Below are 57,512 nucleotides of genomic sequence, written 5' to 3'. Positions count from 1 at the left end.
ACGAGGACGGCGGCGAGGCGTACGCCAACCGCCTGCTCACGCTGGTCATGGTGGCGCTGGGCCTGCTCACGGTCGCTGCGGTCGCCGCCGCGCCGGTCCTGATCCGTCTCCTGTCCGCCCCGGTCGCCGGCGACCCGGCGGCCAACGAGGTCGGCATCACCTTCGTCCGCTACTTCCTGCCCTCGATCTTCTTCATGGGCGTCCACGTGGTGATGGGGCAGATCCTCAACGCCCGCGGCAAGTTCGGCGCGATGATGTGGACGCCGGTCCTCAACAACATCGTCATCATCGTGACGCTGGGCATGTTCATCTGGGTCTACGGCACCGCCGCCGACTCCGGCATGAAGGTCACCACGATCCCGCCGGAAGGTGAGCGGCTCCTCGGCATCGGGATCCTGCTCGGCCTCGTCGTGCAGGCCCTCGCCATGATCCCGTACCTGCGCGAGACCGGGTTCCGGCTGCGGTTGCGCTTCGACTGGCGGGGCCACGGCCTCGGCAAGGCCGCGACCCTCGCCAAGTGGACCGTCCTGTTCGTCCTGGCCAACCAGGCCGGCGCGCTCGTCGTCACCCAGCTCTCCACGTCGGCGGGCAAGGACTCGCCGCTCGACGGCACCGGGTTCTCCGCCTACGCCAACGCCCAGCTGATCTGGGGACTGCCGCAGGCCATCATCACCGTCTCCCTGATGGCCGCCCTGCTGCCCCGGATCTCCCGCTCGGCCGCCGAGGGCGACGCCGGCGCGGTCCGCGACGACATCTCCCAGGGCCTGCGCACCACGGCCGTCGCGATCGTCCCGATCGCCTTCGGCTTCCTCGCGCTCGGCATCCCGATGTGCACGCTGATCTTCGGCTCCTCCGGTATCAGCGAGGCCACGAACATGGGCTTCATGCTGATGGCCTTCGGCCTCGGCCTGATCCCCTACTCCGTCCAGTACGTCGTCCTGCGCGCGTTCTACGCCTACGAGGACACCCGGACGCCCTTCTACAACACCGTCATCGTGGCCGCGGTCAACGCGAGTGCCTCGGCGATCTGTTACTTCGTCCTTCCCGCGCGCTGGGCCGTGGTCGGCATGGCGGCCTCCTACGGCCTGGCGTACGCGATCGGCGTCGGCGTCGCGTGGAACAGGCTGCGCAAGCGGCTCGGGGGCGACCTCGACGGCTCCCATGTCCTGCGGACCTACGCCCGGCTGTGCATCGCCTCCGTTCCGGCGGCCCTGATCAGCGGCGCGGCCTGCTACGGCATCGGCCACAGCGTGGGCCAGGGCGTTCTGGGTTCCTTCGCCGCGCTGCTGGCCGGCGGGGTCCTGTTGCTCGGCATCTTCTTCGTCGCCGCCCGCCGCATGCGCATCGAGGAGCTCAATTCGCTCGTCGGCATGGTCCGCGGACGCCTGGGTCGCTGAGACAGGGGGTAGGCGCACAACCATCGTCCGCCGCCGTGTGTCGTGCATAGCGCCGGACTGTGGGCACAATTGGGTTCGGCGTCGCACGGCGCGCACGGGGTCGGACGGCGCGCACTGAATGGGGAGGCAGGAACGACGGTGGCGGAACGGAGCACAGCTGCCGTCGACGTGGCAGACAACAGCGGTGACAAGCCGCTGACCGCACAAGCGGACCAGTCCACGGCCGACGGGGTGGTCACGAATCTGGAGCAGGACACGGACAGCGACGAGGCACAGGGGAGCGGCGGGGCGGAGCGTCCCGGGAAGGCCTCACCGCCGGAACTGCACAGCGGTCACAAGCTCGCCAGGCGCTATCGCCTCGAAGAGTGCGTCACCCGTCTGGACGGTTTCAGCAGTTGGCGTGCGGTCGACGAGAAACTCCGTCGTGCCGTGGGCGTCCACATCCTGCCCGCGGACCACACCCGGGCCCGTTCGGTGCTGGCGGCGGCCCGCTCGTCCGCCCTGCTCGGCGACCCCCGCTTCGTCCAAGTACTGGACGCTGTCGAGGAGAACGACCTCGTCTACGTGGTCCACGAATGGCTGCCCGACGCCACCGAGCTGACCGCGTTGCTCGCGGCCGGCCCCTTGGAGCCGCACGACGCCTACCAGATGGTGAGTCAGATCGCCTCCGCCATGGCCGCCGCCCACCGCGAAGGCCTGGCACATCTGCGTCTGAACCCCAACGCCGTTCTGCGTACCTCCTCGGGCCAGTGGCGCGTCCGCGGTCTCGCGGTGAACGCCGCCCTGCGCGGTGTCACCACCGACACCCCTCAGCGCACCGACACCGAGGCGATCGGCGCTCTGCTGTACGCGGCGCTGACCCAGCGCTGGCCGTACGAGAACGACGCCTACGGCCTCTCGGGGCTGCCCAAGGACGTCGGTCTGATCGCCCCCGACCAGGTGCGCGCCGGTGTCCACCGGGGTCTGTCGGAACTGGCGATGCGGGCCCTCGTCAACGACGGCGCGACCGCGTCCCGGCACGAGGCTGCCTGCACGACGCCGGAGGAGCTGGTGAAGGCGATCGGGGAGATGCCCCGCATCCGCCCGCCGGAGCCCGCGTTCACCGCCCCGCCCGAGTACCAGCGCACGACGTACCAGCAGGGCACCTACGGCCGTCCCGCGCCGCACCCAGGCGTCACCCAGCAGGTGGCGACCCCGCCGCCCCCGCTGCAGAGCCGCACCGGGAAGGCGCTGAAGTGGGCGGTCTCCGCGCTCCTCATCGCCGCCCTCGGCCTGGGCAGCTGGCAGCTGGCGGACGCGCTGATGGACCAGAGCCAGTCCGAGGACACGAACCAGACCCAGACGACGGACGAGGGCGACAAGAACAGCACCGCGCCCAAGCCGGTCACCACACTCAAGATCCACGATGCCGCCGAGTACTACCCGGACGGCAAGCCCCAGCACCCCGATGACGCGAAGCTGACCTACGACAACGACAGCTCCACGTACTGGCGGTCGTACTCCTTCGACGGCGGGCCCGTGCTCGCGCCGTACAAGCAGGGTGTGGGCATCGTCTACGATCTCGGCTCCGAGCAGAGCGTTTCGGCTGCCTCGATAGGGCTTCGCTACGACGGCGACCACACCGCCGTGAGCCTCTACGCGGCCGATTCGCTCTCGTCCTCGGCGTCCCTCAAGTCCATGACGAAGATCGCCGAGGCCAAGACGTCCGGTCTGGAACTGAAGATCCCCGCCAAGACACCGGTGAAGACGCGATACGTTCTCGTATGGATCACCGCCGCGCCCTATGCGTCGGGTGATCAGTACAGCGACTCCGGCTTCAAGCAGGCCATCACCGACGTGAAGTTCACGGGCTGACGTCTCACCGAAGGGGGAGGGGGTCCGATGGCGGAAAGCGCCGGATACGACGGAGTTGGCGACCAGGACCTCCTCACCCGCCACGTAGAGGGCGACCCCGACGCCTTCGGTGAGCTCGTACGGCGCCACCGCGACCGCCTCTGGGCAGTGGCCCTGCGCACGCTGGGAGACCGCGAGGAGGCCGCTGACGCCGTCCAGGACGCCCTCGTGTCCGCCTACCGGGCCGCCCACACCTTCCGCGGCCAGTCCGCCGTGACGACCTGGCTGCACCGCATCACCGTGAACGCCTGTCTGGACCGCGCCCGCAAAGCGGCGTCCCGCAAGACCTCGCCGGTGGACGACACCGAGCGACTGGAGCAGCTGCTCGAGCCGCACGAGTCGGCGTCCGCTCCCGCCGAACGCAAGGATTTGCACCGCCAGCTCCTCGAAGCGCTCGGCACCCTCCCTCCCGACCAGCGCGCCGCCCTCGTTCTCGTGGACATGCAGGGCTACCCGGTCGCCGAGGCCGCCCGCGTGCTCGACGTGCCGACCGGGACGGTGAAGAGCCGCTGCGCCCGGGGCAGAGCCAGACTCCTGCCGCTTCTCACCCATCTGCGACCGGAGGGCACCGGCGGCGACAGAGAAAACGGCACAGGACGGAACCGGGCGCAGGGGACATCCGTCCCACCGACAGCGGAACCTCGGGACGAGGGGCCGGGCAACGCCGGGACAGGCGATTCAGCTGCTGTGAAGGGCGGAGGTGGGCGAGCGTGACCTCGACGACGGACACGACCGGGCACCCGGACGTCGCGGAGATCTCCGACCTCACCGAGGGCATGCTCACTCCCTCCCGAAGCGCCGACGTGCGCCGGCATCTGGACACCTGCGAACTCTGCGCGGACGTCCACGCGTCGCTCGAGGAGATCCGTGGCCTCCTGGGCGCCCTCCCCGAGCCACCGCACATGCCGGACGATGTCGCCCACCGCATCGAGGCCGCACTCGCCGCCGAGGCACTGTCGAACGCGACGGCGCCGGAGGGCGCAGACGTCTCACCGGCGATCGGCGTCGCGGCGATGGCGACGACCGACACCGACGCGCTCCATGTTTCACGTGAAACAACGACGGCGACCGACCGGCCCGCCGGGCACGCCCAAGCCACCACCGGTCCGGGCCGCAAGGACCGCAAGCGGCGTGGCCGCCGCAAGATCGCTGTGCTGGGAGCGGTACTCACGGCCGCGGCGCTGGGACTCGGTTCCGTCCTGGTGTCCTCGCTCATGGACGGCGGAGGGTCGGGTGGTTCGGCCCATCAGTCGACGGGGCCGGACACCTTCTCCGCAAGCCGGCTGGAGGGACAGGTCATCGACCTCCTCGCCAAATCCACGGACACCCGTAGTTCGCACAGCCTGGGCATCCAAGGGCAATCCGACGCCGCGTCGCCCGGCGACGCCTCACCCAAGATCCTCCGGATGCCTGTGGTGCCTTCGTGTGTACAGCAGGGCATCGGCCGCAGCGATGCGGCACTCGCCGTCGAGGACGGCACCTACCAGGGGACGGACTCCCTGCTGGTCGTCCTTCCGAACGCATCCGACAGCACGCGGATCGACGCCTACATCATGGACAAGACCTGTGTGGATCACCCGGCATCAGGTCCGGCGAAGGTTCTGCTGAAGAACTCCTACACGCGACGCTGACGACCGACGTCCCGTCTCGCCGCAGCTTCGCGTCTCCCCCGCATCCCCTACGGTGTCGTCCCTTCGTGTGCCCGGACACACCGGGAATGCACGCCCCTTAGGATCCGTTGGGTGGGGTGAGAGTCCAAGTAGCTCCCACCGCTCAACCGATGTAGTCCAGAGACGAGGAAACAAGCCGTGAGCGACGTCCGTAACGTGATCATCATCGGCTCCGGGCCCGCCGGCTACACCGCGGCGCTGTACACCGCGCGCGCGTCGCTGAAGCCGCTCGTGTTCGAAGGCGCCGTCACCGCGGGCGGCGCTCTGATGAACACCACCGAGGTGGAGAACTTCCCCGGCTTCCAGGACGGCATCATGGGCCCCGAGCTCATGGACAACATGCGCGCCCAGGCCGAGCGCTTCGGTGCCGAGCTGATCCCCGACGACATCGTTTCCGTCGACCTCACGGGTGAGATCAAGACCGTCACGGACACCGCGGGCACGATCCACCGGGCCAAGGCCGTCATCGTGACCACCGGCTCCCAGCACCGCAAGCTCGGTCTGCCGAACGAGGACGCCCTCTCCGGCCGTGGTGTCTCCTGGTGTGCCACCTGTGACGGGTTCTTCTTCAAGGACCAGGACATCGCCGTCATCGGCGGCGGGGACACCGCGATGGAGGAGGCCACCTTCCTCTCCCGCTTCGCCAAGTCCGTGACGATCGTCCACCGCCGGGACACCCTGCGCGCCTCCAAGGCGATGCAGGAGCGCGCCTTCGCCGACCCGAAGATCAAGTTCGTCTGGGACAGCGAGGTCGCCGAGATCGAGGGCGACCCGAAGCTGGCCGGGCTGAAGCTGCGCAACCTCAAGACGGGTGAGCTCTCGGACCTCCCGGTCACCGGCCTGTTCATCGCGATCGGCCACGACCCGCGCACCGAGCTCTTCAAGGGTCAGCTCGACCTGGACGAGGAGGGCTACCTGAAGGTCGCCGCGCCCTCCACCCGGACCAACCTGACCGGTGTCTTCGCCGCCGGCGACGTGGTCGACCACACCTACCGCCAGGCGATCACCGCGGCCGGCACCGGCTGCTCCTCCGCTCTCGACGCCGAGCGCTACCTCGCCGCCCTCGCGGACGAGGAGCAGGCCGAGCCCGAGAAGACCTCCGTCTGACCCTCTCCCGCCCCCACCGCGCAGAATTAAGGAGCCCCCTGTGGCCGGCACCCTGAAGAATGTGACCGACGCCGACTTCGAAGAGGTCGTCCTCAAGAGCGACAAGCCCGTCCTGGTGGACTTCTGGGCCGCATGGTGCGGCCCGTGCCGTCAGATCGCCCCCTCCCTCGAGGCCATCGCCGCCGAGCACGGCGACAAGATCGAGGTCGTCAAGCTCAACATCGACGAGAACCCGGGCACGGCTGCCAAGTACGGCGTCATGTCCATCCCGACGCTGAACGTGTACCAGGGTGGCGAGGTCGCCAAGACCATCGTCGGTGCCAAGCCGAAGGCCGCGCTCGTCCGCGACCTGGAGACCTTCATCTCCGAGTGACACGCTGAGCCGTCCCGCCGACGGCCGATGTTTCACGTGAAACACCAATGGGCCAGCCCTCAGGGGCTGGCCCATTGCTCTACCGGAATCTTCAGAGCGGGCGCAGCGCCGGCTCCTTCTGGACGGCTCCCAGCAACCGGTCGAGCGCCATCTCCACGTCTTCCTTCCAGGAGAGCGTCGTCCGCAGCTCCAGCCTCATCCGAGGATGAGCGGGATGAGGACGCACCGTCTTGAAGCCCACCGCCAGCAGATGATCGGCGGGGAGCACACAGGCCGGCTCCTTCCAGCGGGCGTCGCCGAATGCCTCGATCGCTTTGAAGCCCCGCCGCAGCAGATCCTTGGCGACCGTCTGGACCATCACGCGACCGAGCCCCTGGCCCTGGTAACCCGGCATGATGAACGCGGTCATCAGCTGCACAGCGTCCGGCGACACAGGGCTCGTGGGAAACGCCGTCGAGCGAGGAACGTAGGCGGGCGGCGCGTAGAGCACGAACCCCACGGGCACGTCGTCCACGTAGACGACCCGGCCGCACGATCCCCAGTCCAGCAGGACAGCGGAGATCCAGGACTCCTTCTCCAGAGCGGGCGTGCCCGCTCTTACCGCGGCCGCACTGCTGACGGGGTCCAGCTCCCAGAAGACACACGCCCGACAGCGCTTGGGAAGGTCTTGAAGGTTGTCCAGCGTGAGCGGTACGAGCCGACGCCCCATGAAGGCTGTTCCTCGCTTCCTTCGCTCGCAGCGTCGCGGGCGGCTGTCAGCGCGCCCCGTTCCCTGAGTAGGCTGCCGACGAAGCCGCCGACCGCGCCCAGTCCGAGCCCGGCGCTCACCAGTCCGGTTCGGCTCATCGTTCGCATGGCCCCCGCCTCCTGCTCCGAGGTACTGCCAGGTGGATGCGCCACAACCCCACTCGCATCGTATCCACGATGCGATTCCATCGATACCGCCTGAAAGCAAAGAGCGAGCCGTGTTCCGGGGCACACCGGACACGGCTCGCTCACAGGTCCCACGGCCGACACATCCTCGACCACGCCGCAGCTCAGTCTTCCGACTCCTCGGCGTCGCCGTCCACGAGACCCTTCTGCAGGACGGGGCCTTCGCCAGGCGCGAGCGAGTCGAGGATGCGCTCCAGGTCCTCCATGGAGGCGAACTCGACGGTGATCTTGCCCTTCTTCTGGCCCAGGTCGACCTTCACCCGGGTTTCGAAGCGGTCCGAGAGCCGGCTCGCGAGATCGGTCAGCGCCGGGGAGACCCGACCGCCGGCCCTCGGCCCCTTGGCACGCTGAGCCGCCTGCGGACGCGAGCCCATGAGGGTCACGATCTCCTCGACGGCCCGGACCGAAAGCCCCTCAGCCACGATGCGGTGGGCCAGCCGGTCCTGCTCCTCCGAGTCATCGACCGAGAGGAGGGCCCGAGCATGACCGGCGGAGAGCACTCCGGCCGCGACCCGGCGCTGAACCGCCGGCGAGAGCTTCAGCAGACGCAGCGTGTTGGAAACCTGCGGACGGGATCGGCCAATGCGATCCGCCAGCTGGTCATGCGTGCAGTTGAAGTCCTTGAGCAATTGGTCGTAGGCGGCTGCCTCTTCCAGCGGGTTCAGCTGGGCCCGGTGGAGGTTCTCCAGAAGGGCGTCCAGGAGAAGCTTCTCGTCGTCCGTGGCCCGCACGATCGCCGGGATCGCCTCCAGGCCGGCCTCACGACAGGCCCGGAAGCGCCGCTCACCCATGATGAGTTCGTAGCGCGCGGGGCCCAGCTGGCGTACGACGACCGGCTGGAGCAGACCGACCTCCTTGATGGAGGTGATGAGCTCGTGCAGCGCGTCCTCGTCGAAGACCTCGCGGGGCTGACGCGGGTTGGGCGCGATGTGGTCCAGGGGAATCTCGGCGAAGTGCGCGCCGATGGGCGGCGCGGGCATCTCCACGGAGCCGTTCGCCGACACTTCCTCTGTTTCACGTGAAACAGGCAGCAGCGCGGCCACCTTCGCCGCGGCGACCCCGCGGTCGGTCGTCAGAACCGGTACGGCCGCGGGGGACATGGATCCTCCACCGCCCATCGCGGCCTGCGCCGGCGTCTTCTCCGTCGGGGCAGCAGGGATCAGTGCGCCAAGACCGCGGCCCAGCCCCCTCCGTCGTTCACTCACTGAATGCCCTCCACCATGTTCGCGTTGTTCTGGGCCCCGATATGGGCGTGTGTCGCGTCGTAGCTGATCCCGACACCCCTCAGGGCCAGCTCTCGTGCTGCCTCAAGGTAGGAGAGAGCACCACTCGATCCCGGATCGTAGGTCAGCACCGTCTGTCCATAGCTCGGCGCCTCGGAGATGCGGACCGAGCGGGGAATGCTCGTCCGCAGCACCTCCTCCACGAAGTGGGTGCGCACCTCCTCCGCGACCTGCGACGCAAGGCGCGTCCGGCCGTCGTACATGGTGAGGAGAATCGTCGACACATGCAGGGTGGGGTTGAGGTGTCCCCGCACCAGGTCGACGTTGCGCAGCAACTGCCCCAGACCTTCCAGAGCGTAGTACTCGCACTGGATCGGGATGAGGACTTCGGCACCGGCCACCATCGCGTTGACCGTCAGCAGGCCGAGAGACGGCGGGCAGTCGATGAGAATGTAGTCCAGCGGCTGCTCGTAGGCCTGGATCGCTCGCTGGAGGCGGCTCTCACGTGCCACCAGGGATACCAACTCGATCTCCGCGCCGGCGAGATCGATCGTGGCGGGAGCGCAGAAGAGGCCTTCTACATCGGGGACGGGCTGAACGACTTCCGCGAGGGGGCGACTGTCCACCAACACGTCATAGATGGACGGGACCTCGGCATGGTGGTCGATTCCCAGGGCGGTGGACGCGTTGCCCTGGGGGTCGAGGTCGACCACCAGGACCCGGCCTCCGTGCAGGGCCAGGGACGCGGCAAGGTTGACGGTCGTCGTCGTCTTGCCCACCCCACCCTTCTGGTTGGCGACGACGATCACACGGGTCTGCTCAGGACGTGGCAGACCCTCGCCGGCGCGGCCCAGAGCCTCCACAGCGAGTTGGGCAGCACGACCGATCGGGGTGTCGTCCATGGGGGGCGGTGTTTCACGTGAAACATCCTCCCCAAACGACTCGGTACGGGGACCGGGGACCGGATCGGTCATCGGTCCCGCGATGTTGGCGTCGGACCGCAAGGATTCACTCTCCTCGACTTCAGGCTCGCAATGAACAGAGCCTCCCATGTCTTCGGGGTCGCGAACCAGTGAGGCCTGGTCCTCTGTGGAGAAATCCACCACTGTGGACAACTCCCGTCCCTCATCGAGTGAACCGAGAGGCTTACGGTCGCGGGGTTCGGCTGCGGCGCGGCCGCGGCTGATGATGCCGTGGAGCAAGGAGCGACGTTTCACGTGAAACACGATGCACAGCGTCGGCGGCCGGACCCCTCGCGACACTCCGTGATGCGTTGGTTTGGCAGCTTGTGTGGAGTACGACTCAGCGGCGTCGGCGCGTTCGACTGGTACGGGCCGCCTTGGCGCGCTTGGCGGCGAACCTCACACCGCCCGGGCTCTCCCCGACCTCGACCCGCACCACCGTGGACAGCGGATCCACCACGCCCTCACCCACATGCAGGATCGAGGTGCCCACCGCTCCGAGCTTGCTCAGAGCCGTGGACGCGCTCTTCAGCTCCTCCTCGGCGGTGTCGCCCTTGAGGGCGAGCATCTCGCCGTAAGGACGCAGCAGCGGGATGCCCCAGGTGGCCAGACGGTCCAGAGGCGCCACCGCACGGGCGGTGACCACGTGCACCGGGTGCATCGTGCCCATGACCTCCTCGGCACGGCCACGCGCGACCGTCACATGGTCCAGGCCCAGGAGCTCGACGACCTCGGCGAGGAAGTTGGTGCGTCGCAGAAGCGGCTCCAGCAGGGTGATCTTCAGGTCCTCCCGCACGAGCGCCAGGGGAATGCCGGGCAGACCGGCACCCGAACCGACGTCGCACACGGTCACGCCCTCGGGCACGACCTCGGAGAGCACCGCGCAGTTCAGCATGTGCCTCTCCCAGAGGCGGGGTACCTCTCGTGGGCCGATGAGCCCACGCTGCACGCCTGCCTCGGCCAGGAGCTCGGCGTATCGGACCGCATCGCCGAAGCGATCGCCGAACACCTCTCGTGCCACCTCAGGCGCAGGGGGGAGCTCCGCTGCCTCCGTCACGGGGACCGTCCTTCCGTACCGCATCAGCGCTGCGAGCGCCGACCACCAGAAACTACCGGGCTGACAAAGATCGGCCCCGTCTGCGCGACAGACGGGGCCGGGAACACGTACGTACCGAATCAGTTGGGCAGGACGACGACGAAGCGCTGCGGCTCCTCGCCCTCGGACTCGCTGCGCAGTCCGGCGGCCTTGACCGCGTCGTGAACGACCTTGCGCTCGAAGGGCGTCATCGGGTCCAGCTTGACCGGCTCGCCGCTGTTCTTCGCGTCGGTGGCGGCCTTGGCGCCCAGCTCGGAGAGCTCCGTACGCTTCTGGGCTCGGTACCCCGCGATGTCCAGCATCAGGCGGCTGCGGTCACCGGTCTCGCGGTGTACGGCCAGGCGCGTGAGTTCCTGGAGCGCCTCCAACACCTCGCCGTCCCGGCCGACCAGCTTCAGCAGGTCACGGGGGCCCGCGTCGCTGATGATCGACACAGAGGCGCGATCGGCCTCGACGTCCATGTCGATGTCGCCGTCGAGATCGGCGATGTCCAACAGACCCTCGAGGTAGTCCGCCGCGATCTCACCCTCCTGCTCCAGGTGGGACAGGGTGTCTGCACCCTCGGCAGCAGCGGAGGTGGTGCCTTCCGTCACGGGATGGGCTCCTTCTTACTTCTTGGACGGGGACTTGGGGCGCTGCGGGCCGCCCTTGCGCTGCCCGGACTGGGCCTTGCTGCGGCTTCCGCCACTGGGCTTGGGACCGGCCTGCTTGGCCGTGCCGGCGGCTCCGGAGGGCTTGGCGTCCTCCGGTTCGTCGGACTTGGTCAGCGAGATGCTCTCGCCGCCGTCCTTCGTCGGGGCCGTGGACTGACGCTGGGACTTCGACTGCCGCTTGGGCTGCTGGCGCTTGGCGGCGGCCGCGCTCGTCGGCGTGCCGTCCTCGGCCTGAGCCGCGGCCTGGGCCTCGCTCTTGATCACGGTGCCGTCGGCGTGGGCGGCGAAGCCCGCCTTGGTGAGACCGTTGATGAACTTGCGTTCGGCGTCGTTGCGCTCGCGGCCCTTGGCCACGATGGCCTTGACGATGGCCTTCTCGCCGCGGCTGCGGGTCTTGCCGTGGTGCGTGACGTGCTTGTACAGACGCTCCAGGTACGCGGCCTGCGCCTTGGAACCCGGGGTCGGGTTGTTGCGGATCACGTACATCTGCTGGCCCATGGTCCACACGTTGGTGGTCAGCCAGTAGACGAGGACACCGACGGGGAAGTTGATGCCGAAGACGGCGAACATGACGGGGAAGACGTACATCAGCATCTTCTGCTGCTGCATGAACGGGGTCTTCACCGAGGTGTCGACGTTCTTCGTCATCAGCTGGCGCTGCGTGAAGAACTGCGACGCCGACATCATGACGATCATGATCGCGGTCACGATGCGGACGTTGGTCAGCGAGGCGTCGAAGGGCACCAGGTCCGCGGCGCTGTCCGTGAACTTCGCGGCCAGCGGGGCCCCGAAGATGTGCGCCTTCTGCGCGCTCGCCAGCAGGCTCTCGTTGATCACGCCAATGGTGTCACCGTTGGCGATGCCGTTGAGCACGTGGTAGAGGGCGAAGAAGAACGGGGACTGCGCCAGGATGGGAAGGCACGAGGAGAGCGGGTTGGTACCCGTCTCCTTGTACAGCTTCATCATCTCTTCGGACTGACGCTGCTTGTCGTTCTTGTAGCGCTCCTGGATCTTCTTCATCTCGGGCTGCAGCGTCTGCATGGCCCGCGTCGCCTTGATCTGCTTCACGAAGAGCGGGATCAGGCAGATACGAATCAGAATCACCAGGGACACGATGGACAGGCCCCAGGCCCACCCGGTGTCAGGTCCGAAGATGGACCCGTACACCTTGTGGAACTGGACGATGACCCAGGAGACAGGTGTCGTGATGAAGCTGAAGAGGCTGGCAATCGTGTCCACTAATCATGCTCCTTGGGCATGGGACGGTGTCTCTGCGGCCGGGCTCGAAGGAGAAGGCGACTTCTCTTCGGTGGCCGTTTCGGCGGCGGAGGTCCCGCCCCTGCGTGCACGCCAGGCGTCACGCAACATTTCGTGCCACCGCGGGCGCTTGCGCGGCGGAACATGGTCCACGCCGCCGAGCGACCACGGATTGCACCGCAGGATCCGCCAGGCGGTAAGTGCCGTTCCCTTGATCGCACCGTGCCGGTCGATGGCCGTGTAGCCGTAATGGGAGCACGACGGGTAGTACTTGCACACCGGCCCGAGCAGCGGACTGATCGTCCACTGGTAGAGCTTGATCAGAGCCAGCAGCGGGTACTTCATCGCGCGCCCCCTCCCAGTAGCCGTTGAAGGGCGGCATCCAGGTCTTGGGCCAGCTGTGCGTGGTCGGCGTCGCCCGCCCCGGGCAGCGCCCGTACGACTACCAGGCTACCGGGGGGGAACAGGGTGACTCGATCGCGCATCAGATGACGCAGTCTGCGCTTCACCTTGTTGCGCACCACCGCGCCACCCACGGCCTTGCTCACGACGAAACCCGCACGCGTCGGGGGAGCGCTCTCCCCAGGCGCGTGCGGGTCCGTGGCACCGCTTCGAAAATGGACCACGAGGGTCGGGCGGCCGGCCCGACGACCTCGTCGTACCGCGGTCGCGAAGTCCTCGCGCCGCCTCAGCCGATGCTCGGTAGGCAGCACGACGTCATGACCTGATCAGGCTCAGGCGGACAGGTTGGTGCGACCCTTGCTGCGGCGGTTCGCGAGAATCGCGCGACCGGCGCGGGTGCGCATCCGCAGGCGGAAGCCGTGGGTCTTGGCGCGACGACGGTTGTTCGGCTGGAAGGTGCGCTTGCTCACTCGGGGGCTCCAGAAATCAATCGGTGGTGGCGGGGTGCCGTCCTGGCTGTCACCGTGCGCCCACGAGGTAGCTCGCGGTAAACGCCCGAGTGCACCGCTTCCCGATCACCTGACGTGATCTGTGCCCATCGGAGGCAGGCGGCAGCAGCCATCGACAACTCGACCTGGTTACGGTACGCGCGGCTGCGCCATTCGGTCAAACCGGCGGTCGCGGGAGACACTATCCACAGCCTGGGGACAACAACTTGAACCGCAGCCGTCGCCCTGACTACCGTGGCTGAACTCCGATTCGTTCCTTTGTCCCTGCCCCCACCCGATATGAATCCCGACCGTCCCGCAACCACACGTTCGTGGGACCCACGAGAGAGCGTGCCCTGTGGCTGACGTGCCTGCCGATCTTGCCGCAGTGTGGCCACGAGTACTGGAGCAGCTCCTCGGGGAGGGCCGCGGCCAGGGCGTAGAGGTGAAGGACGAGCACTGGATCCGGCGCTGCCAGCCGCTGGCGCTGGTCGCCGACACCGCCCTGCTCGCCGTACCGAACGAGTTCGCGAAGGGCGTCCTCGAAGGCCGCCTCGCCCCGATCGTGAGCGAGACGCTGAGCCGTGAGTGCGGGCGGCCCATCCGCATCGCGATCACCGTCGACGACTCCGTGGGCGAGCCGTCGGCCCCGTCGGCACCCTCCGCGCAGCAGCAGTCGCGCTACGAGGAGGCGGAGCTGCCCACCGGCCCCTACGAGGGCCAGGACAACCGGTACGAGGGTCAGGGGGACGGCCGGTACGACACCGGTTACGACACGTCGCGCGAAGGCCAGTACGAGGGCTACGGCCGGCACCGCGCCGAGCCGCTGCCCCCGACGCCGGGCGACCAGCTCCCCGGCTCGCGCCCGGACCAGATGCCCACCGCGCGGCCCGCGTACCCGTCGGAGTACCAGCGTCCGGAGCCCGGCGCCTGGCCGCGGCCGCAGCAGGACGAGCACAGCTGGCAGCAGCAGCGGCTCGGCTTCCCGGAACGGGACCCCTACGCGTCGCCGTCGTCGCAGGACTCGTACGGCGGGCCCGCGTCCCAGGCCCCGTACGGCGCCCCGTCGCAGCAGGACTCCTACGGCCCGCCGTCGCAGGACTACCGTCCCCAGTCGATGGAGCGGCCGCCGTACGATCCGTCGCCGTACCGGCAGAAGCGCCCGGAGTACGAGCAGTCCCGCTCCGACTACGAGCAGCGCGACTCCGGCCGGCGCGACCTGTCCGACCCGTCGGGCGGTTCCGGTCATCCGCACCGCGGCGGTCCGGGCGGTCCCGGCCAGCCCGGCGCGGGCGGACCCGGGCAGTCGGCCAAGTCCTCGCCGACACCCGGTCCCGGTGAGCCGACCGCGCGCCTGAACCCGAAGTACCTCTTCGACACCTTCGTCATCGGCGCCTCCAACCGGTTCGCGCACGCGGCCGCCGTCGCCGTCGCCGAGGCGCCCGCGAAGGCCTACAACCCCCTCTTCATCTACGGGGAGTCGGGTCTCGGCAAGACGCACCTGCTGCACGCCATCGGGCATTACGCGCGGAGCCTCTACCCGGGCACACGCGTGCGGTACGTGAGCTCCGAGGAGTTCACCAACGAGTTCATCAACTCGATCCGCGACGGCAAGGGCGACAGCTTCCGCAAGCGGTACCGCGAGATGGACATCCTGCTCGTCGACGACATCCAGTTCCTGGCGGACAAGGAGTCGACGCAGGAGGAGTTCTTCCACACCTTCAACACGCTCCACAACGCCAACAAGCAGATCGTGCTGTCCAGCGACCGGCCGCCGAAGCAGCTGGTCACGCTGGAGGACCGGCTGCGGAACCGTTTCGAGTGGGGCCTGATCACCGATGTGCAGCCGCCCGAGCTGGAGACGCGGATCGCGATCCTCCGCAAGAAGGCGGTCCAGGAGCAGCTCAACGCCCCGCCGGAGGTGCTGGAGTTCATCGCGTCCCGGATCTCACGCAACATCCGCGAGCTGGAGGGCGCGCTGATCCGGGTGACGGCGTTCGCGTCGCTCAACCGGCAGCCGGTGGACCTGGGGCTGACGGAGATCGTCCTGAAGGACCTGATCCCCGGTGGCGAGGACTCCGCCCCCGAGATCACCTCGACGGCCATCATGGGCGCCACCGCCGACTACTTCGGGCTGACGGTCGAGGACCTGTGCGGCACCTCGCGCGGACGCGCGCTGGTGACGGCCCGCCAGATCGCCATGTACCTGTGCCGCGAGCTGACGGACCTTTCGCTCCCGAAGATCGGCGCGCTGTTCGGCGGCCGCGACCACACGACGGTCATGCACGCGGACCGCAAGATCCGCAATCTGATGGCCGAGCGGCGCTCCATCTACAACCAGGTGACCGAGCTGACCAACCGCATCAAGAACGGCTGACGGCACCGCGGAACGCCGTACGACCACTGCTGAGGGCGCCCCCCGGAGAGAGTTCCGGGGGCGCCCTACGTCGTTCGGGGAGCGGCCGGGGCGCCAAGCCGGGTAGGGCGTGGCCGGACCGGGCCGGACCGGGCCGGACCGGGCAGCTCCGGGCGCCGAGAGAACGCGAGGGGTGACGCGGGCGCCGGGGCGCGGCACTCGCCGGGGCGGCGTGGGGAACATGCCGACCTACGACGGCGGCCGCAGCCGGGCTTGATTCCGGGCCGGTCCCGAGCCCGTCCCGAGCCGGTCGGAGCTGGTTTCGAGCCGTTCACCAGCCGGTTTCGGGCCGTTCCCGCGCCGTTCCCGAGGCGTTCCCGAGGCGTTCCCGAGGCGCTCCCGCCCCGATCCCGGGGTGATCCAGGCCGATCCGAGCCCCGAACCGCGTCGATCCGGCGCCGGATCCGGGCCGAACCCCGGCCGGCAGCCGTCGTCCACCGCTCACCCGGTGTTCGATTAACGGCCGGGTTACGGCCACTCTCCACAGATTCGGTGACTTTTTCCCGTCCACACCCTGGGGACTGGGAAGTTGTCCAGACTGTGTCCACAGGCGCTCCGGGTGCGGGACCATCGGACCAGGTCACCTGGCTGTGGATTCGTGGACGAAGGATCTCCACAGCCTGTGGATAACAAATTGATCCACAGGCTGTGCACGAAGTTGTCCACCGGCAACCCACAGGCTGGGACCTCTTGTCCCCAGCGATCTCGGGCTTCTCCACACGTCTGTCCACTGTTCGGCAACGTGACGCGCCTCCTCACCGGGTCGAGTGAAAGGCGTCACACGAAGGTGCCGGGTTGCCCTGTGGGAAAGGTGGGAAAACCTGGGGACGCCGCTGGGGAGAACTCGCCCCCTCCTGTGCACGGAGTGTGCAGAACTTTCTGTTCTCCACAGAAGGCCCCGGTTGTCCACCGGCTCCGCCCACAGGCACGGTGGATAAAATTCCGCCTCTGAGCTGCGAAAACAGGGTTATCCACTGTATCCACAGCCCCTACTACTACTCCCAACTAGAGAGAGCGAGAAAACCGTTTAGAAGGGGGTCCTGTGCACAACTCGCTCCTCGGTGCCCGACTGCCCCTCGTCACGACTTGACCCCGAGGGGCACCGACTGTCAGTGCGGTGCGTCAGACTGGACCCCGTTGGTCCTGCCCCTCGCCGGGGCCGACCACACCGAGACAGACGACGAAGGCCAGGCAGGGCGAGAAGCGCCGGCAACAGCAGGAGGCGGCAAGAGTGAAGATCCGGGTGGAACGCGACGTACTCGCGGAGGCCGTGGCCTGGGCGGCACGCAGCCTCCCGGCCCGTCCGCCGGCGCCTGTCCTCGCCGGCCTGCTGCTGAAGGCGGAAAACGGCCAGCTGAGCCTGTCCAGCTTCGACTACGAGGTCTCCGCACGGGTCTCCGTGGACACCGAGGTCGAGGAGGAGGGCACGGTCCTCGTCTCCGGCCGGCTGCTCGCGGACATCTGCCGCGCCCTGCCCAACCGTCCGGTGGAGATCTCCACAGACGGTGTACGGGCGACGGTGGTCTGCGGTTCCTCGCGCTTCACCCTCCACACACTGCCTGTGGAGGAGTACCCGTCCCTGCCGCAGATGCCGAACGCGACGGGCACGGTCCCCGGCGAGGTCTTCGCCTCCGCAGCCGCCCAGGTCGCCATCGCCGCCGGCCGTGACGACACGCTGCCGGTCCTGACCGGTGTGCGCATCGAGATCGAGGGCGACACGGTCACGCTGGCCTCCACCGACCGCTACCGCTTCGCGGTCCGCGAGTTCCTGTGGAAGCCGGAGAACCCGGAGGCCTCCGCGGTCGCCCTGGTGCCCGCCAAGACGCTCCTGGACACCGCCAAGGCGCTCACGAGCGGCGACAGCGTCATCCTGGCGCTGTCCGGATCCGGTTCGGGTGAGGGCCTGATCGGTTTCGAGGGCGCGGGCCGGCGGACCACGACCCGCCTCCTGGAGGGCGACCTCCCGAAGTACCGCACGCTGTTCCCGACGGAGTTCAACTCCGTCGCCGTGATCGAGACCGCCCCCTTCGTGGAGGCCGTCAAGCGCGTCGCCCTGGTCGCCGAGCGCAACACCCCGGTGCGGCTCAGCTTCGAGCAGGGCGTGCTCATCCTGGAGGCCGGCTCCAGCGACGACGCACAGGCTGTGGAGCGGGTCGACGCCCAGCTCGAGGGCGACGACATCTCGATCGCCTTCAACCCGACCTTCCTGCTGGACGGCCTGAGCGCCATCGACTCCCCGGTCGCCCAGCTGTCCTTCACGACGTCCACCAAGCCCGCGCTGCTCAGCGGCAAGCCCGCGCTGGACGCGGAGGCGGACGAGGCCTACAAGTACCTGATCATGCCGGTGCGGCTCAGCGGCTGACGCCGGGCGCCGTGATCCGACCGGTCGTCCACAGGCGGTGGACGACCGGGGCGGTCCCTGGGGAGAAGCCATCGGCGAACCCCCAGGTGGAGTCGTACGTCTGAGCGCGTATGCCCACAGGTGTGCGTGAGGGTCCGGGTTTAGGCTCGGACATGGGTACGAAGGTGCCCCACACGCCACACAGCGACCTAAGGAACAACTGATGGAGCTCGGTCTCGTCGGCCTCGGCAAGATGGGCGGCAACATGCGCGAGCGGATCCGCCGCGCCGGCCACACCGTCGTCGGATTCGACCGCAACCCGGACCTCGCCGATGTCCACAGCCTCGAAGAGCTTGTGGGCAAGCTCAAGGGCCCGCGCGTGGTCTGGGTGATGGTCCCGGCCGGTGCCGCCACCCAGTCGACCGTCGACGAGCTCGCCGAGCTGCTGGAGCCGGGCGACGTCGTCGTGGACGGCGGCAACTCACGCTGGACGGACGACGAGAAGCACGCCGGGGAACTGGCCGCCAAGGGCATCGGCTTCGTCGACTGCGGTGTCTCCGGCGGCGTCTGGGGCCTGGAGAACGGCTACGCGCTGATGTACGGCGGCGACGCGGAGCACGTGGCCAAGGTGCAGCCGGTCTTCGACGCGCTCAAGCCCGAGGGCGACTTCGGCGCGGTGCACGCCGGCAAGGTCGGCGCCGGCCACTTCGCGAAGATGGTCCACAACGGCATCGAGTACGCCATGATGCAGGCCTACGCCGAGGGCTGGGAGCTGCTGGAGAAGGTCGACTCCGTCACGGACGTGCGCGAGGTCTTCCGGTCCTGGCAGGAGGGCACGGTCATCCGGTCCTGGCTGCTCGACCTGGCCGTCAACGCCCTCGACGAGGACGAGCACCTCGACAAGCTGCGCGGCTTCGCGCAGGACTCCGGCGAGGGCCGCTGGACGGTCGAGGCCGCCATCGACAACGCCGTGCCGCTGCCCGCCATCACGGCCTCGCTGTTCGCGCGGTTCGCCTCCCGTCAGGAGGACTCGCCGCAGATGAAGATGATCGCGGCGCTGCGCAACCAGTTCGGCGGCCACGCGGTCGAGAAGAAGTAGTCCACAGGGTCGCCCCGCGATCCACAACCCTGGGGGAGGTCGGCGAACGACCATGCACGTCACGCATCTGTCGCTGGCCGACTTCCGCTCGTACGCCCGGGTCGAGGTTCCGCTCGACCCGGGCGTCACCTCTTTCGTGGGCCCCAACGGGCAGGGCAAGACGAACCTCGTCGAGGCCGTCGGCTATCTCGCCACCCTCGGCAGCCACCGGGTCGCCTCGGACGCGCCCCTGGTCCGCATGGGTGCCGACCGGGCGATCATCCGGGCCCAGATCAGGCAGGGCGAGCGGCAGCAGCTGGTCGAGCTGGAGCTGAATCCCGGCAAGGCCAACCGCGCCCGCATCAACAGGTCCTCGCAGGTCAGGCCGCGTGACGTGCTGGGCATCGTACGGACCGTGCTGTTCGCGCCCGAGGATCTCGCGCTGATCAAGGGCGACCCCGGTGAACGGCGCCGCTTCCTCGACGAGCTGATCACCGCGCGCTCCCCGCGGATGGCGGGCGTGCGCTCGGACTACGAGCGGGTGCTCAAGCAGCGCAACACGCTCCTGAAGTCGGCCGCGCTCGCCCGGCGGCACGGCGGCCGTTCCATGGACCTGTCGACCCTCGACGTGTGGGACCAGCACCTCGCGCGCGTGGGCGCCGAGCTGCTCGCCCAGCGCCTCGACCTGATCGCCGCGATCCAGCCGCTCGCCGACAAGGCGTACGAGCAGCTGGCGCCCGGCGGCGGTCCGGTGGCGCTGGAGTACAAGTCGTCGGCGCCCGGTGAGGCACACACGCGTGAGGACCTCTACGGGCAGCTGATGGCCGCGCTCGCGGACGTCCGCAAGCAGGAGATCGAACGCGGCGTGACCCTGGTGGGCCCGCACCGGGACGACGTGGTGCTCAAGCTCGGTCAGCTGCCCGCCAAGGGGTATGCCTCGCACGGTGAGTCCTGGTCGTACGCGCTGGCCCTGCGGCTGGCCTCGTACGACCTGCTGCGGGCGGAGGGCAACGAGCCGGTGCTGGTGCTGGACGACGTCTTCGCCGAGCTGGACGTCCGCCGGCGGGAACGGCTGGCCGAGCTGGTGGCGCCCGGCGAGCAGGTGCTGGTGACGGCGGCGGTCGACGACGACGTACCGCACGCGCTCGCGGGCGCCAGGTACGCCGTCAGCGAGGGGACGGTGGAGCGCGTATGACCGCCGACGAGCCCGCGAAGCGGGTTCCCGAGCCGTCCGGTGTCGACCTCGCGCGGGTGGCGCTCAGGGCGGCCCGCGAACAGGCACGCGCGCGTGGGGACGCGGCTCAGCAGAAGAAGCAGGCGCGGCGTGGCGGCGGTCTGCGCTCCGGCGCGCGCGCGGACGGACGCGACCCCATGGCGCTGGGCGCGGCGATCAACCGCTTGCTCAACGAGCGGGGGTGGGAGGCACCGGCGGCGGTGGGCGGTGTGATGGGCCGGTGGCCGCAGATCGTCGGTGAGGACGTGGCCAAGCACTGCGTGCCCGAGAAGTACGACGAGGACGAGCGGACGCTGATCGTGCGCTGCGACTCGACGGCCTGGGCGACGAACCTGCGACTGCTCGCGCCGACGTTGGTCGCGCGCCTCAACGAGGATCTGGGGCACGGGACGGTGCGGCAGATCAAGGTGCTCGGTCCCAACGGCCCCGCACGCCGCTACGGCCCCCTCAGAGCCCCTGGGAGCACGGGTCCCGGGGATACCTACGGGTGACGTGCGTCACGCTTTGCCAGGCCGGGAGGGTCCCGTGGGGACCGCCCGGCCTTCGTTTCGTGTGACCGCGTGCGGGTGCGAATCCGGACCTGACTCCCAAGTAGCCAAGGGTTGACGCCCGAAAGCGCTGAGTGCCTCCGTGAGCCTCTTGGAGCCCCCTTCCGTATATCGGGACCCGGAAGAGACCGGTTGAGGGCGGCACATGCGGACTCAGGTACCGGCAAACCCCCATCAGTGTCAGTGCTACCGGTAGACTGGAAGCCAATCCCGCCCCGAACGTGGGGACCGCCCGGGAGAAGCTGAGCAACGCTGATCAAGGCTTACCAACGCAACATGCCGCAGCCGCTCCGGCAACCTGCCGACGAGCCTGGCTGGTGCTGTGCCAGAAAGGGCGCTTCGTGGCCGATTCCGGCAACCCCAACGAGAACATCCCGTCCACCGACGCCGGCGCGAGCGGCGGGGCAGCCGCCTCGACCAGCGAGGTCACCACCTCGTACGACGCCAGCGCCATTACCGTCCTCGAGGGTCTGGACGCGGTCCGCAAGCGACCCGGTATGTACATCGGCTCGACCGGCGAGCGCGGCCTGCACCACCTCGTGTACGAGGTCGTCGACAACTCGGTCGACGAGGCGCTGGCCGGCCACGCGGACACCATCGACGTGACGATCCTCGCCGACGGCGGTGTCCGCGTCATCGACAACGGCCGCGGCATCCCGGTGGGCATCGTGGCGTCCGAGGGCAAGCCCGCCCTCGAGGTCGTGCTGACCGTGCTGCACGCGGGCGGCAAGTTCGGCGGCGGCGGCTACGCGGTCTCCGGTGGTCTGCACGGCGTCGGCGTCTCGGTCGTGAACGCCCTGTCGAGCAAGGTCGCGGTCGAGGTGAAGACCGACGGCCACCGCCACACGCAGGACTACAAGATGGGCGTTCCGACGGCCCCCCTCGTCAAGCACGAGGCCACGGACGAGACGGGCACGTCGGTCACCTTCTGGGCCGACGCGGACATCTTCGAGACCACGGAGTACTCCTTCGAGACGCTCTCGCGGCGCTTCCAGGAGATGGCGTTCCTCAACAAGGGTCTGACGCTCAAACTCACCGACGAGCGCGAGTCGGCGAAGGCCACCGCCGGTGCGGACGAGGCGGGTGCGGACGAGAAGGACGAGGTCAAGACCGTCACGTACCACTACGAGGGCGGCATCGTCGACTTCGTGAAGTACCTCAACTCCCGCAAGGGCGACGTGGTGCACCCGACGGTGATCGACCTCGAGGCGGAGGACAAGGAGAAGAGCCTCTCCCTCGAAGTCGCCATGCAGTGGAACAGCGGTTACAGCGAGGGCGTGTACTCCTTCGCCAACATCATCCACACGCATGAGGGCGGCACGCACGAGGAGGGCTTCCGCTCGGCGTTGACGAACCTGGTCAACAAGTACGCGCGGGACAAGAAGCTGCTGCGCGAGAAGGACGACAACCTCACGGGTGACGACATCCGCGAGGGTCTGACCGCGATCATCTCCGTCAAGCTGAGCGAGCCCCAGTTCGAGGGCCAGACGAAGACCAAGCTGGGCAACACGGAGGCGAAGACCTTCGTCCAGAAGGCGGTCTACGAGCACCTCAACGACTGGCTGGACCGCAACCCGGTGGAGGCGGCGGACATCGTCCGCAAGGGCATCCAGGCGGCCACCGCGCGCGTGGCGGCCCGCAAGGCCCGCGACCTCACCCGTCGCAAGGGCCTGCTGGAGTCGGCGTCCCTGCCGGGCAAGCTCTCCGACTGTCAGTCGAACGATCCCATTAAGTGCGAGATCTTCATCGTCGAGGGTGACTCCGCCGGCGGCTCGGCCAAGTCCGGCCGCAACCCGCAGTACCAGGCGATCCTCCCGATCCGAGGCAAGATCCTCAACGTCGAGAAGGCGCGGATCGACAAGATCCTGCAGAACCAGGAGATCCAGGCGCTGATCTCCGCCTTCGGCACCGGTGTGCACGAGGACTTCGACATCTCCAAGCTCCGCTATCACAAGATCATTCTGATGGCGGACGCCGACGTCGACGGCCAGCACATCAACACCCTGCTGCTGACCTTCCTGTTCCGCTTCATGCGGCCGCTGGTCGAGGCCGGGCACGTGTTCCTGTCCCGCCCCCCGCTCTACAAGATCAAGTGGGGTCGGGAGGACATCGAGTACGCGTACTCCGACCGTGAGCGCGACGCGCTGCTCGAGATGGGCCGCCAGCGCGGCAAGCGCGTGCGCGAGGACTCGATCCAGCGCTTCAAGGGCCTCGGTGAGATGAACGCCGAGGAGCTGCGCATCACGACCATGGACCAGGAGCACCGCGTACTCGGCCAGGTCACCCTCGACGACGCCGCCCAGGCCGACGACCTGTTCTCGGTCCTGATGGGCGAGGACGTCGAAGCGCGCCGCGCCTTCATCCAGCGCAACGCCAAGGACGTCCGGTTCCTCGACATCTGAGTCGGTCTCAGCTGACCGCGTCAGAAAGGATTCTCACCAGCAATGACCGACGAGAACACTCCCGTCACCCCTGAAGAGGGCGGCGACGTCGTGATGCGTATCGAGCCCGTCGGGCTCGAGACGGAGATGCAGCGTTCGTATCTCGACTACGCGATGTCCGTCATCGTCTCCCGCGCGCTGCCGGACGTCCGGGACGGCCTCAAGCCCGTCCACCGGCGCGTCCTGTACGCCATGTACGACGGCGGCTACCGGCCCGAGAAGGGCTTCTACAAGTGCGCCCGCGTCGTCGGCGACGTGATGGGCAACTACCACCCGCACGGCGACTCCTCGATCTACGACGCGCTGGTCCGTCTCGCACAGCCGTGGTCGATGCGGATGCCGCTGGTGGACTCCAACGGCAACTTCGGATCTCCCGGCAACGACCCGGCGGCCGCCATGCGGTACACCGAGTGCAAGATGATGCCGCTGTCCATGGAGATGGTCCGCGACATCGACGAGGAGACCGTCGACTTCACGGACAACTACGACGGCCGCTCCCAGGAGCCGACCGTCCTGCCGGCCCGCTTCCCGAACCTGCTGATCAACGGTTCGGCCGGTATCGCGGTCGGCATGGCGACCAACATCCCCTCGCACAACCTGCGCGAGGTCGCGGCCGGCGCCCAGTGGTACCTGGAGAACCCCGAGGCCTCGCACGAGGAGCTGCTGGACGCCCTCCTCGAGCGCATCAAGGGACCGGACTTCCCGACCGGCGCCCTCGTCGTCGGGCGCAAGGGCATCGAGGAGGCGTACCGCACGGGTCGCGGCTCCATCACGATGCGCGCGGTCGTCGAGGTCGAGGAGATCCAGAACCGCCAGTGCCTGGTGGTCACGGAACTGCCGTTCCAGGTGAACCCGGACAACCTCGCGCAGAAGATCGCCGACCTGGTGAAGGACGCCAAGATCGGCGGCATCGCCGACGTCCGTGACGAGACGTCGTCGCGTACGGGCCAGCGTCTGGTCATCGTCCTGAAGCGGGACGCGGTCGCCAAGGTCGTGCTCAACAACCTGTACAAGCACACGGACCTCCAGTCGAACTTCGGCGCCAACATGCTGGCCCTGGTCGACGGGGTCCCGCGCACCCTCTCCCTGGACGCGTTCATCCGTCACTGGGTGGCGCACCAGATCGAGGTCATCGTCCGCCGTACGCGCTTCCGGCTGCGCAAGGCCGAGGAGCGGGCGCACATCCTGCGCGGCCTGCTGAAGGCCCTGGACGCCATCGACGAGGTCATCGCGCTGATCCGGCGCAGCGACACCGTCGACATCGCGCGCACGGGCCTGATGGAGCTCCTGGAGATCGACGAGATCCAGGCCAACGCCATCCTCGAGATGCAGTTGCGCCGGCTGGCCGCCCTGGAGCGCCAGAAGATCATCCAGGAGCACGACGAACTCCAGGCGAAGATCACCGAGTACAACGCGATCCTGGCCTCGCCGGTCCGCCAGCGCGGCATCGTGAGCGAGGAACTGGCGGCGATCGTCGAGAAGTACGGCGACGACCGCAAGACGATGCTGGTGCCCTACGACGGTGACATGTCCATCGAGGACCTGATCGCCGAAGAGGACATCGTCGTCACCATCTCGCGCGGTGGCTACGTCAAGCGCACGAAGACGGACGACTACCGCTCCCAGAAGCGCGGCGGCAAGGGCGTACGCGGGGCGAAGCTCAAGGAAGACGACATCGTCGACCACTTCTTCGTCTCCACCACGCACCACTGGCTGCTGTTCTTCACCAACAAGGGCCGGGTGTACCGGGCGAAGGCGTACGAGCTTCCCGACGCCGGCCGCGACGCGCGTGGCCAGCACGTGGCGAACCTGCTGGCCTTCCAGCCGGACGAGGCGATCGCCGAGATCCTCGCGATCCGCGACTACGAGGCGGCGCCCTACCTGGTGCTGGCCACCAAGGGCGGCCTGGTCAAGAAGACGCCTCTGAAGGATTACGATTCGCCGCGTGCCGGTGGTGTCATCGCGATCAACCTCCGTGAGACGGAGGACGGTTCCGACGACGAACTGATCGGAGCCGAACTCGTCTCGGCCGACGACGATCTGCTTCTGATCAGCAAGAAGGCGCAGTCGATCCGGTTCACCGCCACGGACGAATCCCTGCGGCCCATGGGCCGTGCCACCTCGGGTGTCAAGGGCATGAGCTTCCGTGAGGGAGACCAGCTGCTCTCGATGAATGTTGTTCGACCCGGTACGTTCGTGTTCACTGCCACAGACGGCGGGTACGCGAAGCGGACCGCCGTCGACGAGTACCGCGTCCAGGGTCGCGGCGGCCTGGGTATCAAGGCCGCCAAGATCGTCGAGGACCGCGGTTCTCTCGTCGGCGCGCTGGTGGTCGAGGAGACCGACGAGATCCTCGCCATCACGCTGTCCGGCGGTGTGATTCGTACGCGAGTCAACGAGGTCAGGGAGACGGGCCGTGACACCATGGGCGTCCAACTGATCAACCTGGGCAAGCGCGATGCCGTCGTCGGTATCGCACGTAACGCCGAGGCGGGGCGCGAGGCGGAGGAGGTCGACGGCGAGGTCGCCGTGGACGAGACCGCCGAGGCAGCCACGACCACCGGCACGGACGAGGGTGAGTCGCCCTCCTCCGAGTAGCACGAGGAGAGAGTCATCGTGAGCGGAGCCACGGGCGCCGGTACGTCTGCCGGTACGGGCAAGAACGGCGGCGGCCGTGGCTCCGCCGCGCCGACGGGGGACGCGCGTACGACCGACGCGCGGGGCGCGGGGGCCGACGGGCGTGCGGCGGACACCCACACGACCCAGTTGAAGGCCATCAAGCCCCCTGCGGCCGACTCGCCCTCACCCTCGACCGACACGCAAGGATCGAAGGGATCCCAGGGGGGAACCGTGACGGACACCAGAGGCACGCAGGCCCAGCAGGAGGCGTCGCCGCTCCCCGGTGAGCGGCAGCCGCCGCAGCAGGCCGCCGGGCCCTACCACCCGCCGCAGGCCTACCCGGCGCAGGCGTCCGCGGCACCTGCCGCGGCCGGCGCCGCCGTACGGCGGCCGCGGACCGGCGCCCGCACCACGCCTCGGGTGCGCAAGGCGCGGCTGCGCGTGGCGAAGGCCGACCCCTGGTCGGTGATGAAGGTCAGCTTCCTGCTCTCCATCGCGCTGGGCATCTGCACGATCGTCGCGGCCGCCGTGCTGTGGATGGTCATGGACGCGATGGGCGTCTTCTCGACGGTCGGCGGCACGGTCTCGGAGGCGACCGGCTCGAACGAGTCGAACGGCTTCGACCTCCAGTCGTTCCTGTCGCTCTCCCACGTCCTGATGTTCACGGCGATCATCGCGGTCATCGACGTAGTCCTCGCGACCGCGCTGGCGACCCTCGGCGCGTTCATCTACAACCTGTCCGCGGGCTTCGTCGGCGGCGTCGAGCTGACGCTCGCCGAGGACGAGTGACCTTTGCCGTCATAGCGGTTCCAAACCCTGCTGTGCGTCCCGCGACTATCGATTTTGGGACTGCGCACGTCGTGCGCTAATCTTCAGGAGTCAGCGCGCGGGACACACACCGCAAAGCGCGGCGGGGCTATAGCTCAGTTGGTTAGAGCGCATCCCTGATAAGGATGAGGCCACAGGTTCAAATCCTGTTAGCCCCACATACGAGAAGGCCCCCGGACCATCGGTCCGGGGGTCTTTTTGACGTCACCGGGGCCGGGCCGAGGGCTCGAGGGCGAGTGGGACGGGCTACGTACGGTCGGGGGCGTCACCGTCGGGCTGCTCGTCCGGGGTGTGCTCACCGTGGTGGGGCTGGCGGCTGTGCCGGCCGCGTCCGCCACCGCCTGCACGGCGGTCACGCCGGCCGGTGCCGCCCACCTGGCCTTCCTCGGCACCTACGTGCTGTTGCTGGCCAAGGCCCGCGCGTTCTTCCAGAGGCCCGTCGTGCGGCGGGTCATCGACAGGGTCACCGGCGTCGTTCTGATCGGATTCGGCATCAAGGTTGCCGCGACGCAGCCCTGACCGTTCCGTCATGGTGGCGGGGCATGGCGAAGGCCCGGTTGCTCCTGGGGAGCTGCCGGGCCTGCTCGTGCGGCTGTACGCGAGTTCGCCGTTACGTCGGGGGAGAGGTGGCACATGGCGTGCCGGGGGCTCAGCGCTGGAGCGGGGTGGCCGGCTCGGCGGGGTCCACGGGGTCTGCGGGGTCGCAGGAAGCGGTGGTGTGCTCGGCCGCTTCCGTGTCCGGGAGGCCGCGGTGGCGGCAGCTGGGGGACTTGCCGTGTGCCTCGGCGTGGATGCGCTGCTTCATCGTGGGGGGCAGGGAGCGGGCTTGGGCCCACACCCAGGGAGCCGCGACCGTGGGCCACGCCGTGGTGTCCGCGGTGGTGACGCTCTCGCTGCGGCGCGTCGGAGCGGTCTGTGCCGTCGCCGTGGCGGCGGTCGTCGTGATGAGTCCGAGCGCCGTGCACAGCGCGAGGAAGGCGGTGACGATGGCGGTCCACAGCTTCATGACCCGGTTCTCGGGCATGGCCCCTCACTTTCGGGTTGGGCGATTTGCGTACTTTCCTCATGATGTGTATGGGCGGCTCGAAGTGGTGGACCGACGCTCGCGGCGTGGCGTTGTTCTGATGAACACCACCCGGATGGGCGCAAGGAGCTCTAAAAGCGGAGAAGTGAGGATCAGATGGGATGAGTACGGGCAAATGTCACCGTCCGTACGGGTGTGATCACCCTCCGGCCCGAGTGCCGCGATGCGCTTCTACTGCGCTGCCGAGGGCGGGAGTTGAGGGGCGGACGCAGGTCACCGATCGGTCTCGGTCGGTGTGTATAGTCGGGCGCCAGAGGTCCCTCACGTCAAGGAAAGACGAGGTCGCGCGGTGAAGAAGCTTCTCCTGGTCGCACTGGCCGCCATCGGCGGGCTCCTCGTGTACCGCCAGATCCAGGCGGATCGCGCCGAGCAGGATCTGTGGACGGAGGCGACTGACTCCGTGCCCACGGGTTCGTGAGTATCGATACCGAAGACTGAACAGACCCCGGCCGCCGCTCGCGGTCGGGGTTTTGTGTTGCGGATCCTCCGGCCCGCGATTATAGGCGGGCTTTTCGGACGCCCGTACGGAATGCGGGGGTGGCACGCGCGCGTGCGGGGGAGGATGGCCCACGTTCGGTCCAAGGCGAGGGGGCGGGGTCGATGACCCGGCGAACGGGGCGTGCGGAGCGTATGGGGCGTGGAGCGGCCGTGTGGCGAGCCGGAGTGCGGGCCGTGATGCGGAGCACGGTCGTGGGAGCGGTGCTCTGTGTGTCGTCGGCGGTGCTGCCCGCGGGGATCGCCGTGGCCGCGCCGGACGTCCCTTCTTACGCCTTCGCCGACGACGTCCGCAGCGCCCCCGCGGCGACGGGAACCACCGGTGCCGCCCGGCTGGAACCCGGCGCGACGTACCGGAGCGCCCTTCAGGGCGAGGACAGGGCCTACTACCGCCTCGAACTCGACGGCACGTCGAACGTGTACGTCTCCGTCACGGCGATCCCGCGCGCGGAAGCCACGCTCCTGGCCGGGGACGGGATCAGCGTCTCCGTACAGGACGCCGACAGCACCACGTGCTCCTCCGACTCCGTGACCGTCGGAACCGCCAGGAGTCCCCAGCCGCTCACCGCCTGGGGGGCGCGCGAGCTCATGCCCGGCAAGGGACTGTGTCGGCAGGCCGGTACGTACTACGTCGTCGTCGAGCGCACCGGCACCGGCGGTGGTGAAGAGGAGACGGACCTCTCGGACGCCCTGCCCTGGGACCTGGAGCTCGCGCCCGTCTCCGAGGCGCCCCTGGCGAAGGCGGCCGCCACGCGCGTGCCCGAGGCGTGGGACTCCGCCACGCCCCCGCCACCGGTGGACGAACCCGTCTCCGTACGGGGCGGGGCGGGCTTCGCCGAGGCGACCGCCGTGAAACAGGGTGTGCGGAGCGACGAGATCGTCCCCGGGCAGACCCTCTTCTACAAGGTCCCCGTCGACTGGGGGCAGCAACTGTCCGCCAGCGTCGACCTGGGCAGCGCGGACAAGAACTCCGGGTATGTGGTCGACGCCCTGGACCTGACGCTCTACAACCCCGTGCGCGCCTCGGTCAAGGACACCGGCATCGGCTACGGCGGCAGCCAGAAGTCGGCCTCGCTGCCACCGGTCCCGCCGGTCAGATACGTCAACCGGTACGCGCCGACCGACCCCACGAAGTCCCTTCGGTTCGCCGGCTCCTACTACCTGGTGGTGCACCTCGCCGCGCAGGTCGCCGAGAGTTTCGGCGAGGGGCCCTACGGGCTGACCCTGCGGGTCCGTCTCGGCGGCAGCACCCAGGCCGGTCCGGGATACGCGCAGCAGTCGGTGCCCCGCGGGTTCTTCGACGTGGGTGCGCCGGACCCCGTGCCCTCGACGGTCGGGAGTGTGGTGGGCGCCGACGCGCCGGGTGACGGTGCCTCGGGCGGCGACCCCGCGATGAAGGCGGTCGCCGTGGGCGGCATCGGCACCGGAAGCCTGCTGCTGACGGTGCTCGGGGTGTGGACACTCACCGCCCGGCGCAGAGCGGCGGCTCAGATCCGCGTCAACGCCCAGAACCCCACGGCGTAGCAGGCCAGCGCGAGCAACAGCAGCGGCAGCGCGACCTTGGCGGGCGGCCCCGGACGCCCACGGCGGGCGGCACGGTGCCCTCGGCGACGGCCCTGCGGCGAGACAGCCTGCGGGGCGGACGCGACCATCGGGCCGTGTGGGCTGTGTGGGCGCTGAGGGTCCTGAGGGTCCTGACGGTCCTGAGCGGTGTACGAGGCGGTGGAGACCTCGCCGTGCCGCCCACGCGTGGGCAGCACGAAGGTGGGGTCGTACGGGGGCGCGGCCATGGGGCCGGGCGTCGGTGCGTAGGCGGGGGGATGCGGAGTGGAGGGCTCCGGGGGTACCGAGCCGGAAAAGGTGCCGATCGCCGCTTGCGGGGGCGGGAGGTGGAAGCTGCCGGTGTCCGACATGGATGCAGGAGCGGGCGCCGGGGCGGGCGCCGGGGGGTGGGCGGCCGACCCTGATGTCGGTCGCGTGGGGCGACGCGGATCGGTGGGCACGGAGTCCGGGTGCCGCCGTGGGTCGCTTACCGAGCCCGTCCCCGAGTCCCTGCCTGATCTCGTACCCGTACCCGTACCCGTACCCGTGTCGGGGCGGCCGGGATCAGGTGCTTCGTCGGGCCGGGAGGGCAGGCCGCTTGTGCCCGGATGGGCAGGAGTGAAGGGCGCCGCCGGGCCGGAAGGCCGGGATCCGGTGCCCGCGGGGCCCGCACCGGGGGGCAGTCCCGGACGTGCGGGCAGCGAACCGGTGTCGCGGCCGGCCTGGCGGGGCGCACCGTCCGACGGATCCGGACCGGAAGCGGAGCCGGGCCCGGCCGCCTCGGGTGCGGTGCCCGGATGACCCGTATCGGATGCGCTGTGCGGGGAGTTCGGGTCGGGTGCGGTGGCTTGACGGCCCTGCTCGGGGGCGGTGTGGGGGGCCAGGGGCAGGACGGTGGAGTGCCTCGCTGGGCTTGAGGGGTTGGGGGGCTTGGGGAGATGTGGTGGGCCGTCGGGGCCGAAACCCGGTGGCAGGGGCCCGAGTTGGTCGAATATCTCGATCAGTTCGTCGTCCGGGCCGGGTTCGGGCAGGAGCTCGACGGCCGCCGCGAGCGCCTTGCGCGCCCCCGTCGCCGTACGGAAGCGCGCCTGCGGGTCTGGCTGGAGCAGGGTGGCGACCACCTGCCACAGCGGCTCCGGAACGCTCTTGGGGGCGCCCGGCGTCCCGTGCTCCGCGAAGTACTGGACGAGTGCCTTGGCGTCCGGCTTGGCGCCCTCCAGCAGATACAGCGCGACCAGGCCGACGGCGAACAGGTCGGCGGGGAAGTCCGGTTCGGCGCCCAGCATCTGCTCGGGCGCGAGGTAACCAGGCGTTCCGACCACGAGATTGGTCTCGGTCAGCCGGGGCTCGCCCAGCCGCATCGCGATGCCGAAGTCGGAGAGTCTGAGGCGCGGCCGGGCCGTACCGGTGGCCTCCAGCAGGATGTTGGCGGGTTTGATGTCGCGGTGCACGACGCCTTCCGCGTGGACCGCGGTGAGCCCGGAGAGCAACTGGTCGAGCAACGTGCACACGAAGACCGGGGGCAACGGGCCGTAGTCGCCGACGAGATGGACCAGTGAACCGCCGGCCACCAGATCCATGGTGAACAGGACCTTGTCGTCGTCGGCGGCCCAGCTGGCGGGCGCGAGCACATGGGGGTGGTCGATCCGCAGTGCCTGCTCGCGGACGAAACGCAGCAGCGCGTGCGCGTCGCGCTGCTGGAGCACCTTGGCGGCCACATAGCGGCGGCGGCGGTGGTCCCAGGCACGCCAGACCGCGCCGACCCCTCCGCGACCGATCGGGTCGGCCAGTTCGTACCGTCCGGCGAAGACCTCACCCATGGCTGTGCGTCGCTCCTCCCCCTGGTCCCGCTCGGGTCTCCCCCTCTGCTTCCCCCGCGATGAGCGATACGACCCCCGTCCGCCCCGCCGCTTCCCGATCCCCTGGGTTGCCGACCGCCCGGCTGCCGAACCCCCTTCGGCTGCCGGGCCGAGGGCTCAGCTCTGGTGGGACTGGTAGTGCGTGACCGCGTCGGAGGTACGGCCGGCGCCGTACACCCGGAGGAACTCTGCCAGTTCCGGGTGGGTCGGGGCGAGAGTGTCGGCGGCGTCGATGATGTCGCCGGCGGCGGCCACCGAGCGCAGCAGGGACTGGATCTCGCGGACGACCCGCTTGACCGTGGGCGCGCCCGAACCACTCGTCGTTTGTGTGGTGTTGCTGAGCACCGAGCCCCCCTGCGACCGCTTGATCTCGTCCATGCGTTCCGTCGCCTCGGCGGCGCTGACGCTGCCGTCCGCGACCTGCGCCGCCAACTCCTGGAGCAGCTGCACCCGCTGCACCACCGCCGGGTTGCCGATCTTCGCCCGCTGACCGCTCATCAGCTGCGACAGCATCGGCGCCGAGAGTCCCAGCACCCCGGCGAGACGGGCCTGGTTGAGGCCGAGATCGTCGATGAGCTTACGGAAGAGCGCCCCCAGCGGCTCTCCGTACCAGTTCCGCTGAAGTTCCCGCGCTCTCGCGGTCGCTTCCTGCTGTGCGGCGTCCATTGCGTCTCCCCATCGCTTCCCCAGAAACCGCGGTTCGCTGTAGCGAACCGCGTCCGAGCATCTTACGGAGAGTGGTCATCCGCGGGGACCCCCCATCTTTTTGCGAGATACCCCGGGTGACCCGGTACTCTGGTCTGCGGCGCCCGCCGGTTCGAGGTTTTCCGGCCGGACGTCTCTTGCGGGGCCTTAGCTCAGTTGGTAGAGCGCTGTCTTTGCATGGCAGATGTCAGGGGTTCGACTCCCCTAGGCTCCACACACAAGACCCCGCCCACCTGCGCAAACGCAGGTGGGCGGGGTCTTTTTGGTGAGGCGGGGTGCGGTGCGGACGCCGACGGCTCAGCTGCGGTCGTCGCGGTTCGCGGCCTCCTCGTCGGCTTCCTTGGCCTGCACCTCGGGGTCGAGGACCGAGGGGTCGACGCTGCCGTCCACCGCGGCCAGGCCGCCCGAGGCGGGGACCTCCGTGGCGGCCGGCGGCTCGACCAGCCAGTCCGGGTTGGCCTGCTTGTCCCACCACGCCCAGGCCGCGTAGGCGCCGCCGGCGACGGCGCCGAGGACGAGCAGCGCCTTGGCGAGCTTGCCCGCCTTGGCCCGCCGCCGGTGCTTGCGCATCAGCTTCTCGATCTCCCTCGGCGTCACCTGGCCGCGCAGCGCGGCCAGCGCGGCGATGCCTCGGGCGGCGGCCTCGTCCTTCACCGGTCCGGCCGCGGCCACGGCCTGTTCGATCTTCGGACGGGAGTAGTCGGCGGCCTGTCGTGCGGCCAGCCGGGTACGGGCGGCCGCTTCCTGCGCGGCCAGGTCTACCTTCGGCGGGACATGGGTCTTCGCCTGCTCCAGACGCGGGACGACGTGGGCGTCGTACTGCACGCGGGCCTGTTCTGCGGCGAGCGACACCTTGGGCGCGAGCCGTACACGAGCCTCGTGCGCGTAGAGCGCGGCCCGTTCCTTGGCCGTGTCGGCGTAGGGCGCCACCACTTCCGCGGCGTGCAGCACGCTGTCCTTCGCCGAGCCGGTCGCGGCGCGCACGCTGTCGATGCGGGTCACGGGTTCCTCCTCCTCGGTGGCGTACGGTATTTCGACTTTCCACCCTTTTACGGATCATGCCTGTCAATGGCCGTCCCGGCATGCGTGGACGGGCATATGGGTACTGATCACATGCGATAGGGGACGGATCGGGGGCAATGTCAATAGAGGGGTCGACAGGGCGACAAAGCCGACGATGCCACGGATCGGCGCCGCCCGCTCCCGTCCCGGACGAGTCGGATGCTTTTCTGTACCCGGTCCGCGGGTTCCGATGCCGGAACGGGCCGTCGGGCTCCGTGCGCGCCGGGCCGTGCGAGGATCTGGGGGTCACAGAGAGACAACGGAAGGCAGACCGTGGCCGAGCACCTGTACGCCACCCTGAAGACCAACCACGGCGACATCGAGATCCGGCTCTACCCGGACCACGCCCCGAAGACGGTCAAGAACTTCGTCGATCTCGCCACCGGCGAGCGTGAGTGGGTCAACCCGGAGACCGGCGTGCGGTCCAAGGACAGGCTGTACGACGGCACGGTCTTCCACCGGGTGATCAGCGGATTCATGATCCAGGGCGGCGACCCGCTGGGCAACGGCACCGGCGGCCCCGGCTACCAGTTCGAGGACGAGTTCCACCCGGACCTGCGCTTCGACAGGCCCTACCTGCTGGCCATGGCGAACGCCGGCCCGGGCACCAACGGCTCGCAGTTCTTCCTCACGGTCTCCCCGACGGCCTGGCTGACCCGCAAGCACACCATCTTCGGCGAGGTCGTGGACCCGGCGGGGCAGAAGGTCGTGGACGCCATCGCGGCCGCCCAGACCAACCCGCGCACCGACCGTCCGCTGAAGGACGTCGTCATCGAGTCGGTCGTCGTCGAGAGCCGCAAGAGCTGAGGCGACGCCGCGGGGCACCGGCGGGAACCAAACGCCCTGCTCGTCCGTAAGGATGAGCAGGGCGGTTCCTTTCCGGCTATGCCGACGACGCCGACTGCTCGGATACCCGGACACTCCGACAACGACGACTCGGACGACACACTTGGGGGAGCCCATGGACCAGGCGCCTGGCAGCCGGCAGGACGACGCGCAGAGCGGCCTGCCCGTCTGCTACCGGCACCCCGACCGGGAGACCGGTATTCGCTGCACCCGCTGCGAGCGCCCGATCTGCCCCGAGTGCATGGTCAGCGCCTCAGTCGGTTTCCAGTGCCCCACCTGCGTCCGCGAGGGCTCCGGCACCGGGCACGCGCCCGGGGCGTCACAGCCCCGCACACTGGCGGGCGGCGTCGTCACCGCCGATCCCCGGTTGCTCACCAAGATCCTCATCGGGATCAACGTGGCGGTGTTCTTCGCCGTGCACGTGCGGTCCTCGCTGCTGGAGAACCTGGTGCTGCTCGGCCAGTGGCCGCCGGCCCCGTTCAACCCGACGGAGGGCGTGGCCGAGGGCGAGTGGTACCGCATGGTCACCTCGATGTTCACGCATCGGGAGATCTGGCACATCGCCTTCAACATGCTGAGCCTGTGGTGGCTCGGCGGTCCACTGGAGCAGGCGCTCGGCCGGGCCCGCTATCTCTCGCTGTACATGGTCTCCGGCCTCGCGGGCAGTGCGCTGGTCTATCTGCTCGTCTCGCCCGGCACCGCGACTCTGGGCGCCTCCGGCGCGATCTTCGGTCTGTTCGGCGCCATGGCCGTCCTCATGCGTCGGCTGCGGCAGGACATGCGGCCCATCATCGCCATGCTGGTGATTCAGCTGATCATCACCTTCGGGTGGAGCGGTATCTCCTGGCAGGCTCACATCGGCGGCCTGATCGCCGGTGTCGTCATGGGCGTCGGCATGGTGTACGCACCCCGCGAGCGCCGGGCCCTCGTCCAGTTCGGGACCTGCGCGTTGGTGCTGGTGGTCGTCCTGGCGGTGACGCTCCTGAGGACCGTCCAGCTCACCTGAGCGCGGTGTTGTCCACAGTCTGTGGCGAATCTTGTGCACAACGTGCGGGAACAGCTGCGCCCCCTGCCTTCGACCTGCGTTTGCACAGGTCAGACAGGGGGCGAACACGCTTTCGAGTGAGGGTGCCAGCCGGTAGTTACGTCACACCGGCGTCAACCTCCGATGAGTTATCCACAGATCGTCTTTCTTTTCCCCATGTGGAAAACTGCTGTGGATAACTCAGGGGATAGTCGTGGGCAGAGCTACTTCCACTGCGTGGAGACGCCGAATCCGGCCGCGATGAACCCGAAGCCCACGACGATGTTCCAGTTGTCCAGCTTGTCGATGGGCAGAGAGCCGTCGGTGACGTAGAAGACCACGATCCAGGCGAGCCCGACGAGGAACATGGCCAGCATCACCGGCGCGACCCAGGCACGGCTGTTCAGCTTGATGGCGGTCGCCTGCTTCGCCGGGGGCGGCGTGTAGTCGGCCTTCTTGCGGATACGTGACTTCGGCACGAGGGTCTCTCCTGTCGATGCGCTGCGTGGCCGCGCAGGTGCTGGATCGGGCTCGGGGGCTGCGTGCTAGGGGACTGAAGGGCTCCCCCGGGCGTCCGTTAGCGTAGTGCTTCTACGGCGCCGAAGGAGATAAGGGTACGTTGAGCAATTCTGCCGACTCCCCCGGGACGGGTACAACGGGTTCAGCCCCCGAGTCCGCCGGAGACTCCTCCTCGGCTTCCGACCGGCGGGGTGGTTTCCGGCCCGTGCGGGTGCTCACCGTGGGTGTCTTCGCCCTCGCCGGCCTCCTCTTCTTCACCAGCTTCAACACGGCCAAGGGCACCAACATCCGCACGGACGCCTCGCTGCTGAAGCTGTCCGACCTCATCCAGGAGCGCAGCCAGAAGAACGGCGAGCTGGACGAGACGAACGGGGTCCTGCGCGACGACGTGGAGTCGCTGGCCGAGGCCGACGACGGCAGCACCCAGGCCCAGGACGACAAGCTCGCGGGACTGGAGAAGGACGCCGGGACCCAGAAGGTCAAGGGCGAGGCCATCACGGTCACCCTCGACGACGCCCCGCCGAACGCCACCGCCAAGCTCCCCGGCTACCCGGAGCCGCAGCCCGACTACCTGGTCATCCACCAGCAGGACCTCCAGGCCGTGGTGAACGCGCTCTGGCAGGGCGGCGCCCAGGGCATCAAGGTCATGGACCAGCGGCTGATCTCCACGAGCGCCGTGCGCTGCGTCGGCAACACCCTGATCCTCCAGGGCCGCGTCTACTCGCCGCCGTACAAGATCCAGGCGGTCGGCGACCCGGAGAAGCTCCAGCAGGCGCTCGCCGACGCCCCGGCGATCCAGAACTACATGGTCTACGTGAACGTCTACGGCCTCGGCTGGAAAGTCACCGAGGACGGAGCGGTGACTCTGCCCGGGTACTCGGGCACAGTGGATCTGCACTACGCCAAGCCTGTGGAGTAGGCAGCAGCGGCCGCCGGGGGGCGCCTGTGTCGGTGCGGGTGATCGTCAGGACGTTCAGCGAGCTGTGCATCACCGCCGGCAGCGTCATCGTCCTCTTCGTCGTCTACGTGCTCTTCTGGACCGGTGTGCGGGCCGACCGCGTCATGGGCGACCAGATCGACGACCTCCACGACCAGTGGGCGCGGCAGAGCGCGGCCCCCGCTCCGAGCGCGAGCCCCACGCCGGCCCCGGCGCCGTACCGCAGCGGCAAGCCCTTCGCGGTGATGTACATCCCGCGCCTTGGTTTCACGTGGAACAAGCCGGTGCTCGAGGGCACGGCGACCGGCACCCTGAAGAAGGGGCTGGGGCACTACGCGGGCACCACGCGGCTCGGGGAGACCGGAAACTTCTCCGTCGCGGGTCACCGCCGTACGTACGGCGACCCGTTCAAGGACTTTCCCCAGCTCAGGCGGGGGGACGCGGTGGTCCTGACGGACGGGACGACCTGGTTCACCTATCGGATCGACAAAGGGCCCTACAAAACCGTTCCCTCGGACGTCGAGGTGATCGACGCTGTGCCACGTAAGTCGGGGTACACGGGTCCGGGCCGGTACCTGACGTTGACCACGTGCGATCCGGAATGGGGGCACAGTCACCGGCTGATCGTCTGGGCCCACCTGGACTCCACACAGCCCGTGGAGGCAGGCGAACCGAAGGCCCTGCGCCGTTAGTCTGGTGGCGTACGGCGTGAGTCAGGTGCCGTGATGCGACGGAAGGGACGGCATGTACGGCTGGATCTGGCGGCATCTGCCGGGAAACGCGTGGGCCAAGGCGCTGATCTCGATCATGCTGATCGTCGCCGTCGTGTACGCGCTGTTCCAGTACGTCTTCCCGTGGGCCGAACCGCTGCTTCCCTTCAACGATGTGACGGTGGACAACCAGTGAGCGCGCGCATTCTCGTCGTCGACAACTACGACAGCTTCGTCTTCAACCTGGTCCAGTACCTGTACCAGCTGGGTGCCGAGTGCGAGGTCCTGCGCAACGACGAGGTCTCCACGGCCCACGCCCAGGACCGCTTCGACGGTGTGCTGCTCTCCCCCGGGCCCGGTACGCCCGAGGAGGCCGGCGTCTGTGTCGAGATGGTCCGGCACTGCGCGGCCACCGGTGTCCCCGTCTTCGGCGTCTGCCTCGGAATGCAGTCGATGCAGGTGGCGTACGGCGGTGTCGTGAACCGGGCGCCGGAGCTGCTGCACGGCAAGACCTCGCTGGTGGAGCACGAGGGCAGGGGCGTGTTCGCCGGCCTGCCGACCCCCTTCACGGCGACCCGCTACCACTCGCTGGCCGCCGAGCCCACGACGGTCCCGGCCGCGCTCGAGGTGACGGCCCGGACGCACGACGGGATCATCATGGGCCTGCGCCACCGTGAACTGCCCGTCGAGGGAGTCCAGTTCCACCCCGAATCGGTGCTGACCGAGCACGGGCACCGGATGCTGGCCAACTGGCTGGTGGAGTGCGGCGACCAGGGCGCGGTGGCGAGGTCGGCGGGGCTCGCCCCGGTGGTGGGCAGGGCCACGGCGTGACCGCGCTGCGCCCCGAACGCGAGGACTCGTACGGCACCGCGTCGTACGAGTCGTTCGGCGGTGATGCCCGCGGTCGGGCCCACGGGGCCGGCGCCTACGCCGGGGAGCCGTACCAGCCGCCCGTCGACGAGGAGACGGTGGCGCTGCGGATACCGCCGGCGTCCATGTTCGGCGGCAGTCCCCTGTCCGCTTCTGGCGCCCCGGCAGCCTCTCCCGCCGCTGGAACCCCGGCGGGCGGTCGAGCGGCCCGCAGAAAGGCCGCCAAGGGCCGTCGTGGCCGTCATGGCGGCCCTGGCGAGGTATCCGAGTCGTACAACGGTGCCGACGCGCCGGCCCGGGGCGAGCGGCCGCTGTCCCGCGTCGAGGCACGCCGTCGGGAGCGGGCCCGCAAGCCGAGCGCCGCCGTGGTCGTCAGCCGGGCGGTCGGCGAGGTCTTCATCACGACCGGCGTGCTGATGCTGCTCTTCGTCACCTACCAGCTGTGGTGGACGAACGTGCGGGCGCACGCGCAGGCGGACCGGGAGGCCAGCAGCCTCCAGGACGACTGGGCGAACGGCAAGGGTGCCCCCGGGGTGTTCTCGCCGGGGCAGGGCTTCGCCATCCTGCACATCCCGAAGCTGGACGTGGTGGTGCCGATCGCCGAGGGCGTCAGCAACAAGAAGGTGCTCGACAAGGGCATGGTCGGGCACTACGGCGAGAGCCCGCTCACGACGGCGATGCCCGACGCGAAGACCGGCAACTTCGGGCTCGCGGGCCACCGCAACACGCACGGCGAGCCGTTCCGCTACATCAACAGGCTCCAAGCGGGCGACGACATCGTCGTCGAGACGCAGGACGAGTACTTCGTCTACAAGATGACGTCCTCGCTGCCGGTGACCGCGCCCAGCAACACGAGCGTCCTCGACCCCGTGCCGCCGGAGTCCGGATTCACCGGGCCGGGCCGGTACATCACCCTCACCACCTGCACCCCGGAGTTCACCAGCAAGTACCGCCTGATCGTCTGGGGCAAGATGGTCGAGGAACGGCCGCGCAGCAAGGGAAAGCCGGATGCGCTCGTCGAGTAGGCGTGCAGTCGAGTAGGGGCAGATGAACGTGGCAGCGACCACCGGCGACACCGAGCACGAAGAGCACGCGCGCGTGGACGCGCCCGAACCCGGACCCCGGCGCCGCGGGGGCGGCCGGATCGCGTTGGCCGTCAGCGTCTTCGGCGAACTCCTCATCACGGCCGGACTGGTGCTCGGTCTGTTCGTCGTCTACTCCCTGTGGTGGACGAACGTCGTGGCCGACCGGCACGCGAACCGCCAAGGCGACAAGGTGCGCGACAACTGGGCCCAGCAGGAAGGCGGTCCGGGGGCGCTCGACACCAAGGACGGCATCGGCTTCCTCCACGTCCCCGCGATGAGGAACGGCGAGGTGCTGGTCGAGAAGGGCACCTCGTCGAAGATCCTCAACGAGGGCGTCGCGGGCTACTACACCGACCCCTTCAAGGCCGTTCTCCCGTCGAGCGGCAAGGAGGGCAACTTCACGCTCGCCGCGCACCGCGACGGCCACGGCGCGAAGTTCCACAACATCGACAAGCTGGAGAAGGGCGACCCGATCGTCTTCGAGACGAAGGACGACTGGTACGTCTACAAGGTGTTCGCGGTTCTCCCCGAGACCTCGAAGTACAACGTCGAGGTCCTCGGCCGGATCCCCAAGGAGTCCGGCAGGAAGAAGGCCGGCCACTACATCACCCTGACGACCTGCACGCCGGTGTACACGAGCCGGTACCGGTACGTGGTGTGGGGGGAGTTGGAGCGCGTGGAGAAGGTGGACGCGGACCGCACACCGCCGAAGGAACTGAGCTGAGCCAGACCGGGGCTCGGACCCACCGAGCGCGCACCACGAAAGCGGGGGCCCCACCGGATGCGTTCCGGTGGGGCCCCCGCTCTTGCCACGTGCGGTCGACCGCTTCGGGTCAGCCGCGTGCGGTCAACCGCCGGTGCCTCCGAAGAAGTTGACGCCGCCGTTGTTGCCGCCGTTGTTGTTGTCGCCGTTCTTGAAGGCGACCAGGTTGACCGTCTGCCCCTTGTTGACGGTGCTGCCGGGGGCCGGGTCCGAGCTGATGACCTGGGCGTCGTCGTCCTGGGAGCCGGTGACGTTGCCGACGTTCAGGCCCGCGTCCTGGATGGCCTTCTTGGCGTCCTTCAGGCTCAGGCCCTGGAGGTTGCCCGGGACCTGGGTCTGCGTGCTCTTGCCGATCTGGATCTGGACCGTGGAGTCCTTGTCGGCCTGGGAGCCGATCGCCGGGACGGTCCGGATGACCTTGTCGACCTGGTTCTGGTCCTGGGTGTCGACCTCGACGCAGTTGCCCTTGAGGTTGTTCTGCTCCATCTGCGCCTTGGCCTCGTCGCAGCTCTTGTTGGAGACGTCCGGGACGGTGGCCTTCTCCTCGGCCTTGGCGATCTCGAGGGTGACCGTCGAGCCCTTCTCCAGCTCCGTGGCCGGGTCGGGGTTCTGGCTGAGGACCGTGCCGGCCTCCTGGGAGGACTCCGTCTGCTTGGTCTCCACCTCGAAGCCCTTGTCCTCGAGCTGCTTCGTCGCGGCCTCGACGTCCTTGTCGATCACGTTCGGCACCGCCACCTTCGGCGCGCCCGTGGAGACCACCAGGTTGACGGTGGAGTCCTTGTCGACCTTGGTCGCGGGATCGGGGTCCTGATCGCAGATCTTGCCCTTGGGCTGGTCCTCGCAGGCCTTCTGCGTGACCGTTCCCAGCTTGAGATCGCTGTTGGTCAGCTGTTTCTCGGCGTCCGCCTGGACCTGGCCGAGCAGGCTGGGCACCGCCACCGTCTCGTTGTTCACACCGCCGCTGAACACCCACTTGCCGATCAGCACCGCGCCGACGAGCACCAGCACCGCGGCGACGACCAGCAGGATCGTCGAGACGTTGGACTTCTTCTGGCGGCGCCGGTCGGGACGGTCGTCGTAGCCGTAGCCGCCGTCGTCCGGGTTCATCGGCGGCAGCATCGACGTGGCACCGGCGTCCGCGGAGCGCAGGGCCGTGGTCGCCTGGTCGTCGCCGTAGCCGCCGTAACCGACCGAGCCCATGGCCGCCGTCGCGCCGACCGGCTGGCCGTCGAGGCAGGCCTCGATGTCCAGGCGCATCTCGTCGGCGGACTGGTAGCGGTAGTTCGGGTCCTTGACCAGCGCCTTCAGGACGATGGCGTCCATCTCGGGGGTGATCTCGGGGTCGAAGACGCTCGGGGGCTGCGGCTCCTCCCGGACGTGCTGGTAGGCCACGGCCACCGGGGAGTCACCGACGAACGGCGGGCGGACCGTCAGCAGCTCGTAGAGCAGACAGCCCGAGGAGTACAGGTCGGAGCGTGCGTCGACCTGCTCGCCCTTGGCCTGCTCCGGCGAGAGGTACTGGGCGGTGCCGATGACCGCGGAGGTCTGGGTCATCGTCATGCCGGAGTCGCCCATGGCGCGGGCGATGCCGAAGTCCATGACCTTGACCTGGCCGTTGCGCGTCAGCATGACGTTCGCCGGCTTGATGTCCCGGTGGACGATGCCGGCTCGGTGCGAGTACTCCAGGGCCTGGAGGATGCCGATGGTCATCTCCAGCGTCCGCTCCGGCAGCAGCTTGCGGCCGGAGTGGAGGAGCTCACGGAGCGTGGAGCCGTCGACGTACTCCATGACGATGTACGGGATCGAGACCCCGTCGATGTAGTCCTCGCCCGTGTCGTAGACCGCGACGATCGCGGGGTGGTTGAGCGAGGCGGCAGACTGGGCTTCCCGGCGGAACCGGGCCTGGAAGGAAGGGTCGCGCGCGAGGTCCGCGCGCAGCGTCTTCACCGCCACGGTGCGGCCGAGGCGGGTGTCATGCGCGAGATAGACCTCGGCCATGCCACCACGGCCGAGCACATGGCCCAGCTCGTACCGGCCGCCGAGGCGACGCGGCTCTTCCATAGCTACCTACCAGCCCTCTCCGTCGGTCCCGACCGGCACACGTGTGCGGCCGGAGGCTACCGTCCGGGCATACCGTACCCGGACGGCGCTGTGTGACCTGGCCAAGCCCGTCACCCGATACAGGACCGGTATCGCAACGTGCACCGATGTGTAGGCGACGTGATGGGGGTCACTTCTTGCTGTCGATGACTGCCTTCATCACGTCCCTTGCGATCGGGCCGGCGAGACCGCCGCCGGTGATGTCACCACGGTCGGCGGCGCCGTCCTCGACGACGACGGCGACCGCCACCGGCGCACTGCCGTCGGACAGCTTCGCGTAGGAGATGAACCAGGCGTACGGCTTCTCCTTGTTGTCGACGCCGTGCTGGGCGGTACCGGTCTTGCCGCCGACGGTGACGCCGTCGATCTTGGCCTTGCCGCCGGTGCCCTGCGCGTCGTTGACGACCGACTCCATCATTTCCTGGAGGGCCTGCGCCGTCTTGGAGGAGACGGCCTGGGACAGCTGCTGGGGCTCGGTCGTCTCCAGGGTGTCCAGATTGGGGGCCTTGAGCTGGTCGACCATGTACGGCTTCATCAGCTTGCCGTCGTTGGCGACCGCCGAGGCGACCATGGCCATCTGGAGCGGGGTGGCCGCGTTGGAGCCCTGGCCGATGCCGTCCAGGGAGTTCTGCGGCCGGTTGTCCTCGGGGTAGGTCGACTTGGCGGCGCGCACCGGGGTGTCCAGCTCGGTCTCGTTGAAGCCGAACTTCTCCGCCTGCTCGATCATCTTCTCGTTGCCGACGTTGTCGGCCATCTTCGCGAAGACGGTGTTGCAGGACACGGTGAGCGCGTAGCGCAGCGTGGCGTCCTTGCAGGCGCCGTGCTCGTTGGTGAGCTTGCTCGAGGACTGCGGCAGCGGGAACGGGTCCGGGGTGTCGGTCTTGTCGTCGACGCCGGAGACCTCGCCGTTCTCCAGCGCGGCGGCGGCCGTGACGACCTTGAACGTGGAGCCCGGCGGGTAGGTCTCGCGCAGTGCGCGGTTGAGCATCGGGTCGTCGGCGTCGTTCTTCTTCTGGACCGCGTTCCACGCCTCCTGGTCCGTGTCGGAGGACCCGGCGAACTTCGACGGGTCGTACGACGGGGTGGAGACCAGCGCCAGGATCTTGCCGGTGGACGGCTCGATCGCGGCGACCGCGCCCTTCTTGTCACCGAGGCCCTGGTAAGCGGCCTTCTGCGCGGCGGCGTTGAGGGTGGTGACGACGCTGCCGCCCTCCTTCTCCTTGCCCGTGATCATGTCCAGGGTGTTGCGGAAGAAGAGCCGGTCGTCGTTGCCGCTGAGGATGCCGTCCTCGAGCTTCTCCAGCTGGTTGGCGCCGAAGGCCTGCGACGAGTAGCCGGTGACCGGCGCCCACATCGCCCCGTTGGACCAGGTCCGCTTGTACTTGTAGTCGCCGGTGGTCTCGACCGAGCCGGTGATGGCCTTGCCGTCGACGATGATGTTGCCGCGCGGGGTCGAGTAGCGCGTGATGTTGACGCGGCGGTTCTTGGTGTCGCCGGCGAGGCTGTCCGCCTTGACGTACTGCAGGTAGTTGTCCCGCAGCAGCAGGGTGAGGACCAGGAGGCCGCAGAAGATCGCGATCCGGCGCAGGGGCTTGTTCATGACGGGCGGACCACCTGGGTCATCTCGGCGTCGGGGTTCGAGGCGGGGGCGGGCGCGGGGCGGCGCGCGGTGTCGCTGATGCGGATCAGGATGCCGATCAGTGCCCAGTTGGCGATGACGGAGGAACCGCCGTAGGCCAGGAACGGCATCGTCATACCGGTGAGCGGGATGAGGCCCATCACACCGCCGGCGACGACGAACACCTGGAGCGCGAAGGCGCCGGAGAGGCCGATGGCCAGCAGTTTGCCGAACGGGTCGCGGGCGGCGAGGGCGGTGCGCACACCGCGCTCGACGATCAGGCCGTACAGCAGCAGGAGCGCCATGATGCCGGCCAGGCCGAGCTCCTCGCCGAAGGTGGCGAGGATGAAGTCGGAGTTGGCGGCGAACTTGATCAGCTCGGAGTGGCCCTGGCCCCAGCCGGTGCCGAGGGTGCCGCCGGAGCCGAACGCCCACAGGGCTTGCATGGCCTGCTCGGAGTGGCCGCCGACGCCCTGCTGGGAGAGCGTGTACTCCTTCATCGGGTCGAGCCAGGCCTGGACGCGCTGCTGGACGTGGCTCTCGAACTGGGCCACACCGACCGCGCCGGCCGCGGACATCAGCATGCCGAAGACGATCCAGCTGGTCCGCTCGGTGGCGACGTACAGCATGATGACGAACATTCCGAAGAACAGCAGCGAGGTGCCGAGGTCCGTCTCGAAGACCAGGATCAGGATCGAGATGATCCAGACGACGATGATCGGGCCGAGGTCGCGGCCGCGCGGCAGGTACAGGCCGAGGACGCGGCGGCTGGCCAGGGCGAGCGCGTCGCGCTTCACCATCAGGTAGCCGGCGAAGAAGATCGCCAGCACGATCTTGGCGAACTCACCGGGCTGGATGGAGAAACCGGCCACCGAGATCCAGATCTTGGCGCCGTAGATGTTCTGCCCGAGGCCCGGCACGAGCGGCAGCAGCAGCAGGAAGATCGCGCCGACCATGGAGATGTAGGTGTAGCGCTGCAGGACGCGGTGGTCCTTGAGGAAGACCAGCACCACGACGAACAGCGCGATGCCCATCGCCGTGTACAGCAGCTGCCGCGGCGCGGCCGTACCGGCCTGCTCGATCCGCTGGAGCAGCTTGGACTGGTCGAGCCGCCAGATGGCGACGAGGCCGAGCCCGTTCAGCAGCGTGGCCACCGGCAGCAGCAGCGGGTCCGCGTACGGCGCGAACTTGCGCACCACGAGGTGCGCGACGCCGGCCAGCAGGCCGAGGCCGAGGCCGTAGCTCAGGAGGCCGGACGGCACCTGCTCGTTGATGGCGAGGCCCACGTTGGCGTAGGCGAAGACCGGGATCACGACGGCGAACACCAGGAGCGCGAGCTCGGTGTTGCGCCGGCTCGGAGTGCCGATCGAGCCGATCGTGGACGTGTGGTGCGTCGGCGAGTTGGTAGTACTGCTCATCGTGTGACGGGGCCTCTCACGGCTTGCCTACTGCTCACCGCACCGCGAGACGACCTTCTGCTCTTCCTCCGAAAGGCTGGGGCCGGGGGTGGGAGTAGTGGTCGCGGGTGCGGACGGGGACGCGGTTGCCGAGGGGCTCGGCGATGCCTTGGACGTGACGGAGACGGGCGTGGTTCCCGTGGTGCCGCCGGCCTGGCCTTCACCGGTCTTCGAACCGGTCTTGCTCGCCGTGGCGGTCTCGGCGTGCTTCTTGCACGCGGAGGCCTGCACGGCCAGCTCGTCGATCTTCTTCTGGGCGGTGGAAAGGTTGCCCTCGGCGATCGTCGCCTCGACCAGCTTCTGCTGGTAGTCCGGGAGGTACTTGAGTTCGATCTCGGGGTGGTCCTTCTCCACCTTCGAGAGCGACACCCATGCCAGGTCCTGACTGATGCCCTGGTAGAGCGCGACGTGCTCGCCCTTGGTGCCGACGTAGTACTGCGTCTGCGTCCAGCGCCAGCCGCCGTACAGGCCGCCGCCGATCACGGCGAGCGCGAGCACGCCGTAGAAGGATCTCTTCAGCCACCTGCGGCCCTTGCGGGGCTTGACGAAGTCGTCGTCGGTGTAGTCGCCGAAGCCGTCGGTGGGGATGAAACCGGTGATGTCGCCGCCGGAGCCGGGCGGGCCGAACTCGCCGCCCCCGCCGCGCCCCTGCTGCCTGCGGCCGAGGCCGGAGGCGCGTCCCGCCGGGGTCTGCATGATGTTGTTGTCGTGCAGCTGGAGCTGGTTCTCGGCGACCGCGCCGACCACGACCGGGACGTCGGACAGCTGCCCGGCTAGGGTGTCGCCGGTGTCCAGGTCGAGGACGTCGGCGACGATGACCGTGATGTTGTCGGGGCCGCCGCCGCGCAGCGCGAGCTGGATCAGCTCCTGCACGGTCTCCTGGGGGCCCTGGTAGCTGGCGAGGGTGTCCTCGAGCGTCTGGTGGGAGACGACGCCGGACAGGCCGTCGGAGCAGATCAGATAGCGGTCGCCGGCCCGGACCTCGCGGATCGACAGATCCGGTTCGACATGCTCACCGCTGCCCAAGGCGCGCATCAGCAGCGACCGTTGGGGGTGGGTGGTGGCCTCTTCCTCGGTGATGCGGCCCTCGTCGACGAGGCGCTGCACCCAGGTGTGGTCCTGCGTGATCTGGGTCAGTACGCCGTCCCGCAGCAGGTACGCGCGCGAGTCGCCGACGTGCACCAGTCCGAGGCGCTGGCCGGTCCACAGCAGCGCGGTCAGGGTGGTCCCCATGCCTTCGAGCTGGGGGTCCTCCTCGACCAGCGAGCGCAGCTGGTCGTTGGCACGCTGGACGGCGGTGCCGAGCGAGGTGAGGACGTCGGAGCCGGGGACGTCGTCGTCGAGGGCGACGATGGTGGAGATGGCCTCGGAGGAGGCGACCTCACCGGCGGCGGCGCCGCCCATGCCGTCGGCGATGGCGAGCAGACGAGGGCCGGCGTAACCGGAGTCCTCGTTGCCCTCCCGGATCATGCCCTTGTGCGATCCGGCGGCGAAACGCAGTGACAGACTCATGCGCACCTCGCCCGTCGGCCCCGGGTACAGCCGGTCGTGTCGAGCCACACTGCCCACCCTCCGGTCGGGAGCACAACGGGGCCATGGGTGCCGGCCGCCGCCGCGTGCTCGCTCCGCTCGCGCTCACTCATGATGCAGCACTACTTCCGAAGCTCGATGACGGTCTTGCCGATACGGATCGGCGCGCCCAGCGGGATCGGTGTGGGAGTCGTCAGCCGCGATCGGTCGAGATACGTGCCGTTGGTGGAGCCCAGGTCCTCGACGATCCACTGGCCGTCGCGGTCCGGGTAGATCCTGGCATGACGGCTGGAGGCGTAGTCGTCGTCCAGCACGATCGTGCTGTCGTGCGCCCGGCCCAGCGTGATGGTCTGGCCCTGGAGCGCGACGGTCGTGCCGGTGAGGGTGCCCTCGGACACGACCAGCTTGGTAGGTGCGTTGCGACGCGTGCGGCCGGCGGCCGCGGGCTGCTGGCGCTGCTGCGGGGGCGCCTGCTGGCGCTGGGCCTGCTGCGCCCGCCCGGCCTCCCGGCGCGAACCGCGCTGTGTGACACGCGTACCGAAGAGGTCGCTGCGGATGACCTGCACGGCCACGATGACGAACAGCCACAGTACGGCCAGAAAACCCAGCCGCATGACCGTAAGGGTCAGCTCTGACATTGCCCCCGCTTCACCCTTCGGCTTGCCGATAAATGATGGTGGTGCTGCCCACGACGATCCGCGAGCCGTCGCGGAGCGTAGCGCGGGTGGTGTGCTGCCCGTCCACCACGATGCCGTTGGTGGAGCCGAGATCCTGGATCGTCGAGGGCGAACCGGTCCGGATCTCACAGTGCCGGCGGGAGACGCCGGGGTCGTCGATCCGTACGTCGGCCTCGGTGCTGCGGCCCATCACGAGCGTCCCACGGGAGATCTGGTGGCGGGTGCCGTTGATCTCGATCCAGTGGCGGGCGCGTGACCCGGGCTGCGGGGCACCGGCCAGGCCGCCGCCCGCCGCACCGGGGCGCTGGGCGCCGGCGGCGGGCGGATAACCGTAGCCGCCGGCCCGGGCGCCGGGCGGCGGAGCGGCGGGCATGGGAGGAGCGGCGGCGCCGGCTCCGGCTCCGGGATAGGCGGGCCCGCCCGGTCCGCCGGGGCGCTGCCGGCCGCCCGCGGGCGGCTGCTCGGGCGCCTGGCTGGTGGAGGAGGCGAGCGTGCGGCTGCGCACCCGGTACAGGCCGGTGTCGAGGTCGTCCGCCTTCTCCAGGTTGACCTTGATCGGGCCCATGAAGGTGTAGCGCTGCTGCTTGGCGTAGTCGCGCACCATCCCGGCGAGCTCGTCGCCGAGCTGGCCGGAGTAGGGGCTGAGCCGCTCGTAGTCCGGCGTGCTCAGTTCCACGATGAAGTCGTTGGGGACGACGGTCCGGTCCCGGTTCCAGATGGTCGCGTTGTTGTCGCACTCGCGCTGGAGCGCACCGGCGATCTCCACGGGCTGGACCTCGGACTTGAACACCTTCGCGAAGGTGCCGTTGACCAGACCCTCGAGACGCTGCTCGAACTTCTTCAGGACTCCCATGGGGCACCTCCTCCGTAGTGGCTGCTGTCCCGTGCCGTGCTGCCTACCTGGTACTGCTTACTGATCGTATCCACGCGCCGGTGAATCGGCTGGTTCCCCCTGTCGGCCCCGTCGACGGGTGTCGACGCCCTCGTGCGCACCTGCTGCTGCCCAGGATCGTAGAGGCGGCCGAGGACCAGTGTCCCGCACCTGACTGTGGTCCTTGTCCGGCTCCCGGGGAGACGGCCGCCTTAGGTACGAGGTTGATACGTGAACCAGTCACCGCCGAGACGTACGGGGGCCGCTGATGGCCTCCCACCTGCTCCCTGCCCCCGTAGAAGGGATGTGAACGCACCCTGGACCGCGTGCTAATGTTCTGCGTGTCGGAAGGCGCCAGGCCGCAAGGCCCACAAGCCCGAAGACACACCCAATGCGCGGGTGGCGGAATAGGCAGACGCGCTGGATTCAGGTTCCAGTGCCCGAAAGGGCGTGGGGGTTCAACTCCCCCCTCGCGCACAGCTGAAAGCCCCGCAGGTCTCGGACCTGCGGGGCTTTCACGTATCTCCGGGCCGTACTCTCCGGCGCGAGCGAGCCCGGGCCACGGTTGCTCACCGTGTGTGAGGAACATCTCAGGGTCGTGGGCGGTGCCGGACCCGGTGCGGGTCACCGCCCGTCGGCGGGGGTCTCGCGAGGTGTAGCGGGCTACACCGCGTGCACGCCGGGTGCGGCCTAGCGTGGGGTGTATGGCGCAAAGGGTCCCGATGACGACGACGGTCCGGCAGGCGGGACGCGCCACGGGTCGGCTGCTCATCGCCGCGGGGATGACCTTCGGCACCTATCTCTTCGTCACCGTGCTGCTCATCGCCGCCATCGGCACGCTCGTGGTCGTCGGCGCGTGGCTGCTGCCCGAGGCGGTGCTGCTGATCCGCCGGATCGCCGGGGCCGAACGCCGTCGGGTCGCCGGCTGGACGGGCCGCGAGATCCCCGAGGCGTACGAGCCGCTCACCGGCACCCTGCGCGAGCGTCTGCGCACGGCTGTCCGCGACCCCGGCACCCTCGCCGACCTGCGCTGGATGGTCGCCCACTACGTCTACGGCTGGCTGGTGCTGCTCGCGCTACCGCTGTGGCCGGTGGGGCTGGTCGTCGACGGGGTGTGGTCCGGGCTGCTGCGCAGGGACGCGGTCGTCCTGCCGGCGGTCGTCCGGCTGGCCGACGTCGAGGCCCGCTGGTCGGCGGCCCTGCTCAAGCCGTCACCCCAGGCGCTTCTCGCCGCGCGGGTGCGGGCGCTGACCGAGACCCGCGCCGACGCGATCGCCGCGCACGGTGCCGAACTGCGTCGCATCGAACGCGACCTGCACGACGGCGCCCAGGCCCGGCTGGTCGCCCTGTCCCTGCGGATCGGTCTCGCCCAGCGGGCCTTCGACCGCGATCCGGACACCGCGCGCACGCTCATGGCGGACGCGCAGGACCAGGCCGAACAGGCGCTCACGGAACTGCGGCACGTCGTCCGCGGCATCCATCCGCCGATCCTCACCGATCGCGGCCTCGCGGGAGCGGTACGGGCACTGGCCGCCGGCAGCGGGCTGGAGGTGACCGTGCGGGTGGAGGGACTCGTGGACAGCGGGGGCGGTGCCGCTGACGGGGGCGCCGGCGGGGTCGGCGCGGGCGTCGACGGTGGCGATGGCGGTGGGCCGGCCGGCCTGTTCGGTGGGCCCGGCGGCGCCTCCGGTGCCCGCGGATACCGGGCGCCCGCCGCCGTGGAGGCAGCCGCCTACTTCGCGGTGGCGGAGGCGCTCACCAACGTCGTCAAGCACAGCGGGTCGCCGCGGGCCTCCGTCGAGCTGGTGCGGTTGCGGAACGGGCTGCGGGCGGTCGTGCGGGACGAGGGTCTCGGCGGCGCGGACGAGGGGGCGGGGTCCGGTCTGCTGGGGATCCGGCGCCGGGTCGCCGCGCTGGACGGCGTGGTGGACCTGGACAGCCCCGCCGGGGGACCGACCACGATCGCTGTGGAGCTGCCTTGTGTGTGGTGAGACCTCTGGGCGGAGAGTGCGGTGTGGGGGGTTTGGTCCGAGGAGCGTGTTTCACGTGAAACATGCCTGCCGTCGGGGACCCGCACCTCGTGGACCCGCCCCTCGTGGAGCGACCGCCCAGGGCAGGCCCCCGGCATGCCCACGGCGGGGGTGTGCACCGGGTGGACTGTCCTGTCCATGCCCTACGGGGACGGACGAGGGGGTTCTACAGGGAAGGAGAAGGGATTTTCCACAGGCGGGAGGTTGTCCACAGGGGCTGCCGCCGTCCCGTCGTCGGGCTGTACGGTCGGCACGACTTGATGATCGGCTCGTCGAGCCGACGGATGTATGTGTGCGGGAGAGGCGGTCATGGTGACCGAGGCCGGTGGTGTGGGAACGGAGATGGGTGGGCCGCACAGGCTTCCCCGGGTGCGGGGGTTCGCCGAGTGGCCCGCCGCGCGACCCGCCGCGGGGCCGGAGGCGGCTTCGGGGTCGCCCGGACCGGGATCGCCCAAGGAGGCGGGCAAGGCGCTGCGCGGCCGGGTGCCGCGTTCGGCGCACGCCGCGTTCGACCCGGACCCCTCCCGGCCGGACGCGGTGGCGGCGGTCGAGGAGTCCAGCCGGGGCCGCATCCCGGAGCTGGCCCCGATCCGGGTCGGCCGGATGGCGGCGACGCCGTTCGCGTTCCTGCGCGGCTCGGCCGGACTCATGGCGTACGACCTGGCCCGCACCGCGATGACCGGGATCCGCGCCCAGATCTGCGGTGACGCCCACGCCGCGAACTTCGGTCTGTACGGCGACGCGCGGGGCGGTCTGGTCATCGACCTGAACGACTTCGACGAGACCGTCGACGGCCCCTGGGAGTGGGATCTCAAGCGTCTCGCCGCCTCCCTGGTGCTCGCGGGCCGCGAGGCCGGCGCGGACGAGGACACCTGCCGCCGGGCGGCGCACGGCGCGACCGGCTCCTACCGCCGCACCATGCGGCTGCTGGCCAAGCTGCCCGTGCTGGACGCGTGGAACGCCATCGCCGACGAGGAACTGGTCTCCCACACCGACGCGCACGACCTGCTGGGCACCCTGGAGCGGGTCTCGGAGAAGGCGCGGGCCAACACCAGCGGGCGGTTCGCGGCGAAGTCGACCGAACCGACGGAGAACGGCGGCCGCCGCTTCGTCGACGCGGCGCCGGTGCTGCGCCGCGTCCCGGACGCGGAGGCCCACGCGGTGGCCTCGTCCCTGGAGCACTACCTGACCACCCTGTCCGAGGACCGCCACCCGGTGCTGGCCCGCCACGCGGTGCACGACGTCGCCTTCCGCATCGTCGGCACGGGCAGCGTGGGGACGAGGTCGTACGTGGTGCTGCTGCTCGACCACCGGGGCGAACCGCTGATCCTCCAGGTGAAGGAGGCCCGCGCCTCGGCCCTGGTCCCGCACCTGCTGACCGCCGGCTTCGAGGTGCCGGAGGTGGAGCACGAGGGACGTCGGGTGGTCATCGGCCAGAAGCGCATGCAGGTGGTCAGCGACATGCTGCTGGGCTGGACGACGGTCGACGGACTCCCCTTCCAGGTACGGCAGTTCCGCAACCGCAAGGGCAGTGTCGACCCGGCCGCGCTCGCCGCCGACCAGGTCGACGACTACGGCCGGATGACCGGCGCGCTTCTCGCCCGCGCCCACTCCCACAGCGCCGACCCCCGCCTCATCGCCGGCTACTGCGGCAAGAACGAGGAACTCGACGAGGCGATCGCCACCTTCGCCGTCGCCTACGCCGACCGCACCGAGGCGGACCACTCGGACCTCGTTGCGGCGGTGCGGGCGGGCCGGATCGCGGCGGAGACGGGTGTGTGAGGCGCGGTCGAGTGGAGTCGGAGCAGGGGAGCTCAGGCAGGGGGCCCGGGCGGGAGAAACCCGGGCATGGACCCTGCGGGCCGGTGGTCCGGGTGGGGCCGGGGGAGCGTTGGCCTAGGCTGGTCGGGTGACGACCCCCGAAGCTGAGCAGCCCCGGCCCGAGGCACGGCTGGAGCAGGCCGTACGGGCCGCCGAGCAGGCGTTGATCGAGTTCGAGATCGCGGTGGAGACCTTCCGCGTCGAGGTCGAGAACTTCTCGCGGCTCCACCATCAGAAACTCGGCCCGATGTACGCCCGGCTCGACGAACTGGACGCCCAGATCGCCGAGGCCAAAGCGACGCGCACCGGTGATCCCGAGGACCGGCGCAAGGCCGCCGAGGCGCGGGCCAGGGTGATGCCCATGCCCGGGGTCGAGGAACTGTTCCACGGCTGGATGGACGGCGAAGGGCTGTTCCCGGAGGCCGAGGCGATGCTCACGGACCAGTCGGTCCGGCCCCCGCAGCGGGTGCGGCCCAGCGAGGAGGCCCGCAAGCTGTACCGCGAGCTGGCCCGCAAGGCGCACCCGGACCTCGCGCAGGAGGACGCCGAGCGGGCCCGGCGCGAGGAGTTCATCACCCGCGTCAACGCGGCCTACGCCCGGGGCGAGGAAGCGCTGCTGCGCGAGCTGGCCGAGGAGTGGGCGGCCGGTCCGGCGCCCGAGGAGCGGAGCCCGAGCCCCAGCGAGGAGCTCTACGCCCGTCTCGAGTGGCTCGCCCAGCGCAAGGAGATGCTCGCGCTGGTCGCCCGGGAGCTGGAGGACAGCGCGATCGGCTCGATGCTCCGCATGGCGCCGGAGGACCCCGACCGGCTGCTGGACGAGATCGCCGACAAACTCCTCGCGGACGTCGCCGCCCGCGAGGCGGAGCTGGACGAGCTGGTGGGCTAGCGGGCCGGACGTGTCGTACGCCCGGTCGGGTAGCGTCGGGCGTATGAGTTTCGGAGCTGGTGTGCCCACGGTCGAGGTCGGCGACCTCAAGGACGACGACTTCCTGCTGGACGTCCGCGAGGACGACGAGTGGCAGGCGGGTCACGCCGAAGGGGCACTGCACATCCCCATCAGCGAGTTCGTCGCCCGGTACGGCGAACTGACCGAGGCGGCTCCGCAGGACGGTCGGGTCCATGTGATCTGCCGCTCCGGTGGCCGTTCGGCCCAGGTCACCATGTACCTCGTCCAGCAGGGCATCGAGGCCGTGAACGTCGACGGCGGCATGCAGAGCTGGGCGGCCACGGGCCGCCCGGTCGTCACGAACGAGGGCAACCCGGGCTTCGTCCTGTAAGTCGTCGGGGCGGCGCCGGGGCGGCCTGTTGGTCCCGCCGGGGCCGGGGTCCGCCGAGGTTCGCCCCGCCGGGGCGGGGGTCGGCCGAGGGAGCGGGCGTCAGCCGAGGGGGTGGGCGGCGAGCAGGTCGCCCAGCGCCTCCTCGTGTGCCGCGGCCGGGCCGAGCGACAGTTCCAGGTGCTTGGCCCAGGCGTGATACCGGTGCAGTGGGTAGTCGACGTCGGCGCCGAAGCCCCCGTGCAGGTGCTGAGCGGTCTGCACGACCCGCCGTACGCCCTCCGAAGCCCAGATCTTGGCCACGGCGACATCCCCGGAGGCCGGCAGCGCGCCCGGCGCTCCGGAGGCGATCCGCCAGGCGGCCTGCCACAGCGTGACCTCCATCGCGCGCAGGTCGATGTAACGGTCGGCGGCCTGCACGGCGACGGCCTGGAACGTGGCGATGGGGTGGCCGAACTGCTCCCGCTTGCCGGCGTACTCGCCAGTCATCGCGAGCACACGCTCGCCCAGACCGAGCGCCTGCGCGCAGGTCCCCGTGGTCAGCAGGGCGAGCAGCCACTCCCAGGCGCCGTCGGCGGTGATGACGTCCCGGTCGGCGATCCTCGCCGCTTCGAGGCGCAGTTCGCCGAGCCGCTCACCGGTGGTGGAGATCTGTTCGGCGAGCACGACTCCTTCGTGCCCTCGTGCGACGACGGCGAGAACGCTCCGGTCGTCCCCGGTCCGCGCCGGTACGACGACGTAGTCGGCGTCGTACGCCCACGGCACCATCGTCTGTACCCCGTCCAGCACCCACTCGCCGTCGCCGTCGCCGTCGTCGCCGTCGTCGGCGTCGGCGGTGCCGTCCTGCCGTGCGGTCACGGCGAGTTCGGCCGGGTCGTGGCCGGTGCGGCCGTTCGCGGCGACGGTGAGGACGATCTCGCCCCGGCCGGCCCGGGCGAGCAGGGACGACTTCAACTCCGGGCCGCCGTAGGCCTGTAGGGCGGCCGCGGCCGCGCTGCTCTCCAGCAACGGCACCCGTGCCAGCACCTTCGACGCCTCGCGCAGCACCAGGCAGAGCGCGATCGCGTCGAGGCCGGCCCCGCCGTACTCCTCGTCCAGCAGCAGGCTCAGGAGGTCCGCGGAGGCGAGCCTGGCCCACAGCGCGCGGTCGAAGTCGTCGGCCACGGCGCCCCTGGTGAGCGCGGGGCTCGGCACGTCGTCGGGAGCGACCCCGGCGAGCACCCCCCGCGCCGCCTCCGCCGCTGCCTGCTGCTCCTCGGTGAAGGTGAAGTCCACGTCCTGTCCTCCCGACGGGTCAGCTGATCTGACGGAGCGTCAAGATAGAACAGGTTCTAGAAGAAGGGAACGGCCGGCGGGAGGGGAACGGTCGAGGAGATGGGGAACGGTCCGCGGGAGGGGAACGGTCGAGCAGATGGGGAACGGTCGGCGGGAGGAGAACGGTCGGCGGGAGGGGGCAGGGGGGCGGGGGCGCCCCCTCGCCGCGGGACCGGGCTCCTCACCGGTCGAAGTCGACCTCCACCGTCTCCGTCAGCGGATGCGACTGGCAGGCCAGCACATAGCCGGACTCCGTCTCCTCGGGTTCCAGCGCGAAGTTGCGGTCCATCCGCACCTCGCCGGACACCAGGAACGTCCGGCAGGTCCCGCACACCCCGCCCTTGCAGGCGTAGGGCGCGTCCGGCCGGTTGCGCAGCACCGTCTCCAGGACCGACTCGCCGTCCTGCACAGGCCAGCTGCCGCCCCGGCCGTCGAGCCGGGCGGTCACGGTGCTGTGGGCGGGAGCCGCCCCGCGCACCGGGGCCGCCGTGACCTCGACGTGGAAGATCTCCTCGTGGATGCGGGACCGCGCGACGCCGATCTCCCGCAGCGCCTGCTCCGCGCCCTGGACGAGTCCCAGCGGCCCGCACAGGAACCACCCCGCGACCTCCGCCACCGGCAGCAGCGACGGCAGCAGCCCCGTCAGCCGTTCCCGGTCCAGCCGCCCGGACGGCAGCCCGGCCTGCTGCTCCTCCCGGGAGAGCACGGTGACCAGCTGGAACCGCTCGGGGTATCTGTCCTTGAGGTCGGCGACCTCCTCCAGGAACATCGTCGAGGCGGCGGTCCGGTCGCTGCGGATGAGGCAGAACCGGGCGGCGGGCTCGCGGGCCAGCAGTGTCGAGACGATCGACAGCACCGGCGTGATCCCGCTGCCGCCGACGATCGCCGCGTACCGGCCGGGAGCGGGGGCCAGGGTGAACCGGCCGGCCGGCGTCATCACGTCCAGCTCGTCGCCGACGGCGATCTCCTTCAGCGCGTACGTGGAGAAGGCTCCGCCCTCGACCAGTCGCACGCCCACCCGCAGTGTGCGGGGTCCCGCGCCGTCGGGATCCGGCGCGGGCGAGCAGATCGAGTACGTCCGCCTGACCTCGGTCCCGTCGGCCATGCGGCGCAGGGCGAGATGCTGGCCGGGCGCGTGCCGGTACTCCTCGCGCAGCGCCTCGGGGACGGTGAGGGTGAGGGTGACGGAGTCGTCGGTGAGGTGGCCCACCGCGGCCACCTGGAGCGGGTGGAAGCGGGCCATCACAACTCCTTGAAGTGGTCGAAGGGTTCACGGCAGGCGAGGCAGCGACGCAGCGCCTTGCAGGCGGTGGAGGAGAAGCGGCTGAGCAGCTCGGTGTCGGCGGAGCCGCAGTGCGGGCAGCGGATCGGTTCCAGGGCCGCGTCCATGCCCGTCGGGGCGAGGGTCCGGGTGGGGCCCAGGGTGACGCCGACCGGTTCGGCCGTCCCCTGCCGCACGCGGGGCGGCGCGATGCCGAACTCCCGGAGTTTGCGGCGCCCTTCGGCGGAGATGTCGTCGGTCGACCAGGCGGGGGACAGCACCGTGCGCACGGTGACCTCCCGGATCCCGTGCTCGTGCAGCGCCCGTTCGATGTCCAGGGACATCGCCTCCACCGCCGGACAGCCGGTGTAGGTGGGGGTCAGCTCGACCTCGACGGCGTCCCCGTCGCGCACGTGCACCGCGCGCAGGACGCCGAGTTCGCGAAGGGTGACCACGGGCAGTTCGGGGTCGAGCACCGAACCGGCGACCGCGAGGAGTTCCGTCTCCAGCGGGGTGAGCGTCACCATGACGCACCCGGGTGGCTGCGGTGCAGGTGCTGCATCTCGGCGAGCATCCGGCCGAAGGACTCGGTGTGCAGGCCCTCGCGGCCCGCGCCGGCGGTCCAGGCCCCGGTGCGCGGCCCCTCGGGCACGGTCAGGCCGGCCCGCCCCAGCACGCTCCGTACCGACTCCAGCCAGGCCGCTTCCAGCTCCGGGACGTCGAGGTCGAGGCCGTCCACGGGGCGGAACATCTCCCCGGTGAACCGCCACAGGGCCGTGCAGGCCCGCTGCATCCGCTCGTGGCTCTCCTCGGTGCCGTCACCGAGCCGCAGCGTCCACTGTTCGGCGTGGTCGCGGTGGTAGGCGACCTCCTTGACGGCCTTCGCCGCCAGCCCCGCGAACGGGCCCTCCACGGCCGCCAGCCGCGCGTACAGCAGGTGCTGACAGGTGGAGAAGTACAGCTGGCGGGCGATGGTGTGGGCGAAGTCGCCGTTGGGCTGCTCGACCAACTGCAGGTTGCGGAAGGCGCGTTCCTCGCGCAGGTACGCCAGCTCGTCCTCGTCGCCGGCCATCGACAGCAGGATCCGGGCCTGGCCCAG

General features: G+C 69.6%; 53 protein-coding genes and 3 tRNA genes (2 of these 56 running past the window's edge). 32 read left to right on the top strand and 24 right to left on the bottom strand.

Annotation, left to right across the window (positions count from 1 at the left end):
* The 6 genes from murJ to trxA all read left to right on the top strand — a co-directional run.
* Positions 1-1,397, top strand: partial view of a murein biosynthesis integral membrane protein MurJ gene (gene murJ, locus OG440_RS18560; RefSeq protein ID WP_406007930.1) — the 3' portion only. 877 nt of this gene lie to the left of the window's left edge; 1,397 of the gene's 2,274 nt are visible here — the last part of the coding sequence; its start codon lies off the left edge, out of view; the stop codon is at positions 1,395-1,397.
* Between the two features lie 138 nt (positions 1,398-1,535).
* A complete protein-coding gene (locus OG440_RS18555; RefSeq protein ID WP_406007929.1) occupies positions 1,536-3,251 on the top strand; it encodes a protein kinase family protein in 1,716 nt (571 codons plus the stop codon).
* Between the two features lie 27 nt (positions 3,252-3,278).
* Complete coding sequence (sigM, locus tag OG440_RS18550) at positions 3,279-4,004, top strand: RNA polymerase sigma factor SigM (protein ID WP_406007928.1); 726 nt, start codon at positions 3,279-3,281, stop codon at positions 4,002-4,004.
* Entirely contained in the window at positions 4,001-4,921 is a 921-nt protein-coding gene (locus OG440_RS18545; protein WP_406007927.1) for an anti-sigma factor family protein, read from the top strand. Before sigM ends, OG440_RS18545 begins: the two co-directional genes overlap by 4 nt.
* 177 nt (positions 4,922-5,098) lie before the next feature.
* Positions 5,099-6,067, top strand: a complete 969-nt coding sequence (gene trxB, locus OG440_RS18540; protein WP_406007926.1) for a thioredoxin-disulfide reductase — start codon at positions 5,099-5,101, stop codon at positions 6,065-6,067.
* Between the two features lie 40 nt (positions 6,068-6,107).
* Entirely contained in the window at positions 6,108-6,440 is a 333-nt protein-coding gene (gene trxA, locus OG440_RS18535) for a thioredoxin (protein WP_062644855.1), read from the top strand.
* A gap of 91 nt (positions 6,441-6,531) precedes the next feature.
* On the opposite strand, the gene OG440_RS18530 is transcribed toward trxA, so the two are convergent.
* From OG440_RS18530 to rpmH, 9 genes are all read right to left on the bottom strand, one after another.
* Positions 6,532-7,149, bottom strand: coding sequence for a GNAT family N-acetyltransferase (locus OG440_RS18530; protein ID WP_054242119.1), 618 nt, complete (start codon positions 7,147-7,149; stop codon positions 6,532-6,534).
* 328 nt (positions 7,150-7,477) lie between these two features.
* Positions 7,478-8,578: a ParB/RepB/Spo0J family partition protein gene (locus tag OG440_RS18525; protein ID WP_406007925.1), complete on the bottom strand. Its 1,101-nt coding sequence runs from the start codon at positions 8,576-8,578 to the stop codon at positions 7,478-7,480.
* Positions 8,575-9,648: an AAA family ATPase gene (locus OG440_RS18520; RefSeq protein WP_406011390.1), complete on the bottom strand. Its 1,074-nt coding sequence runs from the start codon at positions 9,646-9,648 to the stop codon at positions 8,575-8,577. The genes OG440_RS18525 and OG440_RS18520 overlap by 4 nt, the downstream gene beginning before the upstream one ends.
* A 250-nt stretch (positions 9,649-9,898) precedes the next feature.
* The gene (gene rsmG / locus OG440_RS18515) at positions 9,899-10,615 is read right to left on the bottom strand and encodes a 16S rRNA (guanine(527)-N(7))-methyltransferase RsmG (RefSeq protein WP_406007924.1); all 717 of its coding nucleotides are present in this window, start codon (positions 10,613-10,615) and stop codon (positions 9,899-9,901) included.
* A 119-nt stretch (positions 10,616-10,734) separates the two neighbouring features.
* Positions 10,735-11,247, bottom strand: a complete 513-nt coding sequence (locus OG440_RS18510; protein ID WP_406007923.1) for a protein jag — start codon at positions 11,245-11,247, stop codon at positions 10,735-10,737.
* Positions 11,248-11,262: 15 nt separating this feature from the next.
* Positions 11,263-12,546, bottom strand: a complete 1,284-nt coding sequence (gene yidC / locus OG440_RS18505) for a membrane protein insertase YidC (RefSeq protein WP_406007922.1) — start codon at positions 12,544-12,546, stop codon at positions 11,263-11,265.
* A 3-nt stretch (positions 12,547-12,549) separates the two neighbouring features.
* Positions 12,550-12,909 (bottom strand): membrane protein insertion efficiency factor YidD, encoded by a 360-nt coding sequence (gene yidD / locus OG440_RS18500; RefSeq protein WP_406007921.1) that lies wholly within the window; start codon positions 12,907-12,909, stop codon positions 12,550-12,552.
* On the bottom strand, positions 12,906-13,277 hold the full coding sequence (gene rnpA / locus OG440_RS18495; protein ID WP_406007920.1) for a ribonuclease P protein component: 372 nt from the start codon (positions 13,275-13,277) through the stop codon (positions 12,906-12,908). Before rnpA ends, yidD begins: the two co-directional genes overlap by 4 nt.
* Positions 13,278-13,298: 21 nt before the next feature.
* Positions 13,299-13,436: a 50S ribosomal protein L34 gene (gene rpmH, locus OG440_RS18490; protein ID WP_020130646.1), complete on the bottom strand. Its 138-nt coding sequence runs from the start codon at positions 13,434-13,436 to the stop codon at positions 13,299-13,301.
* Positions 13,437-13,812: 376 nt separating this feature from the next.
* Between rpmH and dnaA the strand changes: the two genes are divergently transcribed.
* From dnaA to OG440_RS18440, 10 genes are all read left to right on the top strand, one after another.
* A complete protein-coding gene (dnaA, locus tag OG440_RS18485; RefSeq protein WP_406007919.1) occupies positions 13,813-15,831 on the top strand; it encodes a chromosomal replication initiator protein DnaA in 2,019 nt (672 codons plus the stop codon).
* 1,270 nt (positions 15,832-17,101) lie between these two features.
* Positions 17,102-18,232 carry a DNA polymerase III subunit beta gene (gene dnaN, locus OG440_RS18480; protein ID WP_351761957.1) on the top strand — a complete coding sequence of 377 codons (1,131 nt, stop codon included), beginning with the start codon at positions 17,102-17,104 and terminating at the stop codon, positions 18,230-18,232.
* A 202-nt stretch (positions 18,233-18,434) separates the two neighbouring features.
* Positions 18,435-19,310 carry a phosphogluconate dehydrogenase (NAD(+)-dependent, decarboxylating) gene (gene gnd / locus OG440_RS18475; protein ID WP_327184024.1) on the top strand — a complete coding sequence of 292 codons (876 nt, stop codon included), beginning with the start codon at positions 18,435-18,437 and terminating at the stop codon, positions 19,308-19,310.
* 52 nt (positions 19,311-19,362) lie between these two features.
* The gene (recF, locus tag OG440_RS18470; protein WP_406007918.1) at positions 19,363-20,484 is read left to right on the top strand and encodes a DNA replication/repair protein RecF; all 1,122 of its coding nucleotides are present in this window, start codon (positions 19,363-19,365) and stop codon (positions 20,482-20,484) included.
* Positions 20,481-21,014, top strand: a complete 534-nt coding sequence (locus OG440_RS18465) for a DUF721 domain-containing protein (protein WP_406007917.1) — start codon at positions 20,481-20,483, stop codon at positions 21,012-21,014. Before recF ends, OG440_RS18465 begins: the two co-directional genes overlap by 4 nt.
* A 374-nt stretch (positions 21,015-21,388) precedes the next feature.
* The gene (gene gyrB / locus OG440_RS18460; protein ID WP_406007916.1) at positions 21,389-23,473 is read left to right on the top strand and encodes a DNA topoisomerase (ATP-hydrolyzing) subunit B; all 2,085 of its coding nucleotides are present in this window, start codon (positions 21,389-21,391) and stop codon (positions 23,471-23,473) included.
* Positions 23,474-23,515: 42 nt separating this feature from the next.
* Positions 23,516-26,110 (top strand): DNA gyrase subunit A, encoded by a 2,595-nt coding sequence (gene gyrA / locus OG440_RS18455; RefSeq protein WP_406007915.1) that lies wholly within the window; start codon positions 23,516-23,518, stop codon positions 26,108-26,110.
* Between the two features lie 18 nt (positions 26,111-26,128).
* Entirely contained in the window at positions 26,129-26,920 is a 792-nt protein-coding gene (locus tag OG440_RS18450) for a DUF3566 domain-containing protein (RefSeq protein ID WP_406007914.1), read from the top strand.
* A gap of 123 nt (positions 26,921-27,043) precedes the next feature.
* A tRNA-Ile gene (locus OG440_RS18445) sits at positions 27,044-27,117 on the top strand.
* Between the two features lie 40 nt (positions 27,118-27,157).
* Positions 27,158-27,478, top strand: coding sequence for a hypothetical protein (locus OG440_RS18440; RefSeq protein ID WP_406007913.1), 321 nt, complete (start codon positions 27,158-27,160; stop codon positions 27,476-27,478).
* Between the two features lie 130 nt (positions 27,479-27,608).
* Here the strand turns inward: OG440_RS18440 and OG440_RS18435 are convergent, their stop codons facing one another.
* Positions 27,609-27,983 carry a DUF6344 domain-containing protein gene (locus OG440_RS18435; protein ID WP_406007912.1) on the bottom strand — a complete coding sequence of 125 codons (375 nt, stop codon included), beginning with the start codon at positions 27,981-27,983 and terminating at the stop codon, positions 27,609-27,611.
* A gap of 349 nt (positions 27,984-28,332) precedes the next feature.
* Here OG440_RS18435 and OG440_RS18430 point away from each other — a divergent pair, with 349 nt between their 5' ends.
* Together OG440_RS18430 and OG440_RS18425 are read left to right on the top strand one after the other, a co-directional pair.
* On the top strand, positions 28,333-28,461 hold the full coding sequence (locus tag OG440_RS18430) for a DLW-39 family protein (RefSeq protein ID WP_003999697.1): 129 nt from the start codon (positions 28,333-28,335) through the stop codon (positions 28,459-28,461).
* A gap of 230 nt (positions 28,462-28,691) precedes the next feature.
* Complete coding sequence (locus tag OG440_RS18425) at positions 28,692-30,062, top strand: hypothetical protein (RefSeq protein WP_406007911.1); 1,371 nt, start codon at positions 28,692-28,694, stop codon at positions 30,060-30,062.
* Here the strand turns inward: OG440_RS18425 and OG440_RS18420 are convergent.
* Positions 30,026-31,900 carry a protein kinase domain-containing protein gene (locus tag OG440_RS18420; protein WP_406007910.1) on the bottom strand — a complete coding sequence of 625 codons (1,875 nt, stop codon included), beginning with the start codon at positions 31,898-31,900 and terminating at the stop codon, positions 30,026-30,028. The two genes, OG440_RS18425 and OG440_RS18420, sit on opposite strands and share 37 nt — an antisense overlap.
* Before the next feature lie 156 nt (positions 31,901-32,056).
* Complete coding sequence (locus OG440_RS18415) at positions 32,057-32,605, bottom strand: DNA-binding protein (RefSeq protein ID WP_189931494.1); 549 nt, start codon at positions 32,603-32,605, stop codon at positions 32,057-32,059.
* A gap of 180 nt (positions 32,606-32,785) precedes the next feature.
* On the opposite strand from OG440_RS18415, the gene OG440_RS18410 reads away from it, so the two are divergent.
* Positions 32,786-32,858, top strand: a tRNA-Ala gene (locus tag OG440_RS18410).
* A gap of 83 nt (positions 32,859-32,941) precedes the next feature.
* Here the strand turns inward: OG440_RS18410 and OG440_RS18405 are convergent.
* Positions 32,942-33,646, bottom strand: a complete 705-nt coding sequence (locus tag OG440_RS18405; protein WP_406007909.1) for a DUF5324 family protein — start codon at positions 33,644-33,646, stop codon at positions 32,942-32,944.
* Positions 33,647-33,979: 333 nt separating this feature from the next.
* On the opposite strand from OG440_RS18405, the gene OG440_RS18400 reads away from it, so the two are divergent.
* Both OG440_RS18400 and OG440_RS18395 read left to right on the top strand, forming a co-directional pair.
* Complete coding sequence (locus OG440_RS18400; RefSeq protein ID WP_406007908.1) at positions 33,980-34,513, top strand: peptidylprolyl isomerase; 534 nt, start codon at positions 33,980-33,982, stop codon at positions 34,511-34,513.
* Positions 34,514-34,667: 154 nt separating this feature from the next.
* Positions 34,668-35,558 carry a rhomboid family intramembrane serine protease gene (locus OG440_RS18395; protein WP_406007907.1) on the top strand — a complete coding sequence of 297 codons (891 nt, stop codon included), beginning with the start codon at positions 34,668-34,670 and terminating at the stop codon, positions 35,556-35,558.
* Positions 35,559-35,800: 242 nt separating this feature from the next.
* Here the strand turns inward: OG440_RS18395 and crgA are convergent, their stop codons facing one another.
* Positions 35,801-36,055 carry a cell division protein CrgA gene (gene crgA / locus OG440_RS18390; protein ID WP_314224803.1) on the bottom strand — a complete coding sequence of 85 codons (255 nt, stop codon included), beginning with the start codon at positions 36,053-36,055 and terminating at the stop codon, positions 35,801-35,803.
* A 140-nt stretch (positions 36,056-36,195) separates the two neighbouring features.
* On the opposite strand from crgA, the gene OG440_RS18385 reads away from it, so the two are divergent.
* Genes OG440_RS18385 through OG440_RS18360 form a run of 6 tightly spaced genes read left to right on the top strand, consistent with a single transcriptional unit; the run spans position 36,196 to position 40,421 of the window.
* A complete protein-coding gene (locus OG440_RS18385; protein WP_406007906.1) occupies positions 36,196-37,014 on the top strand; it encodes a DUF881 domain-containing protein in 819 nt (272 codons plus the stop codon).
* A gap of 32 nt (positions 37,015-37,046) precedes the next feature.
* Positions 37,047-37,724: a class E sortase gene (locus tag OG440_RS18380; RefSeq protein WP_406011389.1), complete on the top strand. Its 678-nt coding sequence runs from the start codon at positions 37,047-37,049 to the stop codon at positions 37,722-37,724.
* Positions 37,725-37,776: 52 nt separating this feature from the next.
* Positions 37,777-37,938 (top strand): hypothetical protein, encoded by a 162-nt coding sequence (locus tag OG440_RS18375; RefSeq protein ID WP_307164341.1) that lies wholly within the window; start codon positions 37,777-37,779, stop codon positions 37,936-37,938.
* Complete coding sequence (locus OG440_RS18370; protein WP_406007905.1) at positions 37,935-38,573, top strand: aminodeoxychorismate/anthranilate synthase component II; 639 nt, start codon at positions 37,935-37,937, stop codon at positions 38,571-38,573. The genes OG440_RS18375 and OG440_RS18370 overlap by 4 nt, the downstream gene beginning before the upstream one ends.
* Positions 38,570-39,637, top strand: a complete 1,068-nt coding sequence (locus OG440_RS18365; RefSeq protein ID WP_406007904.1) for a class E sortase — start codon at positions 38,570-38,572, stop codon at positions 39,635-39,637. The genes OG440_RS18370 and OG440_RS18365 overlap by 4 nt, the downstream gene beginning before the upstream one ends.
* Before the next feature lie 22 nt (positions 39,638-39,659).
* Positions 39,660-40,421, top strand: a complete 762-nt coding sequence (locus tag OG440_RS18360; protein WP_406007903.1) for a class E sortase — start codon at positions 39,660-39,662, stop codon at positions 40,419-40,421.
* Between the two features lie 123 nt (positions 40,422-40,544).
* Here OG440_RS18360 and pknB read toward each other — a convergent pair whose 3' ends face one another.
* From pknB to OG440_RS18330, 6 genes are all read right to left on the bottom strand, one after another.
* On the bottom strand, positions 40,545-42,521 hold the full coding sequence (pknB, locus tag OG440_RS18355; RefSeq protein WP_406007902.1) for a Stk1 family PASTA domain-containing Ser/Thr kinase: 1,977 nt from the start codon (positions 42,519-42,521) through the stop codon (positions 40,545-40,547).
* Positions 42,522-42,690: 169 nt separating this feature from the next.
* The gene (locus tag OG440_RS18350) at positions 42,691-44,160 is read right to left on the bottom strand and encodes a peptidoglycan D,D-transpeptidase FtsI family protein (protein WP_406007901.1); all 1,470 of its coding nucleotides are present in this window, start codon (positions 44,158-44,160) and stop codon (positions 42,691-42,693) included.
* A complete protein-coding gene (locus OG440_RS18345) occupies positions 44,157-45,596 on the bottom strand; it encodes an FtsW/RodA/SpoVE family cell cycle protein (RefSeq protein ID WP_351762046.1) in 1,440 nt (479 codons plus the stop codon). The genes OG440_RS18350 and OG440_RS18345 overlap by 4 nt, the downstream gene beginning before the upstream one ends.
* 27 nt (positions 45,597-45,623) lie before the next feature.
* On the bottom strand, positions 45,624-47,147 hold the full coding sequence (locus OG440_RS18340; RefSeq protein WP_406007900.1) for a Stp1/IreP family PP2C-type Ser/Thr phosphatase: 1,524 nt from the start codon (positions 47,145-47,147) through the stop codon (positions 45,624-45,626).
* A gap of 140 nt (positions 47,148-47,287) precedes the next feature.
* Positions 47,288-47,803: an FHA domain-containing protein gene (locus OG440_RS18335; protein ID WP_020130618.1), complete on the bottom strand. Its 516-nt coding sequence runs from the start codon at positions 47,801-47,803 to the stop codon at positions 47,288-47,290.
* A gap of 10 nt (positions 47,804-47,813) precedes the next feature.
* Complete coding sequence (locus tag OG440_RS18330; RefSeq protein ID WP_406007899.1) at positions 47,814-48,695, bottom strand: FhaA domain-containing protein; 882 nt, start codon at positions 48,693-48,695, stop codon at positions 47,814-47,816.
* A 411-nt stretch (positions 48,696-49,106) separates the two neighbouring features.
* Here OG440_RS18330 and OG440_RS18325 point away from each other — a divergent pair.
* From OG440_RS18325 to OG440_RS18305, 5 genes are all read left to right on the top strand, one after another.
* Positions 49,107-49,190 (top strand) — tRNA-Leu (locus OG440_RS18325).
* A 245-nt stretch (positions 49,191-49,435) separates the two neighbouring features.
* Entirely contained in the window at positions 49,436-50,704 is a 1,269-nt protein-coding gene (locus OG440_RS18320; RefSeq protein ID WP_406011388.1) for a histidine kinase, read from the top strand.
* A 348-nt stretch (positions 50,705-51,052) separates the two neighbouring features.
* Positions 51,053-52,525, top strand: coding sequence for a DUF2252 domain-containing protein (locus tag OG440_RS18315; protein ID WP_406007898.1), 1,473 nt, complete (start codon positions 51,053-51,055; stop codon positions 52,523-52,525).
* A gap of 127 nt (positions 52,526-52,652) precedes the next feature.
* A complete protein-coding gene (locus OG440_RS18310) occupies positions 52,653-53,450 on the top strand; it encodes a hypothetical protein (protein ID WP_406007897.1) in 798 nt (265 codons plus the stop codon).
* A 61-nt stretch (positions 53,451-53,511) separates the two neighbouring features.
* On the top strand, positions 53,512-53,841 hold the full coding sequence (locus OG440_RS18305; protein WP_406011387.1) for a rhodanese-like domain-containing protein: 330 nt from the start codon (positions 53,512-53,514) through the stop codon (positions 53,839-53,841).
* A gap of 99 nt (positions 53,842-53,940) precedes the next feature.
* On the opposite strand, the gene OG440_RS18300 is transcribed toward OG440_RS18305, so the two are convergent.
* The 4 genes from OG440_RS18300 to paaC all read right to left on the bottom strand — a co-directional run.
* Positions 53,941-55,113 carry an acyl-CoA dehydrogenase family protein gene (locus OG440_RS18300; protein ID WP_406007896.1) on the bottom strand — a complete coding sequence of 391 codons (1,173 nt, stop codon included), beginning with the start codon at positions 55,111-55,113 and terminating at the stop codon, positions 53,941-53,943.
* Positions 55,114-55,333: 220 nt separating this feature from the next.
* Positions 55,334-56,395 (bottom strand): 2Fe-2S iron-sulfur cluster-binding protein, encoded by a 1,062-nt coding sequence (locus tag OG440_RS18295; RefSeq protein ID WP_406007895.1) that lies wholly within the window; start codon positions 56,393-56,395, stop codon positions 55,334-55,336.
* Positions 56,395-56,940, bottom strand: coding sequence for a 1,2-phenylacetyl-CoA epoxidase subunit PaaD (paaD, locus tag OG440_RS18290; protein ID WP_406007894.1), 546 nt, complete (start codon positions 56,938-56,940; stop codon positions 56,395-56,397). The genes OG440_RS18295 and paaD overlap by 1 nt, the downstream gene beginning before the upstream one ends.
* A protein-coding gene (gene paaC, locus OG440_RS18285) for a 1,2-phenylacetyl-CoA epoxidase subunit PaaC (protein ID WP_406007893.1) crosses the window boundary here: on the bottom strand, positions 56,934-57,512 show its 3' portion. The gene runs 144 nt beyond the window's last position; only the last 579 of its 723 coding nucleotides appear in the window; its start codon lies beyond the right edge, outside the window; the stop codon is at positions 56,934-56,936. Before paaC ends, paaD begins: the two co-directional genes overlap by 7 nt.

The sequence above is a fragment of the Streptomyces sp. NBC_00637 genome, assembly GCF_045161545.1.
Lineage (GTDB): Bacteria > Actinomycetota > Actinomycetes > Streptomycetales > Streptomycetaceae > Streptomyces.
This window is presented reverse-complemented; position numbering and strand designations above follow the sequence as displayed.

What these genes read in the sequence shown, in the direction of transcription:
- sigM (WP_406007928.1), top strand. Translation starts at nt 3,279, where the DNA reads ATGGCGGAAAGCGCCGGATACGACGGAGTTGGCGACCAGGACCTCCTC.
- OG440_RS18530 (WP_054242119.1), bottom strand. Translation starts at nt 7,149, where the DNA reads ATGGGGCGTCGGCTCGTACCGCTCACGCTGGACAACCTTCAAGACCTT.
- OG440_RS18520 (WP_406011390.1), bottom strand. Translation starts at nt 9,648, where the DNA reads ATGGGAGGCTCTGTTCATTGCGAGCCTGAAGTCGAGGAGAGTGAATCC.
- yidD (WP_406007921.1), bottom strand. Translation starts at nt 12,909, where the DNA reads ATGAAGTACCCGCTGCTGGCTCTGATCAAGCTCTACCAGTGGACGATC.
- gnd (WP_327184024.1), top strand. Translation starts at nt 18,435, where the DNA reads ATGGAGCTCGGTCTCGTCGGCCTCGGCAAGATGGGCGGCAACATGCGC.
- recF (WP_406007918.1), top strand. Translation starts at nt 19,363, where the DNA reads ATGCACGTCACGCATCTGTCGCTGGCCGACTTCCGCTCGTACGCCCGG.
- OG440_RS18465 (WP_406007917.1), top strand. Translation starts at nt 20,481, where the DNA reads ATGACCGCCGACGAGCCCGCGAAGCGGGTTCCCGAGCCGTCCGGTGTC.
- gyrA (WP_406007915.1), top strand. Translation starts at nt 23,516, where the DNA reads ATGACCGACGAGAACACTCCCGTCACCCCTGAAGAGGGCGGCGACGTC.
- OG440_RS18435 (WP_406007912.1), bottom strand. Translation starts at nt 27,983, where the DNA reads ATGCCCGAGAACCGGGTCATGAAGCTGTGGACCGCCATCGTCACCGCC.
- OG440_RS18420 (WP_406007910.1), bottom strand. Translation starts at nt 31,900, where the DNA reads ATGGGTGAGGTCTTCGCCGGACGGTACGAACTGGCCGACCCGATCGGT.
- OG440_RS18415 (WP_189931494.1), bottom strand. Translation starts at nt 32,605, where the DNA reads ATGGACGCCGCACAGCAGGAAGCGACCGCGAGAGCGCGGGAACTTCAG.
- OG440_RS18395 (WP_406007907.1), top strand. Translation starts at nt 34,668, where the DNA reads ATGGACCAGGCGCCTGGCAGCCGGCAGGACGACGCGCAGAGCGGCCTG.
- OG440_RS18375 (WP_307164341.1), top strand. Translation starts at nt 37,777, where the DNA reads ATGTACGGCTGGATCTGGCGGCATCTGCCGGGAAACGCGTGGGCCAAG.
- OG440_RS18360 (WP_406007903.1), top strand. Translation starts at nt 39,660, where the DNA reads ATGAACGTGGCAGCGACCACCGGCGACACCGAGCACGAAGAGCACGCG.
- pknB (WP_406007902.1), bottom strand. Translation starts at nt 42,521, where the DNA reads ATGGAAGAGCCGCGTCGCCTCGGCGGCCGGTACGAGCTGGGCCATGTG.
- OG440_RS18350 (WP_406007901.1), bottom strand. Translation starts at nt 44,160, where the DNA reads ATGAACAAGCCCCTGCGCCGGATCGCGATCTTCTGCGGCCTCCTGGTC.
- OG440_RS18345 (WP_351762046.1), bottom strand. Translation starts at nt 45,596, where the DNA reads ATGAGCAGTACTACCAACTCGCCGACGCACCACACGTCCACGATCGGC.
- OG440_RS18340 (WP_406007900.1), bottom strand. Translation starts at nt 47,147, where the DNA reads ATGAGTCTGTCACTGCGTTTCGCCGCCGGATCGCACAAGGGCATGATC.
- OG440_RS18335 (WP_020130618.1), bottom strand. Translation starts at nt 47,803, where the DNA reads ATGTCAGAGCTGACCCTTACGGTCATGCGGCTGGGTTTTCTGGCCGTA.
- OG440_RS18330 (WP_406007899.1), bottom strand. Translation starts at nt 48,695, where the DNA reads ATGGGAGTCCTGAAGAAGTTCGAGCAGCGTCTCGAGGGTCTGGTCAAC.
- OG440_RS18320 (WP_406011388.1), top strand. Translation starts at nt 49,436, where the DNA reads ATGACGACGACGGTCCGGCAGGCGGGACGCGCCACGGGTCGGCTGCTC.
- OG440_RS18315 (WP_406007898.1), top strand. Translation starts at nt 51,053, where the DNA reads ATGGTGACCGAGGCCGGTGGTGTGGGAACGGAGATGGGTGGGCCGCAC.
- OG440_RS18295 (WP_406007895.1), bottom strand. Translation starts at nt 56,395, where the DNA reads ATGGCCCGCTTCCACCCGCTCCAGGTGGCCGCGGTGGGCCACCTCACC.
- paaD (WP_406007894.1), bottom strand. Translation starts at nt 56,940, where the DNA reads ATGGTGACGCTCACCCCGCTGGAGACGGAACTCCTCGCGGTCGCCGGT.